This is a genomic window from Streptomyces sp. NBC_01006 (assembly GCF_045162725.1).
Taxonomy (GTDB): domain Bacteria; phylum Actinomycetota; class Actinomycetes; order Streptomycetales; family Streptomycetaceae; genus Streptomyces.
Map to the genome: position 1 here is coordinate 8,262,863 of NZ_CP108700.1, position 56,814 is coordinate 8,319,676.

Annotated in this window: 54 protein-coding genes and 2 pseudogenes (2 of these 56 only partly in view); 29 read left to right on the plus strand and 27 right to left on the minus strand. The window is 71.1% G+C overall.

Annotation, left to right across the window (positions count from 1 at the left end; genetic code table 11):
• The 3 genes from OG509_RS37630 to OG509_RS37640 form a co-directional block, all read right to left on the minus strand.
• Positions 1–1,040, minus strand: the 5' portion of a protein-coding gene (locus OG509_RS37630; RefSeq protein WP_406187065.1) for a ferric reductase-like transmembrane domain-containing protein. 265 nt of this gene lie to the left of the window's left edge; 1,040 of the gene's 1,305 nt are visible here — the first part of the coding sequence; its start codon is at positions 1,038–1,040; its stop codon lies off the left edge, out of view.
• Between the two features lie 271 nt (positions 1,041–1,311).
• Positions 1,312–2,532: a hypothetical protein gene (locus tag OG509_RS37635; RefSeq protein WP_406187066.1), complete on the minus strand. Its 1,221-nt coding sequence runs from the start codon at positions 2,530–2,532 to the stop codon at positions 1,312–1,314.
• 58 nt (positions 2,533–2,590) lie between these two features.
• Positions 2,591–3,970: a pyridoxal phosphate-dependent decarboxylase family protein gene (locus OG509_RS37640; protein WP_406187067.1), complete on the minus strand. Its 1,380-nt coding sequence runs from the start codon at positions 3,968–3,970 to the stop codon at positions 2,591–2,593.
• A gap of 134 nt (positions 3,971–4,104) precedes the next feature.
• Between OG509_RS37640 and OG509_RS37645 the strand changes: the two genes are divergently transcribed.
• Positions 4,105–4,806 (plus strand): ribonuclease H, encoded by a 702-nt coding sequence (locus OG509_RS37645; protein ID WP_406187068.1) that lies wholly within the window; start codon positions 4,105–4,107, stop codon positions 4,804–4,806.
• A 201-nt stretch (positions 4,807–5,007) separates the two neighbouring features.
• On the plus strand, positions 5,008–5,238 hold the full coding sequence (locus OG509_RS37650; protein ID WP_406187817.1) for a DUF5133 domain-containing protein: 231 nt from the start codon (positions 5,008–5,010) through the stop codon (positions 5,236–5,238).
• Positions 5,239–5,335: 97 nt separating this feature from the next.
• Here OG509_RS37650 and OG509_RS37655 read toward each other — a convergent pair whose 3' ends face one another.
• Together OG509_RS37655 and OG509_RS37660 are read right to left on the minus strand one after the other, a co-directional pair.
• Positions 5,336–5,602: a protealysin inhibitor emfourin gene (locus tag OG509_RS37655; RefSeq protein WP_406187069.1), complete on the minus strand. Its 267-nt coding sequence runs from the start codon at positions 5,600–5,602 to the stop codon at positions 5,336–5,338.
• 177 nt (positions 5,603–5,779) lie between these two features.
• On the minus strand, positions 5,780–7,633 hold the full coding sequence (locus OG509_RS37660; RefSeq protein ID WP_406187070.1) for a SpoIIE family protein phosphatase: 1,854 nt from the start codon (positions 7,631–7,633) through the stop codon (positions 5,780–5,782).
• A gap of 195 nt (positions 7,634–7,828) precedes the next feature.
• Here OG509_RS37660 and OG509_RS37665 point away from each other — a divergent pair, with 195 nt between their 5' ends.
• The 6 genes from OG509_RS37665 (at position 7,829) to OG509_RS37690 (ending at position 15,238) form a co-directional block, all read left to right on the plus strand.
• Positions 7,829–7,984: a DUF6131 family protein gene (locus OG509_RS37665; protein WP_199809302.1), complete on the plus strand. Its 156-nt coding sequence runs from the start codon at positions 7,829–7,831 to the stop codon at positions 7,982–7,984.
• 130 nt (positions 7,985–8,114) lie between these two features.
• Complete coding sequence (locus OG509_RS37670) at positions 8,115–8,717, plus strand: VanZ family protein (RefSeq protein ID WP_406187071.1); 603 nt, start codon at positions 8,115–8,117, stop codon at positions 8,715–8,717.
• 105 nt (positions 8,718–8,822) lie between these two features.
• Positions 8,823–11,456: a class III lanthionine synthetase LanKC gene (lanKC, locus tag OG509_RS37675; RefSeq protein ID WP_406187072.1), complete on the plus strand. Its 2,634-nt coding sequence runs from the start codon at positions 8,823–8,825 to the stop codon at positions 11,454–11,456.
• A complete protein-coding gene (locus OG509_RS37680) occupies positions 11,453–11,596 on the plus strand; it encodes a SapB/AmfS family lanthipeptide (RefSeq protein ID WP_406187074.1) in 144 nt (47 codons plus the stop codon). The genes lanKC and OG509_RS37680 overlap by 4 nt, the downstream gene beginning before the upstream one ends.
• A 67-nt stretch (positions 11,597–11,663) precedes the next feature.
• Entirely contained in the window at positions 11,664–13,460 is a 1,797-nt protein-coding gene (locus OG509_RS37685; RefSeq protein ID WP_406187075.1) for an ABC transporter ATP-binding protein, read from the plus strand.
• Positions 13,457–15,238: an ATP-binding cassette domain-containing protein gene (locus OG509_RS37690; protein WP_406187076.1), complete on the plus strand. Its 1,782-nt coding sequence runs from the start codon at positions 13,457–13,459 to the stop codon at positions 15,236–15,238. The genes OG509_RS37685 and OG509_RS37690 overlap by 4 nt, the downstream gene beginning before the upstream one ends.
• A 39-nt stretch (positions 15,239–15,277) precedes the next feature.
• Here OG509_RS37690 and OG509_RS37695 read toward each other — a convergent pair whose 3' ends face one another.
• On the minus strand, positions 15,278–15,889 hold the full coding sequence (locus OG509_RS37695; RefSeq protein ID WP_406187077.1) for a LuxR C-terminal-related transcriptional regulator: 612 nt from the start codon (positions 15,887–15,889) through the stop codon (positions 15,278–15,280).
• 206 nt (positions 15,890–16,095) lie between these two features.
• The gene (locus OG509_RS37700) at positions 16,096–16,545 is read right to left on the minus strand and encodes an SRPBCC family protein (protein WP_053690915.1); all 450 of its coding nucleotides are present in this window, start codon (positions 16,543–16,545) and stop codon (positions 16,096–16,098) included.
• Positions 16,546–16,829: 284 nt separating this feature from the next.
• On the opposite strand from OG509_RS37700, the gene OG509_RS37705 reads away from it, so the two are divergent.
• From OG509_RS37705 to OG509_RS37725, 5 genes are read left to right on the plus strand one after another with little or no spacing between them, the layout of a single operon-like run.
• Complete coding sequence (locus OG509_RS37705) at positions 16,830–18,017, plus strand: branched-chain amino acid ABC transporter substrate-binding protein (RefSeq protein ID WP_406187078.1); 1,188 nt, start codon at positions 16,830–16,832, stop codon at positions 18,015–18,017.
• A 6-nt stretch (positions 18,018–18,023) separates the two neighbouring features.
• Complete coding sequence (locus OG509_RS37710) at positions 18,024–18,944, plus strand: branched-chain amino acid ABC transporter permease (RefSeq protein ID WP_406187079.1); 921 nt, start codon at positions 18,024–18,026, stop codon at positions 18,942–18,944.
• Positions 18,941–20,308, plus strand: coding sequence for a branched-chain amino acid ABC transporter permease (locus tag OG509_RS37715; protein ID WP_406187081.1), 1,368 nt, complete (start codon positions 18,941–18,943; stop codon positions 20,306–20,308). The genes OG509_RS37710 and OG509_RS37715 overlap by 4 nt, the downstream gene beginning before the upstream one ends.
• Complete coding sequence (locus tag OG509_RS37720; RefSeq protein ID WP_406187082.1) at positions 20,305–21,159, plus strand: ABC transporter ATP-binding protein; 855 nt, start codon at positions 20,305–20,307, stop codon at positions 21,157–21,159. The genes OG509_RS37715 and OG509_RS37720 overlap by 4 nt, the downstream gene beginning before the upstream one ends.
• Positions 21,156–21,926: an ABC transporter ATP-binding protein gene (locus OG509_RS37725; RefSeq protein ID WP_406187083.1), complete on the plus strand. Its 771-nt coding sequence runs from the start codon at positions 21,156–21,158 to the stop codon at positions 21,924–21,926. The genes OG509_RS37720 and OG509_RS37725 overlap by 4 nt, the downstream gene beginning before the upstream one ends.
• 111 nt (positions 21,927–22,037) lie before the next feature.
• On the opposite strand, the gene OG509_RS37730 is transcribed toward OG509_RS37725, so the two are convergent.
• Entirely contained in the window at positions 22,038–22,595 is a 558-nt protein-coding gene (locus tag OG509_RS37730; protein ID WP_406187084.1) for a TetR/AcrR family transcriptional regulator, read from the minus strand.
• An 82-nt stretch (positions 22,596–22,677) separates the two neighbouring features.
• Here OG509_RS37730 and OG509_RS37735 point away from each other — a divergent pair, with 82 nt between their 5' ends.
• The gene (locus OG509_RS37735; protein WP_406187085.1) at positions 22,678–23,274 is read left to right on the plus strand and encodes a DUF2867 domain-containing protein; all 597 of its coding nucleotides are present in this window, start codon (positions 22,678–22,680) and stop codon (positions 23,272–23,274) included.
• 17 nt (positions 23,275–23,291) lie between these two features.
• Here the strand turns inward: OG509_RS37735 and OG509_RS37740 are convergent, their stop codons facing one another.
• The 8 genes from OG509_RS37740 to OG509_RS37775 all read right to left on the minus strand — a co-directional run bounded on the left by OG509_RS37740 (position 23,292) and on the right by OG509_RS37775 (position 30,114).
• A complete protein-coding gene (locus tag OG509_RS37740; protein ID WP_406187086.1) occupies positions 23,292–24,695 on the minus strand; it encodes an ATP-binding protein in 1,404 nt (467 codons plus the stop codon).
• Complete coding sequence (locus OG509_RS37745; RefSeq protein ID WP_406187088.1) at positions 24,692–25,438, minus strand: response regulator transcription factor; 747 nt, start codon at positions 25,436–25,438, stop codon at positions 24,692–24,694. Before OG509_RS37745 ends, OG509_RS37740 begins: the two co-directional genes overlap by 4 nt.
• 35 nt (positions 25,439–25,473) lie before the next feature.
• On the minus strand, positions 25,474–26,040 hold the full coding sequence (locus OG509_RS37750; protein WP_406187089.1) for a hypothetical protein: 567 nt from the start codon (positions 26,038–26,040) through the stop codon (positions 25,474–25,476).
• A gap of 54 nt (positions 26,041–26,094) precedes the next feature.
• Positions 26,095–26,859 carry a cytochrome c biogenesis CcdA family protein gene (locus OG509_RS37755; RefSeq protein ID WP_406187090.1) on the minus strand — a complete coding sequence of 255 codons (765 nt, stop codon included), beginning with the start codon at positions 26,857–26,859 and terminating at the stop codon, positions 26,095–26,097.
• On the minus strand, positions 26,856–27,470 hold the full coding sequence (locus OG509_RS37760; protein ID WP_406187091.1) for a TlpA disulfide reductase family protein: 615 nt from the start codon (positions 27,468–27,470) through the stop codon (positions 26,856–26,858). The genes OG509_RS37755 and OG509_RS37760 overlap by 4 nt, the downstream gene beginning before the upstream one ends.
• On the minus strand, positions 27,467–28,228 hold the full coding sequence (locus tag OG509_RS37765; RefSeq protein WP_406187092.1) for a thioredoxin family protein: 762 nt from the start codon (positions 28,226–28,228) through the stop codon (positions 27,467–27,469). The genes OG509_RS37760 and OG509_RS37765 overlap by 4 nt, the downstream gene beginning before the upstream one ends.
• Before the next feature lie 349 nt (positions 28,229–28,577).
• Positions 28,578–29,138 carry a hypothetical protein gene (locus OG509_RS37770; RefSeq protein ID WP_406187093.1) on the minus strand — a complete coding sequence of 187 codons (561 nt, stop codon included), beginning with the start codon at positions 29,136–29,138 and terminating at the stop codon, positions 28,578–28,580.
• A gap of 169 nt (positions 29,139–29,307) precedes the next feature.
• Positions 29,308–30,114, minus strand: a complete 807-nt coding sequence (locus OG509_RS37775) for a CAP domain-containing protein (protein WP_406187094.1) — start codon at positions 30,112–30,114, stop codon at positions 29,308–29,310.
• 1,020 nt (positions 30,115–31,134) lie between these two features.
• Between OG509_RS37775 and OG509_RS37780 the strand changes: the two genes are divergently transcribed.
• On the plus strand, positions 31,135–32,769 hold the full coding sequence (locus OG509_RS37780; RefSeq protein WP_406187095.1) for a sigma-70 family RNA polymerase sigma factor: 1,635 nt from the start codon (positions 31,135–31,137) through the stop codon (positions 32,767–32,769).
• Positions 32,770–32,963: 194 nt separating this feature from the next.
• On the opposite strand, the gene OG509_RS37785 is transcribed toward OG509_RS37780, so the two are convergent.
• The 6 genes from OG509_RS37785 to OG509_RS37810 form a co-directional block, all read right to left on the minus strand.
• A complete protein-coding gene (locus tag OG509_RS37785; protein WP_406187096.1) occupies positions 32,964–33,653 on the minus strand; it encodes an N-acetylmuramoyl-L-alanine amidase in 690 nt (229 codons plus the stop codon).
• A gap of 375 nt (positions 33,654–34,028) precedes the next feature.
• Positions 34,029–34,931: a xanthine dehydrogenase accessory protein XdhC gene (gene xdhC / locus OG509_RS37790; protein WP_406187819.1), complete on the minus strand. Its 903-nt coding sequence runs from the start codon at positions 34,929–34,931 to the stop codon at positions 34,029–34,031.
• Position 34,932: 1 nt separating this feature from the next.
• Positions 34,933–37,332: a xanthine dehydrogenase molybdopterin binding subunit gene (gene xdhB, locus OG509_RS37795; protein ID WP_406187097.1), complete on the minus strand. Its 2,400-nt coding sequence runs from the start codon at positions 37,330–37,332 to the stop codon at positions 34,933–34,935.
• Complete coding sequence (locus tag OG509_RS37800; protein WP_406187821.1) at positions 37,329–38,822, minus strand: xanthine dehydrogenase small subunit; 1,494 nt, start codon at positions 38,820–38,822, stop codon at positions 37,329–37,331. The genes xdhB and OG509_RS37800 overlap by 4 nt, the downstream gene beginning before the upstream one ends.
• A gap of 797 nt (positions 38,823–39,619) precedes the next feature.
• Entirely contained in the window at positions 39,620–39,889 is a 270-nt protein-coding gene (locus OG509_RS37805) for an amphi-Trp domain-containing protein (RefSeq protein ID WP_406187098.1), read from the minus strand.
• Positions 39,890–40,075: 186 nt separating this feature from the next.
• Entirely contained in the window at positions 40,076–41,440 is a 1,365-nt protein-coding gene (locus OG509_RS37810) for a diacylglycerol/lipid kinase family protein (RefSeq protein WP_406187099.1), read from the minus strand.
• A gap of 648 nt (positions 41,441–42,088) precedes the next feature.
• Here OG509_RS37810 and OG509_RS37815 point away from each other — a divergent pair.
• Genes OG509_RS37815 through OG509_RS37825 form a run of 3 tightly spaced genes read left to right on the plus strand, consistent with a single transcriptional unit; the run spans position 42,089 to position 43,715 of the window.
• On the plus strand, positions 42,089–42,520 hold the full coding sequence (locus tag OG509_RS37815; protein ID WP_406187101.1) for a hypothetical protein: 432 nt from the start codon (positions 42,089–42,091) through the stop codon (positions 42,518–42,520).
• Entirely contained in the window at positions 42,514–42,747 is a 234-nt protein-coding gene (locus OG509_RS37820; RefSeq protein ID WP_387282644.1) for a helix-turn-helix transcriptional regulator, read from the plus strand. Before OG509_RS37815 ends, OG509_RS37820 begins: the two co-directional genes overlap by 7 nt.
• The gene (locus OG509_RS37825; protein WP_406187102.1) at positions 42,744–43,715 is read left to right on the plus strand and encodes an NAD(P)-dependent alcohol dehydrogenase; all 972 of its coding nucleotides are present in this window, start codon (positions 42,744–42,746) and stop codon (positions 43,713–43,715) included. Before OG509_RS37820 ends, OG509_RS37825 begins: the two co-directional genes overlap by 4 nt.
• 227 nt (positions 43,716–43,942) lie before the next feature.
• Here OG509_RS37825 and OG509_RS37830 read toward each other — a convergent pair whose 3' ends face one another.
• Positions 43,943–44,557: a TetR/AcrR family transcriptional regulator gene (locus tag OG509_RS37830; RefSeq protein ID WP_406187103.1), complete on the minus strand. Its 615-nt coding sequence runs from the start codon at positions 44,555–44,557 to the stop codon at positions 43,943–43,945.
• 37 nt (positions 44,558–44,594) lie between these two features.
• On the opposite strand from OG509_RS37830, the gene OG509_RS37835 reads away from it, so the two are divergent.
• The 7 genes and pseudogenes from OG509_RS37835 to OG509_RS37865 all read left to right on the plus strand — a co-directional run.
• Complete coding sequence (locus OG509_RS37835) at positions 44,595–44,921, plus strand: rhodanese-like domain-containing protein (protein WP_406187104.1); 327 nt, start codon at positions 44,595–44,597, stop codon at positions 44,919–44,921.
• A gap of 385 nt (positions 44,922–45,306) precedes the next feature.
• A complete protein-coding gene (locus tag OG509_RS37840; RefSeq protein WP_406187105.1) occupies positions 45,307–45,699 on the plus strand; it encodes a peptidoglycan-binding protein in 393 nt (130 codons plus the stop codon).
• Positions 45,700–45,777: 78 nt separating this feature from the next.
• On the plus strand, positions 45,778–46,173 hold the full coding sequence (locus OG509_RS37845; RefSeq protein ID WP_406187106.1) for a peptidoglycan-binding protein: 396 nt from the start codon (positions 45,778–45,780) through the stop codon (positions 46,171–46,173).
• A 5-nt stretch (positions 46,174–46,178) separates the two neighbouring features.
• Positions 46,179–46,592: a peptidoglycan-binding protein gene (locus tag OG509_RS37850; protein ID WP_406187107.1), complete on the plus strand. Its 414-nt coding sequence runs from the start codon at positions 46,179–46,181 to the stop codon at positions 46,590–46,592.
• Between the two features lie 42 nt (positions 46,593–46,634).
• Positions 46,635–47,039 (plus strand): peptidoglycan-binding protein, encoded by a 405-nt coding sequence (locus tag OG509_RS37855; protein WP_406187108.1) that lies wholly within the window; start codon positions 46,635–46,637, stop codon positions 47,037–47,039.
• Positions 47,040–47,375: 336 nt separating this feature from the next.
• Positions 47,376–47,777, plus strand: coding sequence for a hypothetical protein (locus OG509_RS37860; protein WP_406187109.1), 402 nt, complete (start codon positions 47,376–47,378; stop codon positions 47,775–47,777).
• 143 nt (positions 47,778–47,920) lie between these two features.
• Positions 47,921–48,022: pseudogene (locus OG509_RS37865) on the plus strand (IS5/IS1182 family transposase); the annotation flags it as partial.
• A gap of 272 nt (positions 48,023–48,294) precedes the next feature.
• Here OG509_RS37865 and OG509_RS37870 read toward each other — a convergent pair.
• Positions 48,295–50,421, minus strand: a complete 2,127-nt coding sequence (locus OG509_RS37870; RefSeq protein ID WP_406187110.1) for an NACHT domain-containing protein — start codon at positions 50,419–50,421, stop codon at positions 48,295–48,297.
• A gap of 617 nt (positions 50,422–51,038) precedes the next feature.
• Here OG509_RS37870 and OG509_RS37875 point away from each other — a divergent pair.
• Positions 51,039–51,230 carry a hypothetical protein gene (locus tag OG509_RS37875; RefSeq protein ID WP_406187111.1) on the plus strand — a complete coding sequence of 64 codons (192 nt, stop codon included), beginning with the start codon at positions 51,039–51,041 and terminating at the stop codon, positions 51,228–51,230.
• Positions 51,231–51,637: 407 nt separating this feature from the next.
• Here OG509_RS37875 and OG509_RS37880 read toward each other — a convergent pair whose 3' ends face one another.
• Both OG509_RS37880 and OG509_RS37885 read right to left on the minus strand, forming a co-directional pair.
• Positions 51,638–52,375 (minus strand): dienelactone hydrolase family protein, encoded by a 738-nt coding sequence (locus tag OG509_RS37880; RefSeq protein WP_406187112.1) that lies wholly within the window; start codon positions 52,373–52,375, stop codon positions 51,638–51,640.
• A 401-nt stretch (positions 52,376–52,776) separates the two neighbouring features.
• On the minus strand, positions 52,777–52,908 hold the full coding sequence (locus OG509_RS37885; RefSeq protein ID WP_406187113.1) for a hypothetical protein: 132 nt from the start codon (positions 52,906–52,908) through the stop codon (positions 52,777–52,779).
• A gap of 246 nt (positions 52,909–53,154) precedes the next feature.
• Here OG509_RS37885 and OG509_RS37890 point away from each other — a divergent pair, with 246 nt between their 5' ends.
• Complete coding sequence (locus OG509_RS37890) at positions 53,155–53,880, plus strand: hypothetical protein (RefSeq protein ID WP_406187114.1); 726 nt, start codon at positions 53,155–53,157, stop codon at positions 53,878–53,880.
• Positions 53,881–53,933: 53 nt separating this feature from the next.
• Here OG509_RS37890 and OG509_RS37895 read toward each other — a convergent pair.
• Positions 53,934–54,248, minus strand: a pseudogene (locus OG509_RS37895) (transposase); the annotation flags it as partial.
• 180 nt (positions 54,249–54,428) lie between these two features.
• On the opposite strand from OG509_RS37895, the gene OG509_RS37900 reads away from it, so the two are divergent.
• Positions 54,429–54,581, plus strand: coding sequence for a hypothetical protein (locus OG509_RS37900; protein ID WP_406187115.1), 153 nt, complete (start codon positions 54,429–54,431; stop codon positions 54,579–54,581).
• A gap of 123 nt (positions 54,582–54,704) precedes the next feature.
• Positions 54,705–56,814: the 5' portion of a hypothetical protein gene (locus OG509_RS37905; protein WP_406187116.1), read on the plus strand. 953 nt of this gene lie beyond the right edge of the window; the window shows 2,110 of its 3,063 coding nt (coding positions 1–2,110); it begins with the start codon at positions 54,705–54,707; the stop codon falls past the right edge of the window.

Below are 56,814 nucleotides of genomic sequence, written 5' to 3' on the forward strand. Positions count from 1 at the left end.
GCGCGGTAGAGCAGGGTGAGGTCACCGGGGCTCGCGGGCAGGGACTCGAAGAGGGCGCGCATCGGAGTGATGCCGATGCCGCCGGCGATCAGCAGGACCTTGGGGCGGGTGCGGCGCCGCTCGGTGAGAGCGCCGAACGGGCCGGTGGCCAGGACCCTGGTGCCGGGCCGCAGCCCGCGGACCCGCCGGGAGTGCCCGCCGAGCGCCTTCACGGTGATGCGGAGGCGGTCGTCGCGTGCGGGAGCGGAGAGCGAGAACGGCAGGGCGGTGTGCCACAGGCCGCCCCGCAGGAACCGCCAGCGGAAGAACTGGCCGGGCTCGGCGCGCAGTTCGCGGAGCCTGGCGCCCTGGATGGTGACAGAGACGACGCCGGGGCCTTCTTGTTCGACGGTGGCGACGCGCAGTCCGTGCCGCAGGGCCTGGCCGACCGGGACGATCCCGCGGTACCAGGCGAGCAGTACGCCGACGACGGTGTGCAGCAGGGCCCAGAACCAGGTGGTGAAGGCGGTGACGGACACGTCGGGGCCGGCCAGCTGGTGGACGAAGCCCAGCGCGGCGGCGAGGTACGTCAGCAGGTGGATGCCGCGCCACGCCTCGTGCGAGACCCGGCGCCGCACGGCGCGGGCGGAGAACAGGCCCGCACCCGCCAGCAGGGCCGAGCCCGCGAACGCGGCGATGAGGGCCGGGTAGCGGAACATGGCCCCGGTGGCGGTCAGCAGGTCGGTCCCCGTGTGCAGGGCGTACACGACGAGGGCGAACAGGCCGTGGGCGCCGCACAGGAGCAGCACCCAGCGGCCGCCGAAGGCGTGCCAGCGGGCGAGGCGGTCGGCACCGACGCCGTGCTCGACGGCCGGTACGCGTGCCATCAGGAACAGCATGACGAGGATGCCGTAGCCGGCCAGGAGCCCGCTGAGGTGCGCGGCGGCCCCGATGAGCTCGTCGGGCCGGGCGGAAAGGTGCATCTGGGCGGCCCACAACAGGGTGACGACGACCGCACCGGCAGCCAGTCCGGCGCGCAGCCGCTCGGACGCGGTCTTCATCTGTGCCGCCCAGGGCCGGGAGCGCACGGCGAAGTGGGCGGGAAGGGCATGACAAGGTCCGTTTCGCTCGGCGTTTCGCTCGGTTCTGCATGGGCGTAGCACCGGCAACTATGCGCAAACTCGATCGGGTCGAGCAATGGTGATGCACACAGCATGAGGTCCGTCACGCGCAAGACTCCGCCTGGAATGTCCGTATATCTGCGATATGTGCACCGCGTCGAGAGATGCTTGCCACTCTCTGCGAGTGCGGGCTTGGAGAAACCTTTGCGCTTTACACCAGCACCCCAGCGAAGAATATTGACGCCAGAAGGGCGTACTGGACCGAGCAGAGCAGGAGGAGTGGTACCTGAACCCATCGGGACATGCGCTTGACCAGTACGAGCCCGACGAACATCTGTGCGTGGTTGCGGTACCAGGACATTTCCGCGCCGGCGAAGAACGGCAGCAGGAAGATCGCCACCGTCAGGATCAGAGCGGCCCACTCCTCGACGTCGAGCCGGCGGTTTCGCAGGAGCCGAACCGCGGCGGTCGCCACGATCAGCAGGATGAAGACGGCATTGAGCCAGAGCTGGGACCTGTGTGCGGTGAGGCTGTGCTCCACCAGCCACGGCAGGTGCCCCTCGGGCGTGTACCAGTCCTTGAACGGGAAACCGTAGGCCTTCCTCATCTCGGCGAATGGCTCACGCAGGCCGCCCTGCTGGTAGCTGGACGCCTGGATGACCTCGTACGCGTTCCAGCGGCCCGTCGCCTGCCACATCAGCCACTTCGCCCAGAGCACGCCGCAGGCGGCGAGAACCGCCGACAACCCGGCCTTCGCGAACCGGAGCGGCCAGGCGTCCGCCCGCCACGCGAAGAACGCGCTGAGCAGCAGCATGCCGACAGCGGCCGCGCCGACGAGATGACAGGCGGTCGCGACGAAGCCACCGGCGGCGGCAAGGCCCCAGCTACCGCGTTTCACACCGACGACACAGACGAGCAACGCCAGCGTGCCTATGGCGATCGGGAACATCGCGTGGAAGTAGACACCGCCTGGGAACACGGCGCCGATGGCGAGGGTGAGTCCGGTGGCCCAGGTGAGCCGGGCGCCGAGCAGCCACCACAGCACCGCGAACATGCCGAACAGGGACGCTTCGGTGATGACGACGGCTGATGTCTCATACGAAAGCCCGGTGGCGGAAAGCGCGCGGATTCCCATGGGATACCCGGGAAACCAGGCGACGTTTCCGCACACGACATCGGGAAAGTCCGGGTACCGCTCCCGGCACCGGAACATTTCGTATCCGGTCTTGGCGATGGACAGGTAGTGCTCGGAATCCCACCGCCGGCGGCTCTCCGAGGACCAGTACTCCACTTTGGATCCGTCACCGGCGACGGATGCCACTGCGACCAGCCAGGTGATCAGGTTCGCGATCAGCCACGCGACGAGCGGCGGCAGCAGACCATGCCGCCAGTCGCGGCGGGACGGCCCGGCGGCTTCCGTCGTGGCGATCATCTCGATCAGTCTGGCGAACCCCCTGCCGAGCCGCACCCCGGAAGCCCGACCGGCGGCCTCAGCCGGCGGAGGCGCGACGGATCGCGGCGAGGGCGCGCGCCACGTCCTCATCCGTCGTCGACCAGTTGCTCACCGAGATCCGCATGACGCGACGGCCGCGCCAGGTGGAGCCGCTGATCCACGCCGTGCCGTCGGCGAGCAACCGGGTGAGCACCCGTTCCGTACGTTCGTCGCTGCCGAACTCGGCGCACACCTGAGTGAACACGACGTCGTTGAGGACCGTCGCGCCGTCGATCCCGGCGATCCCCGTGGCGAACGCGTCGGCGTGCCGGCACAGCCGCTCGACGAGGTCGGCCACGCCCGAGCGGCCGAGGGACCTGAGTGCGGCCCACACGGTGAAGGCCCTGCCGCGCCGGGACAGTTCGGGAACCTTGTCGATGGGGTCGCCGTATTCGTCCTGGATGAGGTAATCGCCGCGCAGGCCCATGGCGGCCCGGAGCGCGGACGGGTCGCGCACGATGGCGAGCCCGCAGTCGTAGGGGACGTTCAGGGTCTTGTGGGCATCCGTCGCCCAGGAGTCGGCGTCCGCGGCGCCCGCCGTCAGATGTGCGTACCGCGGCGAGGCGGCCGCCCACAGCCCGAAGGCTCCGTCGACGTGCACCCATGCGTCCGACGCCCGAGCCGCACGGATCGTCTCGACGAAGGGGTCGAACGCGCCGGAGTGGATGTCTCCCGCCTGGAGGACCACGATCGTCGGACTCCGTCCGCCGTCCTTCTCTCCGCCGGCCGCCAGGGCGCTCCGTAGGGCCTCCGGCACGATGCGTCCCTGACCGTCCGCCGCCACCGCCTCCGGCCTGCCCAGTCCGAGATAGCGCAGCGCCAGGTCAACGGCCATGTGGCGGTCCTCGCCGACGAGGACGCGGACCGCCGGCCCACCCGCGAGCCCGTCGCGGGCGGGGTCCCGGCCCACGCGACGCAGCACCGCGTCGCGCCCGGCGGCGAGACAGGTGAAGTTCGCCATCGTGGCACCGGTGGTGAAGCCGACGGCGCTGCCACCCGGCAGGCCGAGCAGGTCGAGCAGCCACATGCCGGCAACGTCCTCCGCCGCCGCGTACGCGGGCGAGACGGCGCGCATCACACAGTTCTGGTCCCACGCGCTGACCAGCCAGTCCGCCGCCAGCGCGGCCGGTTCGGTGCCGCCGACCACGAATCCGTAGAAGCGGCCGCTGGGAAACGCGGTCAGCCCCGGCTCACAGGCCGTGACCAGCAGGTCGACGACATCGGACGGCGGGCTCGGACCGTCGGGCAGCTCGGCGCCCAGCGCGCCCACGATCTCGTCGACCGAAGCGCGGGCGGGAACCGGGCGGTCGTCCAGGCTCGCCAGCCACCGGGCGGCATGGCCGTACGCCCGTCGGAGCGCCTTTTCGCGCGCGTCCATACCTCGGACTATGGGGCCAGCGCCGCCGCCCCGCAATCCGCGCAGCGGGCAGCCCGTCAGAGCGCCTCGCCGCTTCCACGAACGCCGCTCGTAGCCGAATTCGTGCCGGGGCGGCCGTGGTGCATGATCGGGGGATGTCTGATCGCATCATTGCCGCCTGCGACGGCGCGGCGAAGGGTAATCCCGGACCTGCTGCCTGGGCGTGGGTCATCGCCGACACACAGGGCCGCCCGGAGCGCTGGGAGGCCGGTCCCCTGGGCCGGGCCACCAACAACGTGGGCGAGCTCACGGCTCTTCAGCGGCTGCTGGAGTCCCTGGCCCCCGGAACGGCCGTCGAGGTCCGGATGGACTCCCAGTACGCCATGAAGGCCGTGACCCAGTGGCTCCCGGCCTGGAAGCGCAACGGGTGGAAGACCGCGGCGGGCAAACCCGTCGCCAACCGGGAGCTCGTCGAGCAGATCGACGAGCTGCTCGCCGAGCGGGACGTCGAATTCCGCTACGTTCCGGCCCACCGCGAGGACGGCGACCTTCTGAACGCGATCGCCGACCAGGCCGCGAGTGACGCCGCCGTCACCCAGCAGGCGGCCGGCACGGCCCTCGGCAGCGCGTCGCTCCCCGTCCCCGCTCCTGCCCGTGCTTCCGCGCCCCGCGCCGCCAAGCCCGCGGCCGGAGCCAAGAAGCCGGCGCGCAGCCGGGGCGGCTCCATCAAGGCGAAGTTCCCCGGCAGCTGCCCCTGCGGCAGGTCGTACGCGGCCGGTGAGCAGATCACCAAGCTCGGCACCCGCTGGGGCCATCCGGGCTGCGACAGCCCCGTACCGAGCGACGCCCCCGCGTAGAGGGGGCCGCTACGGCGAGGCCGACCTGACCGTCGGCCCCTCGGTAGCGCGTTCCCGGGGTCACTGTCCACCGCGACAACCACCGCACACTCTCGGCCAGTTAGACGCATGTGGCGCATGGGACGCCCGGCCCGGGGCACACGAGGCGCAGTGCCGTCCCGGCCCCGTGATGGCGATGTGTGAAGGAGCGAGATCGTGCTGATGGCTCACCCTGCGGTGCTGGCGCGTCTGATGGAGGAGTACGAGACCGTGTCGCAGCTCCATGCCGGAGGCCGTCAGGGAGCGGTGCGGCAGCGACTGGAGGACGTGGTCTACACGCTGTGCGTGTCGACCGGGACACGCGACATCGATGCCGCGCTGGCCTCGGCCCGGGAACGGATGGGCGCCGCCGCCCGGCGCACTGCCGCGGACGGCACGACGGCGGCGGCCTGAGCCGGACCGACCCGGCCGGGGCGCCTGCAAGTGCCGTACCGGGCCCATCCGGACCCGGTACGGCACCCCGCCGAGGGAGCCGGGGCGGGCGGGAAGGTCAGGCGCCCTCGCCCAGGACGGTGGAGATCAGCTGCCGTTGGTCCTCGGTGAGGTACGGATCCCGTAACTCCACCAGCTTGCCGTCGACGTGGACGACGTAGCTGAACCCATCCGGCACGGGTCGCCCGTCTGCGGGGCACTCGCCGCCCAGGGCTCGCTCGGCCAGCAGCTCCAGCTCGGCGCCGTCGCTCCGGTACTCCGTGTCGAGGGAAGCGGTCCGTTCCCTGCCCGCGAACCCGCCTGTACGGGTGACGGTGATCAGCATCGCGAAACCTCCTTGAGTCGAGCGCCGCCTGCGGCCGGCCGGGTGGGCCGGGTCGGGCGGCGCACGGGATGGGCACCCCCTCGCCTGCCCCCGAAAGCCCCACATGTGCCTCTGCGCACGACATCGCCCGGGAGATGGCCGAAAGTGACCCACCACCGGGATCCTGCCTGACGGTTGCTAGGGAATGCGCAGCACGAGAAGGACCACATCGTCTCCCGGGGGCGGCTGCGCCATCCGGTTGCTGATGCGGCGGAGCAGTTCGGGCAGCGGACGGTCTCCGTGGCGGGCCAGCAGGCCGGCGAGTTGCGCGATGGCGGCGTCGATGTCCTGGCCGCGCCGTTCGACGAGTCCGTCGGTGTAGAGCAACAGGGTGGAGCCCGGCGGAAGTTCTCGCCGGGTCTCGGTGCGCCGAGGTGCACCGAGACCCGGGTGGAGGAGGACGTCGTGTTCCACGAGGGGGGTGACCGCGCCGTCCGGGGTGCGCAGGAGCGGGGGCGGGTGGCCTGCGTTGGACCAGGTCAGGGCCCAGCCGCCGGCGTTGCCCAGCGGGTCGAGGCGGGCATGGACCAGCGTGCCGCCGGCGTCGATGGGCAGGACCGAGCAGGCTGCGTCGAGGGCGGTCAGAGCGGCGGCCGGGCTGTACGGGGGGTGGTCGAGGGTGGCCTGGCGCAGCATGCTGCGGATCTGACCCATCACGGTGGCGGCATGCATGTCGTGCCCCGTGATGTCGCCGACGGTGATCATGAGCGGGGCGACGTCGCCGGAGCCGGCCCGCGGCAGGTGGTAGGCGTCGTACCAGTCTCCGCCGATCATCTCCTCGTCGGCGGCCGGCTGGTAGAGGGCGTTGATTTCGAGCGCGTCGGTCCGGGGGAGGTCGGTGAGCATGGCGGCCTGGAGCTGGCGGGCGATGGAGATCCGTTCGTCCAGGTACAGGGCGCGCTCCACCGCCTGGGCGGTGTACCCGGAGGCCGCGGTGAGCGCTGCCCGCTCGGGGGTGCTCACCTCGTGCGGGTTGGTCCAGCAGGTGACGAGGACGCCCAGCAGCCCGCGACTGCCCCACAGCGGCAGGCACAGCACCGTGGTGAAACCCATGCGGTCGAAGAAGGCGACCGCCTCGGGGCCGTAGCCGGCCACGAGCGCCTCACGGTCGGGCACGAACACGGTCCGCCCTTCCCGCATGGCCCGGGTGCTGGGAAATGCCGCGTCCCTGGGGAGGCTGAGGAGTTCGTGTTCCACGGAGTGCACGACGTCCGGGTCCGGGATGCGGTGCAGTTCGTTGTCGTCGGCGACCAGCAGGCCCACGTACGAGGGCTTGCCGACGCCCACGAACAGGTCGCGCAGCCGTCGCCGCAGGTCCTCCAGGCCGGAGGTCTGGGACAGCTCCTCGGAGGCCCTCAGCAGCAGCTCCGCGTGGTCCAGGCCGGCCTGGGCTTCGTGTTCCAGGCGCTCCGCGTCGCCCTGGGCCCGCTCGGCGGCGACCCGCGCGGTCTTCAGCACGTTCTGCGCGGCCTGGCGCTGCGCCGACACGATCCGCAGGCGCAGCTCGGCGGAGCAGGCCGCGGCCAGATCCTGCAGGTCGGCGAGCTCCCCTTCGTTCCAGGTCCGGAGCGTGTGGTCGAGGGCGCACAGAGCGCCCAGGACGAGCCCGTTGCCGTCGGTCACCGGTATTCCGGCGGACGCGACCGCCCCGAGGTCCCGCACGTCGGGGCCGGCGCGCAGCCTCTCGTCGGCGCGGGCGTCGGAGATGCTCAGGGGCTTCCCGGAGTCGACCACGTAACGGCAGAGGGAGTGCGACAGCGACAGCGCCCGCCTTTGCGCCCAGGGCTCGGGCAGACCGACCGTGCCGGGCAGGATCTGCCGGTCCTCCTCGATCAGTGAAACGAGGGCCACGGGCACGCGGAGGAGCCGCGTCACCAGCCGCGCGAACCGGTCCATCCCCGGATCGGGGGTGGCCGACAGCCCGGCCAGCCGCAAGGCCCGCCGCCGAGCGCCGTCCAGGGCCTCCACGGGCTCCCGGCCCCGTTCCGCCATGTTGCCCTCCGGTCCCGGACCCGAGGCTGTCCTGGCAGCATCGTAAGACATCGGCACGTGCATGACCGGTCCTGCGCGGACGGTGCCGTCGGGGCACGGCACCGATAGGGACGGATTTCCGGGGTAGACGCCGTTCGAGGCGCAAAGGCGGTTCCAACCGTTCCGCCGAAACCCCAACGTGAGAACGAGGGCACCATGATTCTCGTGGGACTGATTCTCCTGCTCATCGGATTTCTGACCGGAATTTCCATCCTTTGGACCATCGGGGTCATCTTGCTCGTGGTCGGCGCGGTGCTGTGGCTCCTGGGCTCGGTCGGGCACGCGGTCGGCGGCAGGCGCCACTACTGGTAACGGCTACCGGTAACCGCACCAAGCGGTGTACACGGCACGGGCGGGTCCCCCACAGGGGACCCGCCCGCCTCGTTCGAGGAGCGCCGGCGGTGCCCGCGTACCGGGTGGCCCGGAGGGTAGACGCGCCCGCATGACATGGAGCCACGTACGGCGGAGCACGGAGAAGCGGGCGGAACGCAGGCACCCCGAACGCAAGCACCCCGAACGGCCCGTACCGGCCGCCACCCACGGACAACACCGGCGTCCGGCCCATCCTGCGGTCCGGGCATCGGCCATGGTGACCGCCTTCGCCGGGACCGTGCTGTTCGGTGTGGTCCTGGCCCGGCTGACGCTGGAGCCGTCCGCCGCCTCGGCGGCCCTCGTGCACAGCAACGTCCGGCCCGGCCGTTCCATCAGCGCCTACCTGGACGGGACGTCGACGATCGAGGCGGTGCGCCAGCTGGGCGGGAACCTGCTGCTCGGCCTGCCGTTCGGCGTGCTCCTGCCCGTCCTGCTGCCCCCGGCGCGGGGACTGCTGCGGGTCGGCGCCGTGACGGTCTGCCTGATGACGCTGGTGGAGCTCGTCCAGGGCGCCCTCGTCACGGGACGCGTCTTCGACATCGACGACGTCATCCTCAACACGGCCGGCGCGCTCCTCGGGTACCTGCTCATCGGCCGCCGGCTCGGGCGGGCCGTCCACCCGCGCCGCCGGCACTGGTGGACCCGGCGGGCCGCGGAGCCCCGTGACACCTGACCGGTGACTCGTGAGTACTGCACACCCCATCGGTGACAGGCGTGACTGTCGCCGCTTCCTCCGGGCGTGACACCGTCGGGTCTGCCGCCGACCGAGGGAGCAGGTGTGAACAAGGGGTACGCCGCCTTCTGCGACGCCGACCGCTGGTTCTACGACGCGCCGTACCGGCGCGCCGGTGAGAGCTACCCGGCCGCGCTCGCCCCCGTCCCGCCGGGGTGGCGCTCGCACCGCAGCGGCGACTGGCTCGCACTGCGCCCCGCCGATGCCGAACTGCCCGCGCAGGGCTGGAAGATCCACGTCTCGGCCACGCTCGACAACGCCGAATCGCTGCTGACGACGGTGTACGAGTACTGCACCGCCCGACGCATCGCCTTCAAGTTCATACCGAGCCGGTACCTGCTGCACCTGCGCAACGCCAAGTACGCCGACCGCGCGGCGAGCGGCAAGTTCATCACCGTGTACCCGGCCGACGAGCAGCAGTGCCGCCGCATCGCGGAGGACCTCGACGCCGCGCTGGCCGGGGCGGCCGGCCCGTACATCCTCAGCGACCTGCGCTGGGGCGCCGGCCCGGTCCACCTGCGCTACGGCAGCTTCACCCTGCGGCACTGCTACGACGAGCACGGCGAGCTGGTCCCGGCGATCGAGACCCCTGACGGGCGGCTCGTACCGGACCCGCGCGGACCGGTGTTCCAGCCGCCCGAGTGGCTCGAACTTCCCGCCTTCCTGGAACCGCACCTCGCGGCGCGCTCCGCGATCACCCTGACCGGCGTCCCCTTCACGGTGGAGCGGGCCCTGCACTTCTCCAACGGCGGTGGCGTCTACGTCGGCAGGGACAGCCGCACCGGCGAGTCCGTGGTCCTCAAGGAAGCCCGGCCCTACGCCGGCCTCGCCGCCGACGGCGCCGACGCCGTGACCCGGCTGCACCGCGAACAGGCCGCACTCGAAAGGCTGTCGGGCCTGGACTGCGTGCCCGCGGTACGTGGCACGTTCACGGTCGGCGACCACCACTTCCTGGTGCTGCAACACCTCGCCGGAAAACCGCTCAACACCTACTTCGCCCGCCGCCACCCGCTGATCGAGGCGGACCCCGACCCGGCCGAGCTCGCCTCGTACACCGAGTGGGCCCTGAAGATCCACCGCCGCGTCACCGAGGCCGTCGAAGCGGTGCACGCCCGTGGCGTGGTCTTCAACGACCTCCACCTCTTCAACATCATGGTGGCCGAGGACGAGAGCGGCGAACCCTCCGTAGCCCTGCTGGACTTCGAGGCCGCCGCGCACGTCGACGAGGGACTGCGGCAGACCGTCGCCAATCCCGCCTTCGTCGCCCCCGCCGAGCGGCGCGGGTTCTCCGTGGACCGCTACGCCCTCGCCTGTCTGCGGCTCGCCCTGTTCCTCCCGCTGACCAGCCTGCTCGTCCTGGACCGGGCCAAGGCCGCCCATCTGGCCGCCGTCGCCGCCGCGCAGTTCCCCGTACCGCGGCGGTTCCTCGACGAGGCCGTCGAAGAGATCCTGTCCGGCGCCCCGCAGGGCGCACCGGGCGGCCGCCCGCCCGCACCGCCCGGCCCGTACCTGCCCGTCGAGCCGGGGGACTGGCCGGCCGCCCGTGCCTCGATGGCCGCGGCGCTGCGCGCGAGCGCCACCCCGGACCGCGAGGACCGCTTCGTGCCGGGCGACATCGCCCAGTTCGCGACCGCCGGCGGGGGCATCGGTTTCGGCTACGGGATCGCCGGGGTGCTCCACGCCCTCGCCGAGACCGGCGCCGGACCCTGGCCCGAAGCCGAGGAATGGCTGCTGGCGCGGACCGAGGACGCGCCCTCCGGCACTGCGCTCGGCTTCTACGACGGCCTCGCCGGCACGGCCTGGACCCTGCACCGGCTCGGACACCCGGACCGAGCCCTCGCCCTCACCGAGCGGCTGCTGCACCAGCCCTGGCAGAGCGCGGGCCCCGACCTGCACGGCGGACTCGCCGGAATCGGCCTGGCCCTGGACGCGCTCGGCACCGCGAGCGGCGAGAGCGAGTTGCACACCGCGGCCCTGCGCTGCGCCGAACTGCTCGCCCGGCCCGAGCAGCGGCCCGCCCGCGCCGGGCTGATGTACGGGAACACCGGCCCCGCCCTGCTCTTCCTGCGGCTGTACGAACGCACCGGAGACAAGGAACTGCTGCTCCAGGCCGCCCGGGCGCTCCACCGCGACCTCGACCGCTGCGTCACCAGCGCGTACGGCACCCTCCAGGTGAACGAGGGCTGGCGCACGATGCCGTACCTCGGCGAGGGCAGCGTCGGTATCGGCATGGTCCTCGACGACTGGCTGGAGCACGCTCCCGACGAACGCTTCGAACAGGCCCGGCGGGAGATCGTACGGGCGGCGCAGGCGACCTTCTACGCCCAGCCCGGGCTGCTGCGCGGCGCCGCCGGGATGATCCTCCACCTGGCCCGGACCACCACGCCGGGCCCGGGCACCGGCCCCGCGGACATCGCCCGCCAGATCGACGCGCTGGCCCGGCACGCCGTGCCGTACCAGAGGCATCTGGCCTTCCCCGGCGAGCAGATGATGCGCCTGTCCATGGACCTCGCCACGGGCACCGCCGGCGCTCTCCTCGCCCTCGGCAGCGCCGCGCCCGGCGGGCGCGCGCACCTGCCGTTCCTCCCGCCGCTGCGATCCACCGCGGCGGCCCAAGAGCCGGTCCCGCACGGGGCCGTGACCCATCGCACCACTCGACAGAAGAGGAATCTGACATGACGCTTCTCGACCTGCAGTCGATGGAGACCCCCAAGGAAGAGGTCACCGAGGGTGCGCTGACCGGCGGCGGCGGTGGCGGCAGCCGGGCCAGCCTGCTGCTCTGCGGCGACAGCAGCCTGAGCATCACGACCTGTAACTGACCAGGTCACCCCGGGCCCGGGCGGTTCGCCGCCCGGGCCCGCACCACACCACCGGAGGCATCCACCGATGAGCCCCCCCGACGCGGCGGGCGGCACGGAGGCCGCAGCGGCGCAGGCCGCGGCCGTGGCACGCACCGCCGACCGGGCCCTCGTGGCGGCGGCCAGGCACAGCGCCGGGCGCAGCGCCGCCGTCCTCGGATGCACCGTCAGCGCCGCCGCGGCGGCGCTCGCCGAACCCGCGGTCCTCGGCCACACCCTCGACCTGCTGCTGCGCCGCGCCCCGTCGGGCCCCGCCTGGACACTCCTGTGCGCCGCGGTCATCGCGGCCGAGGTGGCGCTGGACGCCGCTGCCGCCCGGCTGACCGGCGAGATCGACGGCCGCTCCACCGCCCGCCTGCGCAGGCTCGGGCTCGCCCGGCTGCTGCGGACGGCCCCGCACCACGCCGCCCGCCACGCACCCGGCGAAACCGCCGCGCGGCTGACCGCGCACGCCACCGAGGCCGGGAAGGTCCCGGCCGCCGTCGCGCACGCCGTCGCGGCGCTGCTGCCGCCGCTCGGCGCGGTGACCGCCCTCTTCCTCATCGACCTGTGGACGGCGCTCGCCTTCCTCGTCGGCGTTCCGTTCCTGGTGCTCCTGCTGCGGGCCTTCGCCCGCGACACCCACACGAGCGTCGCCCGCTACCAGCAGGTCCAGCTGGAGACCGCCGGCCGGCTGACCGAGGCGCTGGCCGGGGCCCGTACGATCGCCGCCGCCGGCACCGCGGAGCGCGAACGCGCACGGATCCTCGCCCGGTTGCCCGAACTGAGCACCGAGGGCAGGCGGATGTGGCAGGTCTACGGTGGCACCACGGCCCGGTCCGCGGCCCTCATGCCGATGCTCCTGTACGCGGTCCTGGCCGTCGGCGGCATCCGCCTGTCGGCCGGGACCATCGGGGTCGGAGAACTCCTCGCCGCCGTACGGTACGCGGGCCTCGCGGCCGGCATCGGCGCCGTGACCGGGGGACTGGCCGCCGTGGTCCGCGGCCGGTCCGCGGCTAGGCGGACCGCCGCCCTCCTGGCCCTGCCCGTACTCGGCCACGGCCGGGCGGAACTGCCGGAAGGCGGCCCGGGCACCCTCGAACTGCAGGGCGTCCGGGTCGTGCGCGGCGGGGCGACGGTCCTGCACGACATCAGCCTGGTGATCCCCGGAGGCAGCACGGTGGCCGTGGTGGGCCGCTCGGGCGCGGGCAAAACCCTGTTCGCCGCAGTTGCCGGCCGGCTCACCGACCCCGACACGGGCCGGGTGATGCTGGACGGGGTGCCCCTGCGGGAGGTGACCGCCGAAGCGCTGCGCCGCGAGGTCGGGTACGCCTTCGACCGGCCCGCGCTGCTCGGGGACACGGTCGGCGGGGCGATCGCCTTCGGCGCGGGCCTGGAACCCGGCCCGGAAGCGGTGCGCGCCGCCGCCCGTGCCGCGGGGGCCGACCTGTTCGTACGGCGCCTGCCCCACGGGTACGGCACACGCCTCGCCGACGCCCCGATGTCCGGCGGGGAGGTCCAACGCCTCGGGCTGGCCCGGGCGTTCTGCCACGCGGGCCGGCTCCTCGTACTGGACGACGCCACCTCCAGCCTCGACACCGTCACGGCCCGCGAGGTGGAGCGGGCCCTCGCCCGCGAGATCCGGCCCGGCACCCGGATCGTGGTCGCGCACCGCCTCTCGTCCGCCGTCCGCGCCGACCTCGTCGTATGGCTGGAGGACGGGCGGGTACGGGCGACCGGAACCCACGGCGAGCTGTGGCAACGCGACCCCGCCTACCGGGCGGTGTTCGCCGCCGACACGGAGAAGGACATGCGGAACGACACGGAGCGGGAGGCGGCGAGGTGACCGGGGGAGGGGCCCGGGGCCGGGTGGGCCCCGAGGGCCGGCGGTTCCTGCGCGGCCACAAGAGGGCCGTCGGCCGGCTGGCCGGATGGTCGCTCCTGGAATCCGCGCACACCTTCCTCGGCGGCTACGGCGTGGCCCGCGCCCTCGACGACGGCTTCCTGGCCGGCCGTACCGCCACCGGTCTCGGCTGGCTGGCCGCGGCCGGAGCCGGGGCACTGCTCGGCGGGTTCGCGCTGCGCGGCGTGTTCGCCGGGCTCGCGGACCTCGTGGAGCCGCTGCGGGACGGCCTGGTCCGGCGGGCGGTGCGGCAGGCGCTGGACCGCGCGGTCGCCGACCCGGCGGGCGCCGGCGCCACGGGCGCCGTGTCCCGGCTGACCCAGCAGACGGAAATGGCCCGGGACTCCTTCGCCGGGCTGGTCCTGACGGTACGTTCGTTCGTGTTCACCGCCGTGGGAGCCATCGCCGGCATGGCCGCCCTGGCGCCCGTGCTGCTGCTGGTCGTGCTGCCGCCCCTGCTGCTGGGCGTGGCCGCCTTCCTGGCCACGCTCCGCCCCCTGGCCGCCGTACAGCGCAGGTCCCTGGACACCGACGAGGCGCTCGCCGACCGGGTGGGGGCGCTGGCCGAGGGCCTGCGCGACATCGTCGCCTGCGGGGGACAGGCCGCCGCGGAAGCCCGGGTGGAGCCCCTGATCGCCACACAGGAGCGGCTGGCGCGCACCCTCGCGGGCTGGGCGGCCCTGCGCACCCTGGCCCTGGGTACGGCGGGCCGGCTGCCGGTCGTCGCACTCCTCGCCGCGACGCCCTGGATGCTGGGCCGCGGGATCACCGCCGGCACGCTGGCGGGCGGCCTCACGTACCTGGTGCAGGCCCTGCTGCCCGCTCTCAACTCCCTGATGACCGCGCTGGGTTCAGCAGGAACCCGGCTGCTCGTGGTCCTCGAACGGTTCAGCGATCCGGTGCCGCCGGACGGGGACGGCCACGGCCCCGCGAAGCGGAAGCCGATGTCGCCGCCGCCCGGGCCGGTCGGCCCGCCGACCGACGCCGCGGCCGAACTCCGGGGCGTCACCTTCGCGTACGGCCCCGGCGCGGCTCCCGTACTGGACGATCTCGACCTGGTGGTGCGCCCGGGGGAGCACCTCGCGGTGGTCGGACCGAGCGGAATCGGCAAGTCCACGCTCACCGCGCTGCTCGCCGGAATGCTGTCGCCCGGCGCGGGGTCGGTCCTCGTGGCCGGTGCAGCCGCCCGCCGGGAACCGGGGGCCGCCGGACCGGACCCGCGGCGGACCCTGCTGCCGCAGCAGGCCTACGTGTTCAGCGGCACCGTACGGGAGAACCTGACGCACCTCGCCGCGGCCCCGGGCGACGCCGGGCCCGGGGACGTCCGAGTGCGGCAGGCCGTCCGCGCCCTCGGGCTGGAGGACCTGGTGGCGCGGCTCGGCGGCCTGGACGCCGAGGTGTCCCCCCGGCTGCTGTCCCGGGGCGAGAGCCAGCAGCTCGCGCTCGCCGCCGCCTACCTCTCGCCCGCTCCGCTGCTGCTGCTCGACGAGGCCACCTGCCACCTGGACCCGGCCGCCGAGGAGCATGCCGAACGGGCCCTCGCGGACCGTCCCGGCACCCTCGTCGTCGTGGCCCACCGCGTCTCGTCCGCCGCCCGCGCCGACCGGGTCCTCGTCCTCGACGGGACCCGAGCCGTCTGCGGCACACATGAAGAACTCCCCGCCAGGTCACCCCTGTACCGCGATCTGGTGGGGAGGTGGAACCCGGCCGCGGACGAGTGACACGACACGGCCGTCGTGCCCGTCCGCGGTGCCTGCGGATCAGACCCAGCCGGCCCGCCGGGATATCCGGATGGCGTCGATGAGATTGCGCGCGCCGGTCTTGCGGGTCGCCGCGGCCATGTAGTTGCGTACCGTCCCGCTCGCCAGGTGCAGCGTGCAGGCGATCTCGGCGATCGAATCGCCCTCAGCGGCCCGGGTCAGCACGCTGAGCTCCCGGGGGCTCAGCGGAACGGGGTCGGCCTCCATGAACGCGGAAGCCAGCGAGGCGTCGATGAACCGTTCCCCCGCGGCGACCTTCCGTACCGCCCGTACGAGCCGACCCGGCGAGCCGTCCTTGTCGACGTAGCCGCGCGCCTCGGCCCGGAAGGCCCGGTGCAGCAGCCCGGGCGCGCCGGTCGACGCGAGCACCAGGACCGGGGACGGGGGCGCGAGGACCTGGCGGTCCCCCGCGCGTCCGTCATCGGCGAGGACGGCCGTCGCCCCCGGACAGTCGAGGTCGACGACCGTCACGTCTGGTCGTAACGACTCGGCCTGGCGTGCCGCAGCCCGCCAGCCTGCCGAGGTGACCTCGAAGCGTCCCTCGGATCTCAGCAGGGCGGCCAGTGCCGACCTGACCAGGCTGACGCTGTGCAGGACGAGGACCTTCGTCATCGTGTGCGCTCCTCGGTAGACGTACCAACGGCACCACGGGTGCCCCCATACAGGGCCGATGGAACGTCACTCCGGGGGGCGTTCAGGGGCGTACGGGCAAGTTGGCCGAGATACCCACGGATTCTGCTTCCCTTCGGCGGGTATCGCCCTTGAGCGGCCGGTTCGGCACCGCCTCCGACAGGTGCCGCAGCACGGCGCCCCGGCGGTCAGACCTCGCCCCGCCAGGCGCCCGTCTCGACTCCGCGCGATTCGATGAACAGCTTGAACCGCTTCAGATCGCCGGCCACCTGGCGCTTGACGAAGCCGAGTTTGTCGGCGGCCGTCTCGGCCAGGCCGTCGGGCACCCAGTTCATGTGCAGGACGACCTTGGTGGTGGTCGCGTCGATCGGCTGGAAGGTGACCAGGCCGGCCTGGCGCGCCTCCCCGTCCACCGTCATCCACGCGACGCGCCGGTCCGGGAGCTGCTCGGTGATCTGCGCATCGAACTCGCGCTGCACACCGTTCACATTCGTCACCCAGTGGGTCAGCGTGTCCGTGCGCTGGTAGATGCGCTCGACCCCTTCCATGAAGACGGGGAAGTCCTCGAACTGCGTCCACTGGTTGTAGGCAGTGCGTACGGGGACGTTGACCTCGACATACTCCTCGACGTGTGACACGTGCACCCCTTCCCTATCGTCGGCGGCCCGACACCGCGGGGTGCGGGTCGCGCCGCCTCCAGACCTTTCACGGCCCGGCTACCCGGCCCGGGTCGCGCCATGCGCCCTCGGGGATGCGGGCGCCGACCTGACACCCACTCCGGACCTGACAGGTATGAAAACGCAACCGAGGCCCTCCGCGGCACCGCTGCCTACTGTGCCCCAGTCGCACGGGATCGACGTGCGGGTTCGGGGGGTCGAGAAAGCCTCCCCGGTCAATCCACGGATGGCTGCAGGGAGTAGAAGTGAACCGCAGGAAGATGTCGGTGATCGCCGCACTCGTGGTCACGGGCGCGACGGCGCTGACCGGCTGCAACAAGGACAGCGGCGCCGCCCGTGTCGGCAGCGACGGGAAGGCGATCTACAAGATCGGTTTCCAGGGCCCGCTCACGGGTGAGAGCTCCGCGATCGGCATCAACATGGAGAACGGCGTCAAGCTCGCCGTCAAGCAGGCCAACGCCCGCGGCGACCTGCCCTTCCACGTCGAGTACGCCCCCTCCGACGACGCCGGATCCCCGGACCAGGCCCCGGCCGCAGCGCAGAAGCTCATCGACGACGAGAGCGTCGTCGGCCTCGTCGGCCCCGCCTTCTCGGGCGCGGCCAAGGCCTCGGGCCGGCTGTACTCGGAGGCGAACCTGGTCTCCGTCTCCCACGCCAGCAACCCGAGCCTTCCCGAGCTGGGCTTCCGCTCCTTCGTACGCTCCGTCCCGAACGACAACGCCCAGGGCGGCGCGATGGTCACGTACTTCACCAAGAAGCTGCAGACCAAGAAGGTCTACCTGGTCGACGACAAGAGCGAGTACGGCGTCGGCCTGTCCAAGGTCGCCGAGAAGCAGCTCAAGGAAGCCGGTGTCGAGGTCGTCAAGGCCAGCGTCCCGGCGAAGACCCCCGATTACACCGCCGCCGCGACCGCCGTGAAGCACTCCGGCGCCGACGCGCTGATCTACAACGGGCTCTACGCGGACGCGGCACCGTTCGCCAAGAAGCTCAAGGACGTCGGCTTCGACAAGCCGAAGATCGCCAGCGACGGCACGTACGACAAGAAGTTCACCGAGCTGGCCGGTGACGCGGCCGAGGGCTGGATGCTGACCTGCCAGTGCCTCGACGCCAACGTGGACCCGGGCACCAAGCAGTTCGCCGAGGACTACAAGGCGGCGTACAAGACCGCTCCCGGCCTGTACGCGGCCGAGTCCTTCGACGCCACCAACCTCATCATCGAGCAGATCAAGTCGCTCGGCGGCGGCGACGGCGGCGACGTGCGGCGCGAGGCCGTCCTGGAGAAGGTGAAGAAGGCCAACTACAAGGGCCTCACCCGGCAGTTCTCGTTCAAGGAGAACGGAGAGTTCGCCGGGAACGGCATCTACCTCAGCGAGGTCAAGGGCGGCGCGATCACCCTCAAGGGGAACGTCGACACCCTGGTGAACGCGGGCTGAGAACCGATGACTCTGCTGGAATTCCGCGACTACCTGGTCCCGGGGCTCGCGCTCGGCGCGCTGTACGCGGTGATCGCCATCGGCTACACCCTGGTCTACGGCGTACTCAAGCTGATCAACTTCGCCCACAGCGAGGTGTTCATGCTGGGCGGCTTCGGAGCACTGATCGTGCTCACCGAGGTCGCCCCCGGCCACCCCTCCGGGCTGGTTTCGGCCCTGCTCGTCCTCCTCGGTCTGGTCGTCTCCGGCCTGGTCGGGGCGGGCACGGCCTTCGGTCTGGAGAAGGTCGCCTACCGGCCGCTGCGCAAGCGCAACGCGCCCGCCCTGATCTTCCTGATCAGCGCCATCGGCGCCTCGTTCTTCCTCTACAACCTCGCGGGCAAGCTCTTCGGGCGCGACCCCAAGTCCATGCCCGCGCTCTTCGACAACGGCGTGCTCTTCCACGTCCTCGGAGCGCCGGTCGACGTCATCAAGCTGCTGCTGATCGTCGCCGCGCTGGTGATGATCGTCGGTCTCGACCTGCTGGTGCGCCGTACCAAGCTGGGGTCCGCCATCCGGGCCGTCGCACAGGACCCCGAGGCCGCCGGTCTGATGGGCGTCGACATCGACAGAGTCGTCTCGCGTACGTTCGTGATCGGCGGTGTCCTCGGCGGAATCGCCGGTTTCCTCTTCGGCCTCAACAGTCAGGTGTCGTTCACCATGGGCTTCGCCCCCGGGATCACGGCCTTCGCCGCGGCCGTCCTCGGCGGCATCGGCAACATCCGCGGAGCCATGCTCGGCGGGATGCTCCTCGGCCTCGTCGAGACCTACAACGTTCCGCTGTTCGGGGAGGAATGGCGCTACGTCGCGGCCTTCGTGGTCCTGGTCGTGGTGCTGATGTTCCGCCCGACCGGCATCCTCGGCGCGAAGCTCGGGAGGACGGCATGAGCACCACGCTGCACGGTACGAAGGCGGTGGCCCCCGGGCGGGGTCCGGCCGCGGCCGCCGCGGGCCGCCCCTCCGCCGAGGCCCTGGCGGCCCTGCGCCGGGTGCGCTGGTACCGGCGTCCACGCTGGCGCAGGCTCGGCACCCTCACCGCGGTCGGCGTCCTGCTGGCCGTGATGACCGGGGAGCAGGGGTCCGGGGCGGACCTGCTGTTCTCGCTGCGCACGACCTTCACCGGGACCGCCCTGTGGTCCTGGACCGCCGCGGCCGTCGCCCTCTGGGCGGTCGCCGAGTTCGGTGCCGCCCCGCGCCGGGTCGTCGCCTCCGGTGCCAAGGCCGCCGCCGCGCCCCTGACCAGGATCCGCCCCGCGCTCGAACGCCGCCCCTGGCTGCGCGTGACGCTGGTCGTGGCCGGTCTCGCCGCGGCCGTGCTCCTGCCGCTGCTGTTCGACCGGTCCACCAACCAGGTGCTGGTCGACTGGGTGGGCATCTACATCCTGCTCGCCCTCGGCCTCAACGTCGTCATCGGCTGGGCCGGCCTGCTCGACCTCGGTTTCGTGGCGTTCTTCGCCATCGGCGGCTACAGCACCGCCTTCTGGAGCGGACACCTGCCCATCAAGCCACCGTTCGAACTGAACCCGTTCCTGTCCATCCCGGTCGCGATGGTCACCTGCCTCCTCGCGGGCATCCTGCTCGGCGCCCCCACCCTGCGCCTGCGCGGCGACTACCTCGCCATCGTCACCCTCGGCTTCCACGAGATCATCTACCTGATCGCGAAGAACGCCGAGTCGGTGACGGGCGGCTCCCTCGGGGTCTTCGGCATCCCGCACTTCTCCGTGGACCTCGGCCCCCTGCACTACCGCTGGGGCCTGGACCCGCTGGACTACCTGTGGCTGCTGATCGGCCTGATCACGGGTCTGGTACTGCTCTTCCGCAAGCTGGAGCGCTCCAAGATCGGGCGTACCTGGGAGGCCATCCGGGAGGACGAGGTAGCCGCCGCCGCGCACGGCGTGGACACGGTGAAGTACAAGCTGATGGCCTTCGCCATCGGCGCCTCGACCTCCGGGATCGCCGGCGCCGTGTACGCCAGCAAGGTCGGGTTCATCAACCCCGAGAACTTCCCGCTGCTGTACTCGGTGCTGGTCCTCGCCTACGTGATCTTCGGCGGGATGGGCTCCGTCCCGGGCGTCCTGCTGGGGGCCGCACTGCTGGCCTACCTGCCCCACGGCCTGAAGGACGTGGTGGACCAGAAGGACCGGTTCATGTACCTGGGCGCCCTGCTGGTGGTCATGATGATCTACCGCCCGCAGGGACTGCTGCCCGCCAGGCGCCGCAGGCGCACCGTACCCATGGAGGGAGAGTCATGACGACCACGTTGCCGGAACGGAAGGCAGCGGCGCGCACCGCCTCCGGCCCCGTCCTGGAGGCATCGGGGGTGACCCTGCGCTTCGGCGGCCTGGTCTCCCTGTCCGGGGTGGACCTCACGGTGTGCCGGGGCGAGATCCACGCGGTGATCGGCCCCAACGGCGCCGGGAAGACCTCCCTGTTCAACTCGCTGACCGGTGCCTACACACCGCAGGAGGGGCGCGTGCTGCTGCGCGCCGACGACGGTACGCAGCACAGCCTGCTCGGCCGCAAACCGCACCACATCAACCGGCTCGGCGTGGCCCGCACCTTCCAGAACATCCGCCTCTTCGCCGCGCTCACCGCCCTGGAGAACGTCAAGGTCGCCGCGGAGAGCAGCAGCCGCTCCGGGCCGCTCGGCATCATGCTGGGCCTGCCCCGGGCCAAGGCGGAGGAGCGCGCCGCCGAGGAGAGGGCGCAGCGGCTGCTCGCACTGCTCGGCCTCGACGGCCGGGCCGACGAGACGGCCGGATCGCTCTCGTACGGAGACCAGCGCCGCCTGGAGATCGCCAGGGCCCTCGCCACCGGACCGCGGCTGCTCCTCCTGGACGAGCCGGCGGCGGGCACCAACCCCACCGAGAAGCGGGACCTGGCCGCGCTGATCCGCCGGATCAACGGTGAACTCGGCATCAGCGTGCTGCTGATCGAGCACGACATGCCACTGGTGACCTCGGTGGCCGACCGGGTGACCGTGCTCAACTTCGGCAAGGTGATCGCCTCCGGCTCGCCCTCCGCGGTGCAGCGCGACCCGGCGGTCGTGGAGGCCTACCTCGGCGCCTCCGACACGAACTCATCACAGGGGGAGACCCGATGACCGTCGCGACACTGCGGGAGCGGCAGACCGCGACCGCCGCACCGACCACCGCGATCCTGGAACTCGCCGGCCTTCACGTGTCCCACGGTGCGATCAGTGCGCTGAAGGGCATCGACATGGTCGTCCGCGAGGGCGAGGTGGTCGCGCTCCTCGGCGCCAACGGCGCCGGCAAGACGACCACCCTTCGCACCGTCTCCGGCCTGCACGCGCCCGCTTCGGGAGCCGTGCGGTTCTGCGGGGAGCGCATCGACGGGCTCCCCTCCCACGCGATCGTGGGCCTCGGCATCGGTCACTCGCCGGAGGGCCGCAGGGTCTTCGCCGACATGACGGTCCTGGAGAACCTCCACATGGGTGCCTACCGCTTCAAGCGGCAGCGGCTACGACAGGAGGACCTGGAGCGGGTGTTCGCCCTCTTCCCCCGCCTGGCCGAGCGGCGCACCCAGCAGGCGGGCACCCTCTCGGGCGGCGAGCAGCAGATGCTGGCCATGGGACGCGCCCTGATGGGCCGTCCCGAACTACTGCTCCTCGACGAGCCGTCGATGGGCCTGGCGCCGCTGGTCGTGGCGCAGATCTTCGAGATCATCAAGGAGATCAACGCACAGGGGACGACGGTGCTGCTGGTCGAGCAGAACGCCGCCCAGGCCCTGAAGGTCGCCGACCGCGGCTACGTCCTGGAGACGGGTCGGATCACGATGCAGGCCCCGGCCTGCGAACTCCTCGACGACCCCCGCGTCCGCGCCGCCTACCTCGGCGAAGCCGCCCGCTGACACAGCCGCTCGGTGCTCACGCGGGCGGCTCACACAGCGACCCCGCCCGGCACTTCCAGGCCCTCGCCACCCGCCCGCCCGCTGCACCAGGCCCGTCCAAGTCGGCTGACGTCAGCGGAGGAGCCACTGCCTGGTCCGGGCCATGACCTCGGCGCGGGAGCGACCGGGGTGGTCAGCGGCGATGAAGTGGTAGCCGATCCGGAGGGAGAAGGCCAGCATGCAGCGGACCTCGACTTCGTCCTCGTCGGGGCAGAAGGAGCGGAACAGGGAACGCAAGTAGTCCATGCGGCGGTTGTCGCAGCGGCGGAGGCGCTGTGCGACGTCTTCGTCGCGCCGGGCCCAGTCGCGGATCGCGAGGTCGGCCGCGACGCCCGTGGTCGGGCCGTCGGCGGATGAGGCGATCGCGAAGAGGCGCTCCAACTTGGCCCTCGCGTCTCCTCCGCCGCTCTCGACCTGCTCGATCACCGACTCGGTGACCCTGCGCTCCCAGGTGTCGAGCATCTCGGTGAGCAGAGCGCCCCGGTTGTCGAAGTACCCGTAGAAACCGCCCTTGCTGACGCCGAGCGCCTGCGCCAGCGGCTCGATTCGCACGGCTTCCGGGCCGCCGGCGGCCAGGGCCTTGAGGCCCTCCTCGATCCACTTGCCGCGAGGCGTCCGCGTCACGCCCATGATGTACCTCCCTCGTCCATACGGTGCCGTATAGATGGTGCTAGCTTGATCTATACGGCATCGTATAGATAGGAGCCAACTGATGAGACTCCCCGTCACCGCCCACACCTCCCGCCCCTGGCGGATCCACGAGATCGCCGGCGACTTCCGGATCGAAGACGTGTGGGCACTCCCGACCCCGGGCGGCCCCGACGACCTCGCGCGACTGGTGGACCAGTTCACCCACGGCACCGGGGAACCCGTATCCGCCCCGATCCCGCGCACGCTCTTCGCGATCCGCCGGAAGCTCGGCAAACTCTTCGGCTGGGACAAACCCGGTGCCGGGGTCGGCACCCGTATGAGCTCGCTCCGGAACCGACTGCCCGAAGACCTCCGCGAGGGTCCCCGGGGCGCCGACCCCGGCGCGGTTCCCTTCACCTCCGTCTACCAGACCCACGACGAGTGGGTGGCCGAGATGGGCAACCGGACGGTGCACGGCCTGCTGCACATCGGCTGGGTCCCCGACGGAACCGGCGGCTACCGAGGCCAGATGGCCATCCTGGTGAAGCCGAACGGTCGCCTCGGCATCGTGTACATGGCAGCCATCAAGCCCTTCCGATACCTCGGCGTCTACCCGGCCCTGATTCGGGGCATCGGCCGCGAGTGGCAGTCAACCGCCGCCGAACGAAATGCGGATTGACCGCATCGAAATCGGCCCTACCGTCTGCGGGGCCAGGCCGGCCGGCGGCGGGAGATGCGCGGCCTGCGGCCGGCGGGAGCCCGCGCCGCCAGGGCGAACGACACCGTGATGTGCGCGCCTCCCAGGGGGCCGCGGCCGATGTGCACCGAGCCGCCCGTCGCGGTCGCGGCCCGCCCCGCGATGTCGAGGCCCAGCCCGGTGGAACCGGTGCTGCTCCCGCGGGAGAGGGCCAGGTCCGGCTCGGGGATGCCCGGTCCTCCGTCCGCCACGACCAGCTCCACGGCCTGGGCCGTGCGTACGACCTGAACGGCGAACGGGGTCCCGGGCGCGGTGTGGCGGAAGATGTTGCCGATGAGTGCGTCCACCACGGCGGCGACATCGTCGTCGGACAGGCCGACGGTTGTGGGTTCCTGGGTCAGGTCGAGCGAGCAGGACCGGTTCTGCTGCTCCGCCAGGACCGACCAGAAGGTGGTACGGCGGCGGACCACGTCGGCAGCCTCGCAGCGCGGGCCCGACGCCCCGGCCCCGGCGTCGTGGCCGGTGGGTGGTTCCGTGCCGAGCATGCCCTGGCCCATGGGGCCGACGGCGAGCGGGGTGCGCGCCGCGGCGATGATGGCCCGAAGTTCCGCCTCCAGTTCACAGACGGCCGCCTCGACCCTGGCCGACTCGGGTGTGCCCTCCATGCGCTCCGACGCGAGGTGCAGTGCGGTGAGCGGCGTACGCAGCCGGTGGGAAAGATCGGCGACGAGTTCACGTTCGACGGCGAGCAGCTCGGTCATCCGGTGCGCCATCGCGTTGAAGGCGACGCCCGCGTCCCGCAGCTCCTTGGGGCCCACGGGGTCCACGCGGGTGTCCAGGTCGCCCTGTCCGAGTGCGCGCGAGGCCTGGGCGAGCTTCTTCGAGGACCTGACGACCTTCGCGCCGAGACGGTCGGCGACCAGGACGGAACCACCGATCAGCGCGACCGCGAGGAAGGACATGACCGCCCACGATTCCTTGACCCCGTGGGTCAGTTCCTCCTCGGGCACGAAGTTCTCGATCACGGCGACCCGGTCGCCGGGGAGCACCACCGGCTGCAGGCAGATCCAGCCGTCGGGGATCGCCTGGGAGATGGACTCCCGTCCCTGCTGCGCCCGTTCGAGCAGCGCCGCGGGCGCCTTGGAGCTGCCGAGGGCCCCGGCGTCCGCCGGCAGGTGAACCACCAGCTGTTGGGCCGGGTCCAGGCTGGCGACGGACTCCCGCAGGGCGGAGGGATCCGTGGTCAGCGTGAGGACGGGGGCCAGGGCGGCGGCGCGTTGTTCGGCCGCGGTGACGGCCTGTGCCTTGACCAGCGACATCACCAGTGCGCCCAGCGGTATGAGGAAGGAGAGGGCGACCATCGAGGTCACGGCGAGCGCCACTCCGGCCAGTGATCGTCTCAACGCGGTGCCACCAGTTTGATGCCGACGCCGCGGACGGTCAGCAGGTATCGGGGGGCCGCCGCCCGTTCGCCGAGCTTGCGGCGCAGCGACGACAGGTGTACGTCGACGGTCTGGTCGTCGACGTACGGCTCACGCCAGACCTCGGTCAGCAGACGGCGTTTGGAGACCACCTGGCCGGGGTGGCGGGCGAGGAACGCGAGCAGGTCGAACTCCCGGCGGGTCAGGCGCAGCTCCACGCCGGCCAGGTACGCGGTGCGCGCGCCCGGGTCCACGGCGAGTTCGCCCACGGTGGTGGGGTGCAGCGCGTCGGCCGCCGGAGCGTCCCGTCCCCGTGTCACCTGTGCTCTCCGCGTCCCCGGCGCGGGTCCGGTGGCGGGAACGTGAGCGGTGCGCCGCAGGACGGCCGAGAGGCGCGCGACGAGCTGTCCGCCGGAGAAGGGCTTGACCAGGTAGTCGTCGGCGCCCGCGTTGAGGAGGCTGATGATTTCCCGCTCGTCGTCGCGGGCGGTGGCCACCAGGACGGGTACGGAGGAGATGCCCCGGATCATGCGCAGGGCGTCCCCTCCGTCCAGATCGGGCAGGCCCAGGTCGAGGACCACCGCGTCGAAGGGCGTCTGGGTGACCTCCCGCAGGGCTCCGAACCCGTCGGCCGAGCTGCGTACGGCATACCCGTGTTCCGTCAGGACCTCGATCAGTGACTGGCGGATGCTGGGGTCGTCTTCCACGACCAGGACGCTGGGCATGGGGGACACCTTAGGGTCGGCCGGGTGAGTTGCGGCTAGTGGGGGTTGAACGTCGCGCGGTCGCCGGTGACGTGCAGGTGCACCGGGCGGTCGGAGACCGGAATCGTACAGCCGTCCTGGGTGCTGCAGCTCGCGTATCCGATCAGCACCGTCGCGTCCCCGTTTCCGTCGGCGCGGACCAGCAGCGTGGTGGTGACGGGGCCGTCCGGGTAGACGGGCACCGGGGTTTCGACGCCGGGCACGGTGATCGACCGTGGTTCCGCGGAGGCCGCCAGCCTGCCCTCCGCCTTGAGGGGCCCGTTGACGGCCATCGCCGTCGGTCTGCCCACGCCCTCCACGCCGTCGGCCGGCAGATCGGTGCTGTAGAGGTGGAAACCCTTGCGCTCGGGCGTGAAGACCGCGGTGAGCGTGCCCTTCGAGGCGTGCCAGTCGGACACCGAGAGCGTGACCGTGACCCCCTGCTCGGTGAAGCTCGTCGTGGGTGCGGAGTCGCGGGCGCCCTCGGCGTGTTGACTGCCGCATGCCGCGAGGGCGGCGGAGGAGAGGAGGGCGGCCATGACCCGGGCCGTCCGGGAATGCCGTATGTGCAGCGAAAAGTTCATGTGCGTCTCTGTATCTCTGTGGAACGGATCGGACCGGACCGGATCGGATCGGTGCTAGAGGGCGGTGGTGAAGTCCGTGCTCCACAGCTGCAGCGTGTAGACCAGGTCGTTCCACACCCCGGTGGCCAGCAGTACGCCGACGAGGACGAGCAGACCTCCGCCGGCCCGCAGGACCCACGGGTAGTGGCGTTTGACCAGGCCGAAGGCGTCCAGGGCGCGGCGGAAGGCCAGCGCGGCCAGGACGAACGGCAGGCCCAGCCCGAGGCAGTAGGCGGCCATCAGCAGGGCTCCGCGGGCCGCGCTCGCCTCGGTCCAGGCCAGTGCCTGGACGGCGGCCAGCGTCGGGCCGATGCAGGGGGTCCAGCCCACTGCGAACACCGCCCCCAGCACGGGGGCTCCGGCCAGACCCAGCGCGGGCCGCCGGCGGCTGCGGAACTCCCGCTGTGCGAAACCCGGCAGGAACCCCATGAAGGACAGGCCCATCAGCACAGTGAACCCGCCGACCACCTGGGTGACCGCCTCCTGGTGGGCCAGCAGGACGCGGCCGAAGTGGCCGAACAGGGCGCCTCCGGAGACCAGGACCGCCGTGAAGCCCAGGACGAACAGCAGGGCTCCTGTCGCCATGCGGCTGCGGCGCCCGCCGTGCGCGTCCGCCAGGTCGGAGACCGACAGGCTGGTCACGTAGCTGAGGTAGCCCGGTACGAGCGGCAGTACGCACGGCGAGAGGAAGGAGACGAGTCCCGCGACGAGCGCCACCGGGGCTGCGATCAGGAGTGTCCCGTTGACGAGGGCGGGGGCGTCCGCGGCGGCGAGCGTCATGACCCCTCCTCCGCCACGTGCGCGAGCACGGGCCGCAGCTGCTCCTCGGTGACGGCGCCCCCGATGCTGGCGGCGATGCGTCCGCGGCGGTCGATCACGAGGGTCGCGGGGACCGCCTGCGGGTTGAGCAGCGCGGGCGGGAAGCGGAGCAGCAGTTCGCCGGTGGGGTCGGGCAGGCTGGGGAAGGTCAGATCGTGTGCGCGTACGAAGGACCGGGCGGCCGCCCGGTCCCGGTCCCTGGTGTTGATTCCGAGGAACCGGACCCCGTCGGCCCGGGTCTGCCGGCTGAGCCGCTCCAGGTCGTCGGCTTCCGCCCGGCAGGGGCCGCACCAGGAACCCCAGACGTTGAGGACGACGACGTTGCCCCGCAGCCTTGCGAGGCTGACCGGCTTCCCGTCCAGGTCCTCGCCGGTCAGTTCGGGCGCGTCCGATCGGGAGCCCGGGTCCATGACCGCGGCTTCGGCCGCGGTTCCCACGACCGTGCCCGCCTGCTCCTTCGGCGCCCCGTGTCCTGCGCCGTCCGTGGCGAGGCCGGCGAGGACCAGAGCGGCGGCCACCGCGAGTCCGGCCCCGGCCGGGACGACGACCGAGCACCGGGCCGCTCGTCTCATGACGCCCACTGGCGCAGGAAGGCGTTGATGCCCTCCGGGGTCAGGGACGGGTTGCCGGTGACGTGGGTGTCGGTGCGTACGGTGCCCGACGGGGAGACGACGACCAGCACGGGCATCGTGTAGGTGCCGCCGGACGGGCTGTACTTGTGCAGGAGCGCGGAGTTGGCGGAGCTGTTGCCACCGATGTCGATCTTGACCATCTGGTACGAGGCTCCGAGGATAGCGGCGGTCTGGGGCTGCGCGAACACCTTGTCGGCTGCCTTGCAGTTGCCGCACCAGTTCGCGCCGAAGTCGAGCAGCACCGTCCGCCCCTCGGACTTGGCCGTGCGCAGGGCCGCGTCGATGAGCTTCTGCGCGTCGGCCGAACTGTCGTAGCCGGGTCCGGGTACGGCGGCCGGCCGGGCCGCGGAGGACGTACGGGACGGCTTCGCCGACGTCCCGGTGCCGGCGGACCCGGTCTTGGCGGGCGAGGAGCCGGGTCGAGGGGTGGAGGACGCGGACGCCGAGGCGGATGCGGTCGGGGACGCCGAAGGCGACGCGCTGGCGGACTCGGAGGCGGAGGCGGAGGCGGCGGAAGGCTCCGGGGAGGGAGAGGCCGCGGTCGGCGCGGCGGATCCGACGGGCTGGGTGGACGGCCCGCAGGCGGCGGTCAGACCCGCCGCGACCACGGCCGCGGCGACCAGCGGCAGTCGCATCCCCCGCGGCGTGCCGGGGCGGGGCGGCTGCGTACGACGGTCGGAGCGGACGGGTCGGAGCATGCGAGAAGTCATGGCGAAGACACCCCAGGGCAGGACGGATCGGAAATGCGGGAAGGGCAGGGCCCCCCGGCTCGGCGAAACGGGCGGCCCGACGGATCGCCGGGGTCACGCCCCGGCGCCGATGGCCGCTCGGCTGAGGCGAGCATAGGACCGCTCCGGGCCGCCGGAACCGGCTCTGCCCGATCTTGAGGATGCCCTAAGGAACAGCTCACCTTCAGCTTCGCCGGAGCCCGATGCGGGGGCGGGCGCAGGGTGATGAATCCCGTCAAAGGGGGCGGGGCTGCGCCGTGTTGTCACCGACGGAGCGACGGACCGACGGACCGGCCCGAGTGTCCGGCGCGGCCAGGTGTCAGAGGGAAGACTCGCGGACGGTGGCCTTCGCCGACGGATCGATCGTCGCCGTCACGACCGACCGGTGATCGGCGCTGGTGAACGTGACCGAGAGGGTGTCGTCCGAGGTCTGCGAGGTGGTGGTCTTGAAGCCGCGGTCCGGGACCGCGGAGATCAGGCACACACCGCGGCTGCCGTACCGCACGGTGACCTTGCCGCCCTGCGAGGGGACGGTGTACAGGCCCGGTCCGCCCTCCGCGCAGTCCACGGTGCTCTTGGAGGCGTTGGTCCGGGAGGTTCCCGGCGAAGCCTTGGCGGGGGTGGGGGACGCGGCGGAGGGGGACGGCCGCTGCGTCACCGACGGCGAAGGGCTCGCGGACGCGCTCGGGGGCGGCGTGCTCGGCGACGGGGTGCCGGCCTGCCATGCGGGCGGTGTCTCGATGACCGTCGGGGCGGACCGGGCGACGGGGGGCGTATGGCGGGTCGAGCCGACGACGAACTGGACCGTGGCGAGCACGGCGGTCACGCTGGTGGCCGTGCACGACAGCCATATGAGCAGGTAACGCGGAAGTCGGGGCACGGACCCATAGTGGCGGACGCGCCCGCAGGCCCGTCACCGCCTCCCCCTTGCGGGGAACCCGGGGTTCCGCAGGGCCGGTACGGGCGGCCGGGCCGGCGAACGCCGACGTCCTCCGTACCCGTGGACGGGTCGGAGGACGTGGGGACGTGGGGACGTTCGGTGGTGGGGGCTACCTGGAGGCGCCGAAGTCCTGCGTCCACCACGGGCCGCCGTCGCCCTTGTGCACGCCTATGCCGATCTCCTTGAAGGCGCAGTTGAGGATGTTGGCCCGGTGGCCGGAGCTGTTCATCCACGCGTTCATCACGGCGTCGGCGTCGGCCTGGCCGCGGGCTATGTTCTCGCCCAGGTTGGACCAGGAGTAGCCGGCGGCTTCCACCCGGCTGGTCATGGTGGACCCGTCGGGCCCGGTGTGGGACATGACGCCGCTGCGGGCCATGGTGTCGCTGTAGGCCCGTGCGGCTGCGCTCAGCTTGCTGTTCGAGGTCAGCGGGCCGCACCCGGCGGTGGCCCGCTCCTTGTTGACCAGGGCGAGGACCGCCGACTCGCTGTCCTTGTCGACCGTACCGGAGCCACCGGAACCGCCGGAGCCACCGGAACCGCCGGAGCCCCCCGAGCCACCGGACCCCCCGCCCGTGGTCGCGGGCTTGCGCGTCGGCTTGTCGCTCTGGGCCGATGCCGACTTGGCCGCAGTGCTGCTCTCCGCCGCCGAGGGCTGCGCGGGAGTGGCGGACCCGGAGGCGTCGGCTCCGGGCGTCCCGGACGGACTCGGGCTCATCGTGGCCGAGGCCTCGCCGGTGGGGGCGGGAGGGGTGGGGGCAGCCGTTCCGGCGCCGGTACTCGCCTTCCCGGACAACGGTCCCGCGGCGCCATCGGTGTGCCCTCCCCCGCGCGCAGCACCGTCCGAGTCGGCCACCGCGACGCCGACCGCCACCGCCGCGGCGGCTGCGGTGACGGACAGCACGATGCGCGTGCGCACCGTCTTCCTCCGTCGTGCTTCGACGCGGGACGGATGTCCGGGAGTACGGCTGGGGCTCATGCCGGTAACACCTCACAAGGCAGGGGAGGAGCGGATTCCGTCCGAGCCTAGGCTGGTGACCAGCGAAAAGAGCGATCTGGAGGGGTTCTTCAACTTCCCTTAAGGAAGCCCGCAGGATCGGCGCAGGGGCGATCCGGGCAATCGCCCCAAGCTACGCCAAAGGGGCCACGCTCCGCCCGCTCATCCGCAGGTAGCAGCCAGGGCCGAGTGGCGGGGCCTTACCTGCAGGAGTGCACTGGATATGGGAGCCCATGGAACGATGTAACGGAGGAGAGCCGTGCGACACTCACCGCTGCTTGCCGTAACAGGTCTTGCGCTCTCGGCTGCACTTGCCCTCGCGCCGGGCGCTGCCGCAGCGAAACCCCCGCCCGGGCAGATACCCCTGGCACGGATTTCGACACTGTGCAGACTGGACGGCACGGTCTGGGACTACGGCACAGGACGTCTTTCCACGAATCAAACTTCCCAAGCCTATTGCGCGGGACTCAGGCAAGGCGAAGCCCGTGGGGCGGAGGACGGCCGACAGTGCCGCCAGAAGAACTATCCGTTGTGGTGGCCCAATCCCAGCGAGGCGCAGCGTGCCCGGGAACGCGGCTACAAGACTGGTTACGACAGGAGCTATCAACGCGAGTGGGACCGCAACTCCTGCCAAAGCCAGCCGCAACCAGAGCCCTACTATCCGCCAGTGCATTAGCGTTCCACGTTCCCGCGGTACCGCACTCGCGCCTCTTGGCCTGTGGTCGGTACGTGGAAGACGGCGTGGCCGCGGCACGGTCCCGCGACTTTGCCAGGCCTTTGCTGAAGTCGTGTCAGTCGGGCGGTGCCGGATGAGCCTGGTTGCTCACGGGCCCTCAGAACGTGCACACTTGCGCGAATTCCGGCCGGGCGCAGCGTCGCACCCCACACCCCACCTGTCTGGCATTCGCCGTGCCGGGCATCAGCAAGTCAACGGGAGCAAGGTTGAGCACATCGGGAACTGCCCGCCAGCAGGACCTCCACGACCTCAGCGAGGCACAACTCTGCGCGCTGCTCCGCGAACGAGACTCGGCGCCCGATGCCGATGTCAGCGACGTGATGGGCGAGGTGTTCGCCCGTCACCACAACGCCGTACTCGCCTACGCCCGCACCTGCTGCCGCGACCTGGCCACCGCCAGTGACCTCGCGGCCGAGGCCTTCGCCCGCACCTACCGGGCGGTTGCCTGGGGGGCCGGCCCCGAGTACGCCTGGCGGCCGTACCTGCTGACCTGCGTGCGCCGGTTGGCGACCGAATGGGCACGCCGCGGTGCCCGCACACAGCTGTCGGACGACTTCGACACGTGGGCCGCCGACCTGTCCGACGGTCAGGACGTCGAGGGCGCCGCCCTGTTGGCGGAGGAGGGCTCGCTGGTCCTGCGGGCGTACCGGTCGCTGCCGGAGCGCTGGCAGGCCGTGCTGTGGCACGTGGTCGTCGAACACGAACCCGCGGCCGAGACCGCCCGGCGCCTCGGGATTTCGGCGGGGGGCGTCGGTTCCCTGGCGGCGCGCGCCCGGGAAGGCCTGCGCGAGGCGTACCTGCGCGCCCACTTGGACCAGAGTGCGAACGACGAGTGCCGGCACTACGGCGGCATGCTCGCCGCCGCGCTCCGCCGACCGGGCAAGCGCGTCACCCGGGACCTGGGACGGCACCTGCGGGCGTGCGACGACTGCGGACGGGCCGAGCGCGATCTGCGAGCCGTCAACAGCCGGCTTGGCGCGCTGCTGCCCGCCGGAATCCTGCTGTGGCACCCCGCCTCCTCCGCGCTGTCCGCCGGCGTGCACGGCGCCCACCACCTGGCAGCGGGCAAGTTGGTGGGGCTCAAGCTGGCCGCAGCGCGGTTCGGCGCGGGGAAGTGGACCGCGGCGGCGGCCGTCGCGGGCACGACGATGACCGCGTTCGCCCTGCTTCCGGCCGAGGAGCGGCCCGAGCGAGCCGCACCGGCGCCCACGGTCGCGAGCCCGAGCCCTGGCCCGATCCAGGAGCCGAACCCGTACCTCCTCCCCTCACCGACGGACTCTGCGCCACCGATCGTGACCATCGGCGCCGCCATGTCGGCCGTCGCCGCCCCGTCGGCTCCCGTCGCTCCCGTGCCGTCCTCCGCGCCGCCCTCGCCGACCCCCGCCCCCACCGGTCTGCGGTTGGTCAACACCAGCTCGGGGCTGTGCGTCGGCTTCGCCGGCAGCGGTACCGAGGGGCCGCTGCAGCTCCAGCCGTGCACCGGCGACGCATCCCAGGGCTGGCAGCGCCTGCCTGCCGGCCGGGACACGTACCAGTTCCGGAACGCGGGCACCGGTACCTGCCTCGACGGAACCACGGCCGGCGGAAACGTCGTCGACGTCACCCTTCGCACCTGCCGCTCCGGCACCGGCCGTGAGACGCAGCTCTGGAGGTCCGAACAGGTCGGACGATCCGGCGCCTTCCGGCTCTGGCTCGTGCCACGGGTCCCGAAGAGCGACTACGCCGACCACCTGCTGGGCCCGCGGAACTGGCCGAAGGCCGATCCCCCGCACCAGGGTTCGGCCCTGGTGCAGCTGCCCAACTACTACAACTCCGTCAATTTCCTCTTCACCCTGGGATGAGCGCACGGGCGAGCCGGCGGGGCGGTGCCCCCATTCTTCGGGGGCTGCGCACGCCGGCGAGCTTTCCGCGGAGCACTCGCAGATGATCCGACCCGTGCAACTGCTCCTGACGAACGGGCACTCGGCCCGCCCGCAGGTGACCCGGCGCGGCCACCCGCGCCGGGCAGCTTGGACCGGCGCCAACACTGCTATGCCTACCGGGCGTACCCGACGCGGACCGCGCTGAGTATCGCCCCCGTCTGGGCGGACCGGAGGGGGCCGGGGCATGCGTGGCCGCCCCAGTCCTGGCCGCCCATGCTGTGGATGCCGAACCCCTGGCCCAGTGGTGTGGAGGCGGGTTCGAGGGGCCACCCGTGCTGCGCCATGCCCCAGGCGTAGATCCGGGCGAGGGCGTCCACCTGCTGCGCGGTGAGCGGCCTACTCGCGAATCCCGAGGTCTCCACCGAGAGCCACGACGGGTTCCCGGCGCGCTGCGCCCAGGCGCGGTCGTGCGCGGAGACGTACTGTTCGATCTCGCCGGACTGTGACACCCAGAAGTGCGAGGAACACTCCACTGCCGGGTCGCTGAAGCGTTCGTGGAGCGAGTTCTCGCCCTCCTGCACGTGCAGGACCAGACCCCGCATCTCCCTGATGCCGCCCGGAGTGAAGTTCACCGTCAGCGGTTTGTGGGTGACGTCCGGCATCCACGCCTGCCCCCGTGCGGGAGTCGTTTCGGCGGGTGGCGCCGCCCCACCCTCGTCCTGCGTTTCCGCTCGGCCGGGCTCGGGCTCCCTGCCGATGTCGACGCCGACGGCGCCGAGAGTGGTGGCGATGAGTCCGCCGCCGGTGCAGGCGATGGCGGTGCGGCGCGACACCAGTCGCGGCTTCGGTTTGCGGTGGGTCACGCGCGCGGCTCCGGACGTACAGGGCAGGGAGCGGAGGTCCCGCCGCGAGGCCCGGATGCGATCGCCGGGCGGTACGGCCCGGCAGGCCGGTTCGGCTCCCTGACCCTGGCCTGTCGGGAACGGAGCATCGGTAGATCCTTTGCTGGGCTGAACGTTCTCCTCCGGAATACTTGCCGACCATTTATGTCGGAATGGGACCGGATGATGACCGTTTCGTGACAGCCCAACGGGTGTGCGCTCCGCTCGGCGTGCTGGCGCAGCGAGCCTTCGGTACGTCGGAGCGCGGGTTTCGGTACGGAGGAGAACCTCGTCTTGGGGCAGCGCCCTCAACTCCGGGCCTGGCGCGGGTCGCCCGGGTGCCCCGCCCGTGCTGTGTCAGGCGCTGCCGGCGACCGGAGCGTACGGCACCGCGGCAACCGGGTTCGGCACTGCCCGGTGGCGGTCCTGGTGGCGGCCTTGGTGCCGGTCCTGTTCGAAGGACCGGAGCAGGTCCGCCGCGACGCTCACCGCGATCGTGGCGGGTTCCTTGCCGGTGATCTCGGCGATTCCGATCGGGGTCTTGATCCGGTCGATGGTGGCGGCGTCGTGGCCGCCCTCGGTGGCCAGGCGCTGCCGGAACCGCGCCCATTTGGCAGACGAACCGATCAACCCGATCGAGCCGAGACCGGCGGTGCGCAGGGCGGCGTCGCACAGTGCGGCGTCCTCGGCGTGATCGTGGGTCATGATCAGGACGTGGGTGCCGGGTGGCAGCTCCGTGAGTACCTCCTCCGGAAGCAGTGGGGTGTGGTGTACGTGGATCTGCGCCACCGCATCTGCGAGCACACCGAGTCGTTCGTCGGTGAGCATGTCCGGGCGGGTGTCGATCAGGTGCAGGTCGAGGTGGTGGCGTGCCAGGATGCGTGCCAGTTCCAGTCCGACGTGCCCGACGCCGAAGACCGCCACCGCTTGGACCACCGGCAGCGGTTCGAGCAGTACGGTGACGGCTCCGCCGCAGCACTGCACGCCGTGCCGGCCGGTGACCTTGTCGTTGAGGGCGAATTCCATCAGCTCAGGCTCCGGATCCGGCCCCGGACCGGCCGCGCCGTTCAGCTCGCGCGCCCGATCGATGGCCACGGCCTCGATGTTGCCTCCGCCGATCGAACCCCAGGTTTCGGTCCGTCCCACGACGAGCTTGGCACCGGCCCGGCGGGGTGCGTGGCCGCGCACGGTCGCGACGGTCACGAGCACGCCGGGTTCCCGGCGTGCCCGCAACCGCGCGACCGCGGCCACCCAGTCCATGTCAGGCATTGCTCAAAGCACTTGCGTCGCCGGGGACCTCGCTGCCGCCGGGGACGCGACCGTCGTGCCGTACGCCCCCCTTGCGCGCGGCTTCGATCGCCCAGTACACCGCCTCCGGTGTCGCGGGGGAGGCGAGCTCCACACCGACTCCGGAGGGCCCGAACTCCCCGGCCGCCTGCCGCAGCGCCTCTCGCACCGAGAAGGCCAGCATCAGCGGAGGCTCACCCACCGCCTTGGACCCGTACACCGCACCCTCCTCGGTGGCGTTCTCCAGCAGCCTGACGTTGAACTCCTCTGGCATCTCCGAGAAGCTCGGCAGCTTGTAGGTGCTCGCGGCCTGGGTCAGGAGCCGACCGCGGTTCGGCCCGTCGCCGGCGTCCCACCGCAGGTCCTCAAGCGTGAGCCAGCCCGCGCCCTGCACGAAGCCGCCCTCGACCTGACCGATGTCGATCATCGGGGAGAGGCTGTCGCCGACGTCGTGCACGATGTCCACCCGCCGGATCCGGTACGCGCCGGTGAAACCGTCCACCTCCACCTCGGCCGCGGCGGCGCCGTAGGAGAAGTACTTGAACGGCGAGCCCTGGAACGTCTTCGCGTCCCAGTGCAGGCCCTCCGTCCGGTAGAAACCGGCCGCCGACAACTGGACCCGCTGGAAGTACGCGGTGCGCACCAGGTCGTCCCAGGCCAGCGCCTTGTCGTTGCCGAGGACGCGTGCGACGCCCTCGATGATGCGCACGTCCGAGGCGTTCGCACCCAGTTGGGTTCCGGCCACCTGCAACAGCCGGCCGCGCAACTGCTCGCAGGCGTTCTTCACCGCCGCACCGTTGAGGTCCGCCCCGGCGCTGGCAGCGGTCGCGGAGGTGTTGGGCACCTTGTCAGTACGCGTCGGGGCCAGCCGCACCTTGTGCAGCGGAATGCCCAGCGTGGTCGCGGCCACCTGCAGCATCTTGGTGTGCAGGCCCTGCCCCATCTCGGTGCCGCCGTGGTTGAGCAGGACCGAGCCGTCCTTGTAGATCAGCACCAGCGCGCCGGCTTGGTTGAAGGCGGTGAGGTTGAACGAGATGCCGAACTTGATCCCGGTGATCGCGAGCGCCCGCTTGGTGTTCGGGTGCGCGGCATTGAAGGCCGCGATCTCGCGTCGGCGATCGGCGATGCCCGCGTCGTTCTGCACCTGCTGCCAGACGGTGGAGATCCGTTCGGGGTGCAGGACCGGCTGTCCGTACGGCGTCGATTGGCCCTGCCGGTAGAAGTTGCGCTCGCGCAACTCCATCGGATCCAGGCCGAGCAGCGGCGCGCACCGGCCCATGATGTCCTCGATCACCAGCATGCCCTGCGGTCCGCCGAAGCCGCGGAAGGCGGTGTTGGAGACCTTGTTGGTCTTGGCGATGCGACCGGCGATGCGCGCGTGGGGAATCCAGTAGGTGTTGTCGATGTGGCACAGCGCGCGGGCCACCACGGGCTCGGACAGGTCCAGGCTCCAGCCGCCGTCCGCGGTCAAGGTGGCGTCCAGGGCCTGGATGCGGCCCTCGGCGTCGAAGCCGATCTTCCACGTGGCGTGGAAGCCGTGGCGCTTGCCGGACATGGTCAGATCCTGGGTCCGGTTGAGCCGTACCCGAACGGGCCGTCCGGTCAGCCTGGCGCCGAGCGCGGCGACGGCCGCGAATCCGTGCGGCTGCATCTCCTTGCCGCCGAAGCCGCCACCCATCCGCAGGCACTGCACGGTCACCTCGTGGCTGTGCAGGCCGAGCACGTGCGCGACGATCTCCTGCGTCTCCGAGGGATGCTGGGTGCTGCTCTGGACGAACATCTGCCCGCCCTCGTCGACGTGGGCCAGCGCCGCGTGCGTCTCGAGATAGAAGTGTTCCTGGTCGGAGAACTGGAACTCGCCGGTGAACACGTGCGCGGAGTCGTCGAAACCGGCATCGACGTCGCCGGTCAGCATCAAGGGCCGGGCGCCGTGAAAACTGTTCGCCGCGATCGCTTCCTGCAACGTGATCACGGAGGGCTGTTCGTCGAGTTCCACCTCGACGGCCGCCGCACCGAGCCGACCCGCCTCCAGGGTCTCGGCGAGTACCCACGCGACGGCGTGGCCGTGGAACATCACCTCATCGGGGAACAGCGGTTCGTCGTGCTTCATACCGGCATCGTTGACGCCGGGTACGTCGGCACCGGTCAGCACGCGGACCACACCGGGCACGGCGAGCGCGGGCTCGGTGCGCAGCGCGGTGATCCTGCCATGGGCCTTCAAGACCTGGACCGGGTAGGCGTGCAGTACGTCCTTGGTGCGGTGGACCAGGTCGTCGGTGTAGAGCGCGGCGCCGGTGACGTGCAGGTTGGCGCTCTCGTGCGGCATCGAAACGCCGACGACGGGCATTTCGGGGCGCTGGGACAGATGACTCATGACGACACCGCCTCGGTGGTTTGCGCGTACAGCTTCAGCAGGCTCTGGCCGAGCATCGCGGAGCGGTAGCCGGCGCTGGCGCGGTGATCGTCCATGGGCGTGCCCTGGGCCTGCAGCACCTGGGACGCGGCCTCGACGGTTTCCGCCGCCCACGGTTTGCCCTCCAGGGCCGCCTCGGTGGCGAGGGCTCGGATCGGGGTGGCGGCCACGCCGCCCAGGCCGATGCGTGCCTTGCGTACGATCCCGTCCTCGATGTCGAGCGCGAAGGCGACCGCCACGCTGGAGATGTCGTCGAAGCGCCGTTTGGCGATCTTGTGGAAGGCCGTGACGGGCGACAGCGGCAGCGGGATGCGCACCGCGCGGATCAGCTCGCCGGGACGGCGCACGCTCTGCCGGTAGCCGGTGAAATAGTCGGAGAGGGGGACCTCGCGCTCACCGTCGGCGCCGGCGAGCACCACCGATGCCTCCAGTGCGAGCAGCACCGGCGGGCTGTCACCGATGGGGGACCCGGTACCCAGATTGCCGCCGAGGGTGGCACTGTTGCGGATGAGCCGGGATGCGAACTGCGGGAACAGCTCTGCCAGCAGCGGGACGCTGCCGTCGAGGCGGCGTTCGATCTCTGTGAGCGTCTGCGCGGCCCCGATCTCGATGTGGTCGGATTCGACGCGAATCTCCCGCAGTTCGGGCAGACGGTCGACCGCGACCACACAATTCGCGCGACGGGAACGGATGTTCACCTCCACACCCCAGTCGGTGCTTCCGGCGACGACCACCGCGTCGGTCCGCTCGCGCAGTAGCTGCAGGGCATCGGCCAGATTGCTCGGCCGCAGGAACGTGCTGTCGTCCCGGGTGTATTCGGTGGAGACCGGCTCGGGCGGGGACTGCTCGCGGCGCCGCGCCAGGGGGTCGTTCTCGGTGGGCGTACCGACGGCGAACGCGGCATCGCGAATCGGGCGGTAGCCGGTGCAGCGGCACAGGTTCCCGCTCAGCGCGTGCAGATCGAAACCATTCGGACCGTGCTCGGTGCCGGTGCCGGTGCCGGTGCCGGTGCCGGTGCCGGTGCCTTCGGCCGAGTCCGGGTGCGCGCAGCGGTCGGGCCGGTAGTACTCGGAGGCCATGCTGCAGATGAATCCCGGTGTGCAGTAACCGCATTGGGAACCACCGCGGACGGCCATCTCCTCCTGCACGGGGTGCAACGTGGCCGGCATGCCGGACTCGCCGGCGGTGGCGAGACCTTCGGAGGTGATGACCTCCTGACCGTCGAGCGCCGCGACCGGGACCAGGCAGGCGTTGACCGCCACCCAGTCAGTGGGCTTGTTCACCCCGGGACGGGCCACCAGCACCGAACAGGCGCCGCATTCACCCTCGGCGCAGCCCTCCTTGGTACCGGTGAGGCCACGCTCGCGCAGAAAATCGAGCACTGTGGTGTGGGGTGCAGCCGGTGAAATCGGTGTTTCTTTCCCGTTGACCGTGATCCGTGCCGCTACCACGACGCACTCGCATTTCGACGTGCGGTCGATGTGACTGTCCAAGTCGCCATTTCAGGAGCTTTCTCGTTCGGTGGTCGCAGCTCGATAACTCCGAGCGCGACAAACCGGCACGCAACGACGTGCCGTAGATGGTGACAGAGATGGGAAGGTGCCGGGGCCGAAATCAGGCACGCCGGGAAGGGGGCTGCTCAGCAGCCGTGTGCGACACGACCGGGAGCCCAGGCGATCTGGTGTGCGAGGCGAAGCAGTTCGGAGATGGTCGACATCCGGCTTCGCCCCCTTCCACCAGTAGCTCGCGAGTCGGTGCGGTCGAAGCTACGTTGCCGCAGGTTCATCGGTCAAGCGGATGCAGGTCGATTCCACGAACGCAGACCACGTCGTGCGGCGGATATTCGTACGCGAAACCAGTGGTGCCCAGACCTGATCCGCTGCTCCACTGACCTCCACCCGGCATGACGGGCATGGCCCCGATGGGTTTGAACCGGATGCTCGGATCGTCATGGCGGCACTGACCCCATGTTCCGCGACCTCCAGACCTCAGCACTTCGTTTTGCCACAGCCACGAGAAGGTCCCTCGCGCTCATTGTCTGCCCGCCCGGGCAAAGCCGTCCTCTGAGGCCGGGCGGCCGGGGCGGGAAGCCGTGGAGGGAGGCATTGGCAGTTCCGCCGGGCCGCTGCTCGGTGGAACTCCTCAACGTCCCCATGCGGCGGCGCACCGGGTCCGGACGGTGGCGGCCGTGGCGCTGACCATGGCCCAAGGCTGCAGGAGAACGGCGAGTGCGGCCGCAGCCGAGCGCCTACTCCTTGCCGGCCGCTTTCCGCGATGACGTGGCCCCGCTCTGCGCGGTGGGCCACTTGAGTTCGATCTCCAGCTCGATCTGCCCGTCGCCGACTTCGACCTCGATTTCGGTGCGGAGTTCGTCGGGGACCCGCATGCTCAGGGTCCCGGGGCCGAGTTCCAGTTCGGCATTGCCGCCGTGCCTCAGCGCCTCCGCGAGCGCGGAGAGCTGATCGGCGGCCTCAAGGCGTGACAGGGAACTTTTCTGCTCAAACTTGAGGTCCTTCACGAATGTCTCCAATCCGCTGCGATCAGCGGGCACAACAGGTAAGGCTCATTGTGACGCGGCGCGGTAGGCCGGGCATCCCGGGGCGCGGGAGGCAGCCGGAACGCTCCGAGGGTCGGCCGAGCCGACGGACACCTCGGTGCTGGGACCGGGCGTCCGCCGCCTGGTGGCTGGTCCGGGGTGATGCGCTCAGGAGTCACGAGGCCCGCTCGCCGTCGGCTCGGGCCCCGGCCGCGGCCGGCTGAAGGCCAGGGCCACGACCTCACGCCAGTGCACGCGTGGACTGGCCGCCGACACCCCCGGGCGATGCCTCGGGACCAGTACGCGCAATGCGCCCGGGCGGATGGAACAGGTGACGGGTGCAGGCATGCTCAGGGCCTCTCCGTCCACGGCGACCGGGATGGACCCCGCGTCCGATCCGATGACGACCTGGCGGGAGGTCAGTACGTGGAGGCCGACCGCCTTGCTGCCGCGGAGCGCGATATCGGCGGCCTGGGCGGCGTTGTTCACCCGGATCCCGAGGACACCGAGCACTCCGAGGTCGAGCCGGGATCTGCGGAGGTCCGTGGCCATCGGTTCGGGGGCGGCGTAGGGGTTGTTGCTGATCAGCAGCGCCTGCTGGGACTCCAGACGCGCCCCGTCCGTCACCGCGTCGAGAGTGTGACCGGTGTATCCGAGCAGGAGGTCGGGCATCGCGTCCAGTGCCGAGCGCGCCTGCGCATCCCGGTAGTCCGGGCGCTGCACGACCTCCGCGTACACACCGAACGAGGCCGTGTTGACGAAGGTGTGGCCGCCCACGAGGCCCAGGTCGATCCTGAGTTCCTCCCCGTCGGCCAGCGCCTCCAGGCACCGGACCGGGTCCTCGCGGTCCAGACCGAGATCCATGGCGAAGTGGTTCCTGGTGCCTGCGGCGACCACCAGGAACGGCAGATCGTGCTCGGCCGCCACCTCGGCCACCCGGGCCTGAGTGCCGTCGCCACCCGCCACCCCGAGCAGGTCCGCGCCTTCTGCCACCGCCTGACGGGCGATCGAAGCGACGTCCGTCCTGACCGCCGGGTCCAGCAGCACGACCCGAGCGCCCAGCGCCTCGGCCTTCTCGACCAGACCGAACCGGCCGACCTTCCCACCGCCGGACTTCGGGTTCATGATCAGAACCGGACGCCGGGGGAGCGAGCAGGCGACCGCCACCATGCCCTGGGGTTGTCGCACCCCGCGCAACGCCGACTGCGCGCACACAATGCCGGCGCCCCACAGCGCGACGGCGGTCAGCACCGCGAGCCACAGGTCCGCCTGGGCGTAGACGATCAGGACGGCCACCGGTGCGCCGACCATGAGCACGGCCCCGACCACCCGCACCACCCCGTGGTGGGCCAGCATCCACCACGTACCCACGGCCGTGAGCGCCGCGCCGACCAACCCGGTCACGAGGACGAGCAGGCCGCCGGGGCCGCTCACAGCCACCAACGCCGCCACCGCGCCCAGTGCGCAGGCCAACGCCAGCCAGGCCGACAGCCGAGTTCGCGCCGGTGCGCCGGAAGGGTGCGACAGTGACATCGACCTCACGTCCTCTGGCAAGTCCTCATGCCGGCCGGGCGGCTGTTGCGGATGGATGCCGTCCACGGAGCTGAGCTGCAGCCGAGCGCCGCTGCAGCGCTGGAACCCCATCACGCGGGGAGCCTCGAAGGTGCGCACCGTGTCGGGCCACGGGTTCGTAGGGTGTTGTCGTACCGGTCATTCTCCTCCTTCAGGCGACTCCGGGTAGCGGACGGCTTCGAATGCCGCCTGTCGTACACCGAGACCGACTGGGACCAGTACGGTCGCCCGGCGAAGGACCGGCACGGGGGTGTGCGAGGACGTCCGGCCTGCGGCGGCGGCGCTCGGCCCAGACCCGCGCCCTTCGCGAAGGTGGTGTCGGGGGAGGGCTGTCGCTTCTGCGCTGCGGCTCGTATGGGTCGATGACGTCGCGGGGGCGTCGGTGGGCCCCGCGGCGGCGATCACCGCGGCCTCATCCGCGTCTGCGTTCCGGCCGAGGGCGATGTTCCCTCCGCGCTCATGGGTCAGGGGCGAGTCGAGTCCTGCGTGACAGGGCGAGTCCCGCTGCCTCTCAGCGGGTCCAACCGTGTATGAAATTCTTGACATGGTGCGTGAATGGTTTTACATTCCTCATGTCAAAAGTTATTTACATGGGAGCGGGGTGCGGACGTGGCCTTCCAGGAGAAGCGCGCGTGGATCATGGGGCTGGTCGCCATCGCCGGCTACGCGGTCTACCTGGCCGTCGTACTGGGGCGGGCCGGGAGTGGGGTGCCCCTGCCGGAGGTCGCGTACGTCGTGCCGCTGCTGTGGACGGTCGGTGGCGCGATCGCGGCGTCGATCGCCCTGAGCATCGCCGCCGCGATCACCTCGCCCGGTGAGGCCGACATCAAGGACCAGCGCGACAAGGAGATCGCCCGCCTCGGGGAGTACACCGGGCAGTCCTTCCTCGTCCTCGGCGCGGTGACCGCGCTGGCCCTCTCCATGGCCGAGGCGGACCGCTTCTGGATCTCCAACGTGATCTACCTGGGCTTCGTGCTCTCGGCGGTGCTCGCCTCCGTCGTGAAGCTCGCCGCCTATCGGTGGGGATTCCAGTCGTGGTGAGGCCGACCGGCATCACCAACCGGATCCGCGTTCTGCGCTTCGAGCACGCGGAGATGACCCAGGCGGCGCTGGCCGAGCGCATCGGTGTGACCCGCCAGACCGTCATCGCCATCGAGAAGGGCCGCTATTCGCCCTCCCTCGAAACGGCGTTCAGGATCGCCCGCGTCTTCGCGGTGCCACTTGAGCAGGTATTCCAGTACTCGGACGACGAAGGGGCGGCGCCGTGAAGGCGATCGTGCAGGACAGATACGGTTCCAGCGATGTCTTGGAGCTGCGGGACGTAGAGAAGCCGAAGCCGGGCCGCGGCGAGGTGCTCATAGCCGTCCGGGCGGCCGCTCTGGACGCCGGTGTCTGGCACCTCATGAGCGGGCAGCCCCATCTGCTGCGGCTGATGGGATACGGGTTGCGCGCGCCCAACGTCCGAGTGAGGGGCCGTGAGGTTGCCGGGCGGGTGGAGGCCGTCGGGGACGGCGTGACCGGACTGCGGCCGGGGGACGAGGTGTTCGGGATCTGTGAGGGTTCCTTCGCCGAGTACGCGACCGCTTCGCAGGACAAGCTCGCCCTCAAGCCCGCCGGTCTTGCGCTGGAACACGCGGCGGCGCTGTCCATCTCCGGGCTCACCGCGCTCCAGGCCCTGCGCGACACGGGCCGCGTCGGGCCGGGGCAGCGGGTCCTCGTCATCGGCGCCGCCGGCGGGGTCGGCACCTTCGCGGTGCAGCTGGCCAAGGCCTACGGTGCGCACGTCACCGGAGTGTGCAGCACCGCGAAGACGGAGCTGGTGCGCTCCCTCGGTGCGGACGAGACCATCGACTACACCCGCGAGGACTTCGCCGAAGCGGATGTGTCCTACGACCTCATCCTCGACACCGGCGGCAACCGCTCCCTTTCCCGCCTGCGACGAGCCCTGACCCCGCGCGGGACCCTCGTCATCATCGGCGGCGAGAACGGCGGCCGTTGGCTCGGCGGCATGGGCCGGGTGCTGTGGGCCGCCCTGCTGAATCCCTTCGTGCGCCACAGCCTCAAGCCGTTCATGGCCTCGGAGCTGAAGGCGGACCTCGACGTGCTCAAGCAGCACGTCGAGGACGGCACCCTGACCCCGGCGATCCACCGCACCTGCCCACTCGCCGGTGCGGCTGAGGCCATCGATCAGCTCCACAGGGGCGAGGCCCGGGGCAAGATCCTGATCTTGCCCTGACTCTGCGGCACAGGTCGCCTCGCGGTGAGCTGGTCCTGCGCGAGGGCGTGAAGGGACGGGCGGACCGTCGGGTGCGGTCATGGTGCTGATCTCCTTCGTGACGAGACATCTCGAAGATCAGCCGGTCGCATCGTCCATGCGGCACCCGCGGGAACCCGGCACGTACTTCCGGAACAGGCGGAACCCGGCCCCGCAGAACTCCACGCGCGCACACCAGGGCGGGATCGTCACATCACCGAGCGGGCGAAGCGGAGCAGGCCGGCACGGATCCGCTGTTCACCGAGCTCTGGCAGGAGTGCGGCGACGTGGTCGGCAGCCAGGGCGGCGAGCAGGGCGTGGGCGGCGTGGTCGGGGTCGGGTGCGCCGGCGAGCAGGATCGCCACATGGCGGTGCCAGAACCGGTAGGCCCCGATCCGGTACCGGGCGCCGACGGTCGAGGTCTCGGACATCCGGACCAATGCCAGATGGCCCAGCAGGTAGTCGAAGTACGCGTTGAGGAACGCGGCCAGGCGCTCGTCGGCAGGTGCCCCGGGGCCCAGGGGCGGCGGCCCGCTCAGGATCGCTTCCTGCAGCACGCGCTCGCGGGCGTCCAGCAGCGCGGCGGCCAGCCCGGACTTGTCGCCGAACCGGCGGAACAGGGTGCCCTTGCCGACCCCGGCGGCCGCGGCCACCTGATCCATGGACACCGCCTCGACGCCCTGTTCGGCGAACAGAGCGGCTGCCGCCTCCAGCACCGCGGCCCGGTTGCGGGATGCGTCCGCGCGCTCCTTGGGGGGTGGTGTGCGCAGCAGTTCCAACGGCATTGCGGAACCGGACCGTAGTCCGTTATCGTCGTGAGCCATAAGAGGACTGTAGTCCGATTCCTTTGGAGGCAGAAACATGACCGCACTCATCACCCGCGACGAGCTGACAGCAGCGATCGAGGCCGGCACCGTGACCGTCGTGGACGCACTCGGCGGCGAGTACTACGCCCAGCAGCACTTGCCCGGTGCCCTCGCGCTGATCCCGGCCGACGTAGACGCCAAGGCGCCCGACCTGCTCCCCGACCGTGACGCCGCCATCGTCACCTACTGCTCCAACCCGTCGTGCCCCAACAGCGGACAGGTCGCCGACCGGCTCACCGCCCTCGGCTACACCGACGTCCGCAAGTACCGCGAGGGAATCCAGGACTGGACCGAGGCCGGCCTGCCCACCGAAACCGCCTGACCTCTGACGAGGGGTGAAGACTCCGCAGGGAGCAGTCTTCGCCCCTCCCTAGCGGTCTCCAAGGGCACCCAGCCCGCTGGCGAGCGGCTCGCTCCCCCGCTCAAGGCCTTCGGGGACGCCCAGGAGCCTGACGCCGGTGCTGCCCGGCACGCCCTGCCTGCGGGTGGCCAACGTCGGCCCGGTCCAGCCCTGAGACCGGCGGCCCGGCGGCCCGGGGCACCGGGGCGCGCCCCGAGCCACGGGCAAGTCCCTGGGACGAGCCCCGGGAAACGGCTCTGAGCTGGGTGGACGCCCGTCCCTCGCATCCCGGGACGTGCGGGACACGGGCGGCGGCCGCGCCCCATGTGGCAGCTTTTTGCTGTCACCAGCGAAAGGCTCTTACGACATGCGCATACCCCACCCCGCGAAGGGCGTCACCTCGCTCCTCCTCGCGGCGGTCTCCGCCGGCGCCCTGCTCCTCTGCGCGCCGGCCGCCCACGCGGACGACTCCTCGTACAAGATCTGCAAGGACACGTACGGCACGCGCCTCTCCCCGGGTGGGTACACCATCCCGCGGTACAACTACTCCCAGGGCGACTCCGACGTCTGCGTCGCCGGACTCCAGGAGCTCGTCTCGCGGTTCGGCCTGACCTCGTGGGAGCAGAGCGGCGGCAACTTCGTCGACGGCGCCTTCGGTGCTCGTACCGACTCGGCCGTCCGCAGGTTCCAGAGCACCCACAACCTCGACCCCGATGGCGTCGTGGGGCCGCGGACCTGGGAGAAGCTCCTGACGGGCTGAGCCCCGCCCGTTTCTCGCGACTCTTTTCCTCCTCACTTCCTTCCGCTTCCAATCCTCATCGTCAGGAGACGCTTTTCCATGTCCTCGTCGCGCCGTATCCGCCCCCTCGCCGCCCTCGCGCTCGCCGCGTCCGCCGTCGGCACGCTGCTGGTCACCGCCCCGACCGCCTCGGCCAGTGACTACCGCGACGCCTGTTACCGCAGCGTCGGCACCCGCACCTCCGCCAACGGCTGGACCATCCCCGCCCGCAACTTCCAGTACGGCTCGTCGGGTGCGTGCGTACGCGAGATCCAGTCCGACCTCGCCTCGACCATCGGTATCGCCCCCGCCGACTGGAACGGTTTCATCGACGGCATCTTCGGGACGAAGACCGACGACTACGTGAAGGAGTTCCAGCGCCAGGCCCACCTGGACGCGGACGGCGTCGTCGGCCCCAAGACCTGGGAGGCGCTCATCTCCCGGACCACGGACTGATCGCCATGACGAACAAGGCAGCGCGTAAGCGCACGATCTGGGCGGGCGCGGTCGTCGCGACCGCCGCAGCCCTCCTCGGCGGTCTGGCCGCCGCCCCCGCCCAGGCCAGTTGGCTGGGTGAGCTGCAGGCATGCAAGAACGCCTACGGCTCCGAGCACTACATGGGCTGGGAGATCCCCACGGTCGTACTCGCCAAGGGCTCGTCCGGGGTGTGCGTCCGAGAGCTCCAGGAGGAGCTGCTTGAGGCCGGCGCCGTCCGGAGCGAGGACCAGCCCGGCTTCGTCGACGGCGACTTCGGTCCCAAGACGTACAACGCGGTGGTGAATTTCCAGCGCAGGACCTCGGTCAACGGCGGCGCGGACGGCGTCGTCGGGCGCTACACCTGGCACCACCTGATCGCCACCGTCTACTTCGAGTAGTCGGTCGGCATGCCCGCCCTTCACCGAAAGGAAGCTCCTGGCATGAACACCATCAGGCGTACGGCGACCCGCGTCGGGGTCCTGGGCGCGACGCTGCTCATGGCCGCCGGATTCACCGCCCCGCAGGCATCGGCCCAGACCGGCTACCTGGAGTCGTGCACGAACCAGGTCGGTACGCGCTGGGCGTCCAACGGCTGGCCCGTCCCGGCCGTGGACCTCGCCAGGGGCTCCACGGGCGACTGCGTACGGGCGCTCCAGTGGGCGCTGGTCCGCACGGGGTTCGTCAACTCCGCCGATGCCCCGACCTTCATGGACGGCGACTTCGGCCCCAAGATCGAGGCGGCCGTGCTGCGGTTCCAGTCGAAGTACCCGCGGGAGACCGGCGGCCCGGACGGCATTGTCGGCATCAAGACGTGGGGATACCTCATCCCCGCTGCGGAGGGCTAGGTTCTGTCTCCGGGTTGTGATCTTCGGGTTCTTGCCGACGCGGGGAGGAACCCGCTCCCGCTGCCCGCCCGAACGCGGCGGTGCCGGGCCTGCGGACCGCTGGAGCGCTTGGTGGCCGGCCATCTGCGGCCCGCAGTTCACGACGGTGCTGCCGGTGCCCCGGCCGGGTTGGGCTCCGGCGGTCAGTAGGCGGTCAGTAGGCGGTCCGGGCGTACGGCGGCCTCCCGATGTCCTGGCCGCCCATGTCTGCCGTCGTACGGTGCGCCCACGAGACCGGATCCGGGTGTGGCCACAGGGCCGGCCTGCGTTAGGTTCGCTCCCATGAAGGTCACCCCTATGAACTCATTGGCTCAGGTGTACGACAGGGAGTTCCGGGTGCGAGGTCTGCGCCAACAGGGCTGGGGGCGGGGGCTGATGGCCGTAGCCGTGCTCATCTGGCTGTGGCTCGGCTACCTACTCCTCTTTCCCTTCAGCGTAGACCAGGGCGCGAAGTTCAGGTCCGTCGAATGCGAGTCCCGCGCCTTCCACCAGAACGGGAAATTCGCCGTGTCCTACCGGACGGACGAGGGGGAGCGCTGCGACGCCGAGCGTGACTGGGGACCGATTACGGCGGGTCTCCTGCTTTCCCTCCCCTTCGCCGTCCTTGGCACCGGCCTGTACGTGTCGGGAACCTCGATGCTCCGCACCGCCGCGTACGCCGCGGACATCGCCCGCCTGAACGCAACCAGGGAGGCCTGAGCCGCCGGTTCCCGTCAGGCTGAGGCGCGCGCCGAGAAGGCCGGAGGAGCCGCGGGCCGGCGTGCAGTCGTCGGGCCCCGCAGTTCGCAGGCCATACGGGCGGTGCCGGCGGCGAGCTCCGGGGCGTACCGGGCCAGGACAACGTGCCGGGTCGGAAGCGAGGCCTGGCCACGGACGTACTGGGCCGCCTGGTCATCGCCGTGGTCGTGCCGGCAGCCTCGGCGCACGACAACGCCGGAGGCATCGCACCGCGCTGCTGGACCGGGTCACCGTGCGATCGGACTCGCGTGATCAGCCGGGTGAGCTGACGGGGTGGACGCGGCAGTCCAGGACCGCCCGCTGCCCGCGTAGCGGTCTGTTCCATCCCGGAACAGATTGATTAGCGGTCTTCTTCGGGTCACGCCAGGAGACGGTGCTTCGGAGCGGGTGGGCAGGGTTTCGTACCCACGGGCGAGACGCGGTCGTGGTTGCCGGGGTGGTCGGTGATGCGGTGATGCGTGCGCGGCAGCGTCCAGAGCTACTCGGCTGAGGGCAGCCGACGGAGCGACTTCCGGCCCCGGGGTGTCAGGTTCGGGTCCTGGGCCAGCTCGTCGCGCACCGCCATCGCTGACGGATGGCCGACCTCAGCCACGAGGTGCACCGCCACCACACGCAAGGGCTCTTCCAGATCAGGGTCGCGGGCGAAGTGCAGGAGATCCTCCGCACCCCGCGGATCGTCGTGAAGGGCGACCACGTAGGCCGCGTTGATCCGCGTCAGGGCCGGACAGGCGGGATCGTCGGCGATGGCCCGCAACCGCCCGACGCCGTACGCCTCGTCGACCGCAACCACGACGAGCGCCGCCTTGAACCAGAACTCGCCACCGGCACGGGCGTCGATCCAGCCGGCGAGGAGGTCGAGGCCGCGTTGCCGGCGAAGATCGATGAGCCGCCATGCGATGCCGAGCCGAGTTTCGTGGTCCAGCCCTGGATCGGACGCCAGGTCCACGATCAGGTCGAGCCCGCTCTCGTCACCGGCGCGGACCATCGCCGTCGCCGCCGCCACCTGGCCCTGCACACTCGTCAGCCTCGGCGAGCGCGCCAGTTCCCGCAGAGCCGCCAGGCCCTCGGCCCGGCTCTCGGCGAAGGCCAGCAGCGCACTGGCCGCGTCGACCCGTGAGTCGTCGATCGCCAGGCCGGCGAGGGTCTCGGCCATCGCCACAGAGCTCGGATCCAGCTGATTCACCCCGTCGATGTCGATCGAGGCACCGAACCAAGCCCGTCTACCGACCTTGATGTGCCGCTTGAGCTTCTCCACCGCCCGGGCCTGCACCTCGGCCGGGAGGTAGGTGCCGAGCCGTTTCTGGGCGGCGAGGAACGTGCAGCCGCTGATGCCGGCCGATGACGGCAGCTTGGCGAGATCCGGCGCGGCGGCATCGGTGAGCCGGTCGATGAGGAACCCGGGGTAGGACGTGTTCTCACCATCGGCAGCCGCCCACATCCGCCGGCCCCAGGCGCCCACGCGGCGGTAGCCAGGAGCCGGCCGCCACGGCCAGTGCCGGCGCCGGTGGCTGTCGAGGACGCGCCGCAGCTCCGCCAAGCCGCGCTCGCGCGGATCACAGACAGCGCAGGCGGCCAAGAACTCCTCGTACGTGCGATGCGCGAACTCCAGCTCCTCGCCCTGCTGCTGGAGCACCCCGCCGCGCCGGAAGCTTGCGATGAGCTGCTCTCTCCACCACCTCACCGGCACTCCGCCGGGCGGCCTCGTGAGATCCTCCTCCAGCAGCACGTCCATGACCGACCGGACGGCGCCGCTCTCCCGCCGGCGGACGGCCACCCGCGCCAGCAACGTACGAAGGTCCGCGGGCGGCAGCGTGCCCAGAGCGACGACGTGTTCCCCCACCGTGGGGCTGAGCCAGGCCGGTGCCCCGGTGTCGCCTTGCCTGCCCGCGTGATGCTCCGGCCGGGTATCGGTGCGCGGCGTGGTCGCCATCAGCTGGCTGATGAAGGCGTCGTAGATCTCCCCACGGGTGCTGCCCAGAGGCTGGCCGGGACGGACCCGGTACAACTGGCAGAGAATGGAGCCGATCATGGGCAGCTTGACCAGGTCGGCGAGACGTGCCTCGGCGATCGCAGCCATGAGGCCGTCGACTTGAGCCGGACCGAGCCACGCCGCGGCCAGCTCCCGGACGTCATCCGCCTCGAACCGCAAAAGCTCGAAACAGACCGGCGCCGCCTCCCTCAGATCGCTCTGCTCCTGCTCGGACAGGTGTCGCGTGGCGACCACGAGGCGGTGGGTCTCTCGCCGTTCTGCGACCCACCGGACCGTATCGCGCAGCACCTCCCGGCGTGCCTGTGCGTTGGTGATCTCGTCGAGGCTGTCGAGCAGAACCAGCCAGTGAGAGCCGGGCGCCGGCGGACGGGCGAAGAACTGCGCCGCGAGAGGGGCTTCGCCGAGCGACGTGGCCGGAACGAGGACCGGCAGCGCGGCAGACCGGACTCCGGCCGACCACTGGCGGCAGACGTCGAGCTGGTGACGTCGTAAGAGCGCGGACTTGCCGCCACCGGGATCACCGAGCAGCACCACGAGCGGCCCGGTGGTGAAGACGGCGGCGATCGCCGGCCTGGCCGTCGAACGGTCGGCTGGCCGCCCGTCGTGCCAGCTCACCACCGACTGGGGAACGTAGGGCCCGGAGGCCTCCGCGTGGCTGCAGACATCGGCGAGGTACGCCTCCAGGTGGGCGCGGTCCTCGTCCACGAGGACCGCCGTACGACCCCGCCCGCCCGTCTGGGTCGGGGACCGATCCGCAGCCGCACGCTCGGCGTAGTTGTACGCACGGGTCTGGACAACGTCTGTGGCCCCCAACGCCCGCGCGACAGCCTGCGCCATCTCCGGGCTGGGCAGGACAGCCTTCTCGCCGAAGATGCCGCTCAGATGACCGAGCGACACGTTCGCCTTCTGCCGGATCGTACGCAGCGACGGCTCACCCCGCTCGTGGCGCAACCGCTTGAGCAGGTCCAGGAGTTCGCGGTGGTACCCCACCGGGCGATCACCCGATGTGGTCATCTGAGCACCCCCTCGCATCCATGCGGGGCAGAGTATCGGTCGCGATCTCGGTGTTCACTCAGTTCACTGAACACAGCGCGGTCTTCGTCCGTTCGGCCAGGTCAACAGCCCCTACATGGAAACGGCGTTCGGCGTCTCGCCGTGAACACCGCCAGATCGCTTTGGCTGGAGCCCGCGGCAGATCAGCCGTCCGTTCCATCAAGGCCCTTGGAGATGCCATGAACCGTAAGCCGTTCACCCTGCGCCAGGCCGTCCTGTGCGGCGCCGCCGTCGCCGCCGGATCCACCGTCGGAACCGTCGCCGAGACAGTCGCAAGCCATGTTCCGAGCATCGGTCCGCTCACAACCGCCGCCGTGGCGCTGTGGGTTCTCGACAAGCTCAACGCGCTCATCGACGACACCAAGTCGTAGTAGTCGATCGATCGCCACGGCGCCGCAACTTGCAGGACGCGGGGCCCGGTTCACGAACAACGCCAGCACCCCGATCATCTGGAACAACGAGGCGGAGTGCTCCCAGACGCTGTACTGGTACGCAGGGTTCTTGCCGGTGCAGTAGGGCGTCTGTGTACCCGGCTGCCAGCCGGGCTCAGGCCCCAACCGCAACGACTGCAAGCCCTGGGAGGACTTCGCGCCAAAGCCGCCATCGGCAGGACGCTCACGATCGCCGATGGCGGCTGTCAGAGCATGGGACGCGGGCTCAAAGGGGAAGGCGTCCACCATGTCTTAATCGGCATCGCCCGGATGCACAACCTCGCCTCGCCCGATAGACGAACGGGCCGCACCGCGGCCAAGCACGCCAGGGGCGACTCGAGGACTATCTACGGGGCAACCCTCAGCGTGGCGTCGAGGAGGGGGAGCAGGCGGTCCCAGTGGCGCTTCAGTCCGGCGGGGTCGAAGGCGCCGGTGTCGGACATGGTGAACCCATGGACGGTGCCGGGGTAGATCTCGGAGGTGTAGCCGACACCCGCGGCATCCAGAGCCTGGTTGAGCTCGCCCAGGGCCTCGGGCGTCAGGTCGCCTTCGGCGTGCCCGAAGTGGACCTCGGCGGTGATCTTGGCGAGGGCGTCGGGCCCGTCCGCACCCACGGGACCGTGGAATGCGGCGACGGCGGCCACCTGGCCGGGGTGGGCCGCGGCGGTGCGCGTCGCCAGAAGGCCGCCTATGCAGTAGCCGGTCACCGCGACCGGTCCAGCGGCGACCTCGGGCTGGGCGGTGAGGAAACCGAGGTAGGCGTCAGCATCGCTCAGTACACGGTCGGCGGTGTGTGCCTCGATCAGGGGCATCAGTTGGGCGAAGACCGCGGAGCGGACCTCTTCTCCGATGTACTCGGGAAGCTCGATCACCGGTGCCGGGCCGTGGCGGTAGAAGAGATTGGGGACGAGCACGTAATATCCGTGCCCGGCCAGTTCGCGGGCCATCTCCCGCAGTACGGGACGGATACCGAAGCCGTCCGCGTACATCAGCACCCCCGGGTGCCGTTCGCCACAGTCGGGGAATGCGGCGAAAGCGTCGGCCTGGCCGTCCGCGGTGGGAATGTGCAGAGTCTTGGTGGGCATGATTTCTCCTGTCGTGGTTGATGTATTGAGCTGTGATCAACACGACAGGGGGCGGAGCCCGCGAGGGAGCACCAGATCCTCGATCCAAGAGAGGGCCGGCACCGGCCCGTACGGCGCTCAGAGCAGCGCCGGGTCGCCAATCCGTGTGTGGCGCAATGCCGTCCCGGTAGTCATCGCCGCATAACGTAGCCCACCGGACGGGATCGCTGCCAGTGCTCCCCATACTCCACAGCGCTGTTCGCGATAATGATCTCGGTCGGGGCCTCGAATCCTGAACTCGGCCGACGCCCAGCCCGAGTTCGGAAGGTGCACTGCCCCAGCAGCTGCAGCCGCTATGCGCCGCGGCAGGACTACCGTGCGCCTCCCGGAGTCATCGCCGCCATCTGACAACGCCTGAAGGGCTACGCTGCGTTGCCGGCGAGGCGGGCGGCGGCCGCCCGTATCAGGGCCTCGGCCGCGTCGCGAGCGGCGACCCGACGTTCCTCCAGGACCTCGCGGGTTCGGCCCCGGCGCATCGCGTGGGTGGCAGCCACCTCGGCGGCTCGGCGGGCGAGACCGGTACCGCCGCCGAAGCGGCCGCCGCTACGGATCCGGCCGTATCTGGCCAGCCGGTGCGATCACCTCGGCGTGCTCCAGCGCAGCTTGGTGCCGCAGGCGGCGGAACCGGTCTATGCACCGGAGACACCTCACGAAGTCAGGCGTCAAGTTGACTAGGCCTCGCGATGGGGACGTTGCGGAGCAGGTTCGACTCGGAGCTCGTAGGACGGTTCAATGCCTGGGTGGTGAACTGGGCACAGATGTACGACTGGCATTCCGACGTGGACCGAGTCCCCGAGCTTCTGGATCGTTTGGAGCACGGGGACGAAGACGAGGCATGGACGGAGTTGGGACGCCGGTTGATCCTTGAGCACGACCTGGTGTCGCCCGCAGGCATCGCCGCCCTGCCCCGTCTGGTGCGTCTCGCGTCAGGGAGCACGAAGGCACGGCACCTGGCCGGAGAAATCATGGAGCGCGCGGCAGTACACCACGGCGGTGACGAGCTCCTGGCTGACAGCGCCGATGCGATCGCCGAGTTCGGCATCCTCCTGGACAGGCACCTGCAGTCCCGGCCGGCCGACTACTTGGTGACTTTCCGCGCACTGCTTGCGGTCCAGGAGCAATACCACTGGGCCAACGTCCTGGGGGATTTCACGGATGACTTCTACGACCTGCCGTGCCCTCACTGCGCGACGCAGGTGACGATTGCTATCGGCGACTACGGGCGCTACTCAGCGATCCGCGACTGGAACCTGGGCGACGTGGACCGGCGTGACCTCCGGCCGACGCCCGACGATGAGCTCGCGGGTGTCGGCCGGTGGATGCACGAGGTGGCCGTCCGGGATGGGGAATTCGGACTCGCCGAGGGAATCTCCCACATTTTCGGCAAGGCAGAGTGTCCGAGATGCGCCAGTGTCTTCACCATCGCGGATGAGTACGAGGCCGCCAACTGCCCGGTCCTGCGGTAGTCCCGCGTGGCACTGGCGCTTGGCCCTTCTGCGCTGGCGGAAACAGCCTTGCCTCACGCCGCCTGCGAGACCTCGGTGACCGATGCCGGGAAAGCCGCGGCTTCATCGAAGGCTTCACGATGCTGAAGGCAGTGGTAGAGCTGTCCGATCAGACTGTCGAAGACGTTGCGCAGGGCGGAGGCGTGCCAATCTCCGCGTTCGTCACGGCGGTGCCGGTAGCGGGCCATGGCCCCAGGTGAGGCTCGCAGGGCCGAGAAGGCCCACAGGTAGCCGGCGTGGTTGAGCCGGTCGTTCTTGATGCGGCGGCGGGTGATGCTCGACTTCTTGCCGGAAGCCCGGGTGATGGGCGATGACCCCGCATATGCCTTACTGATCGTTTCAGAAAGAGATTCGGGGCTTCCGAAGGGCAGGTACTGCCGCCCCGACCGAGCGGGAGCCGGTGGCCGCGCGGGTCTCCGTTCCGGACGGCAAGGCGTTGTGGCGTGCGTCCACTTGTGGCCCTGTGCGTTCTGGATGGCGCCCGGCCACATGTCATCCGGCCTCGCCGGATGCAGGCGCTGCGGTTCGAGGCCGACGGGCTTGTGGTGCTCGGGGCGGAAGTCCAGCCCCAGGGCCCGCGGGTGCCCGGCTTCCTGAAGCGGGCGCTGCGGGCGCGCCTCCGCAGCCGGGCACTGTTTCCGGCCAAATTCTACAAAGTCTGACGCTGTTGTGATCAGGATGTGAAGCTTTCGAGCGATTCGGAAGGCGTCATATGCCGATGGCCAGGCGCTCCCGGTCCTGGTGGCCTTGACGGCCTTTCCACCTTCTTCGCAGACGGGACCGTAATGACCACCCCGAGCACCGGAACACCTGCCACCACACCAGCGACGACCCCGGCCGGCACAACGGCCCCGGCGGGGACCTCGCCCCCGTTCGAAGTGGACAAGGCGATGCTCGACGGTCCGACGCCCAAGGACCTGCTTCCGACCACGGGCAGCTACCCGGTGGAGATCGTCCGGTACCGCTCGGTGGTGCTCACCGACATCCCCGGGGCGAAACCGGCTCGCAAGCTGACCGGCGCCATCGACCTCGGCGAAGAGAACCTGCCGTTCTACGACCGCCCGGCCGAAGGCATGATCGTCACGACGGAGCAGAGCTGGTCGGCCCAGGGCGTCACGCTCGGCCGGTTATTGCACAGCCTCGCGCTCGCGCCCGGCGAGAGCACCAAAGTCGCGGTCGTCGACTGGCAGCGCACCACCAAGGCCACCGGCACCGAAGCGGCTTCCGAGGCCGAAGCACTGTCAGGCACCACCGACCAGAACCGGTCGATCAGCGAGGTCGCCAACGCGATCGCCCACGAGGAGCAGTACGGCACGTCCCAGGCGTCCCAGAGGAGCAATTCCTCCAGCGCCGGCGCCAGCGGCGGCATCGCGTTCTTCGGTATGGGGGTCGGCGGTTCCTATAGCAATTCGTCGAACTCGGGCTTCACGACCGCGGTGTCGCGCTCGACCGGCGTCAAATCGGTCGCGGAGGAGGCGACGCAGCGCATCAGCGCGCGCACCCAGCAGCTGGCGACCGCGGCCCGCAGCCGGAACATGACGGTCGTGCGCGAGACGACGCAGCTAGAGAAGGAGCAGGTCCTCACCCGGGTCGTCACCAACTACAACCACATGCACGCGATGTCCGTGCAGTACTACGAGGTCGTCCAGGTCTACAACGTGACGACCAAGCCGACCAAGCTGGAACGCTGCCTGTTCATCCCGCTGCAAGAGCTCACCTTCAACTACACCAGCCTGCAACGGTACAAGGAGGTGCTCGCCTCGGTGGCGCCCGCGGACTGGGCGGCGAAGATCCGGGCCGCGAACCCGTTCGATACCACCGTGCGCAAGCTCGACGCGTGCACGGCACCGGAGGCGCCGTCGGTCCCCCAGGTCTTCGACGGTGTGGATCTGGCCGACATCGCCGCTTCGGCCATGGGCGTGTATGGGGTGCGCAAGTACGACGGCAGCCCGGTCCGCTTCGACCCGGTGGGCCGGCAGTGGAACCCGCTGTCCACCACCGGACTGGACGGAGACCTGGCCCGCATCGCACCGGGCAAGGACACCGTGTGGGGGCTCAGGACCGACAACATGCTGATGCAGTTCGACGGGACCACCTGGCGAACTCACGCGCAGAGCTGGCGGGCCCTGGCCCTGGCCTGCGGCTCGGACGGCACGCTCTACCTCATCGGCGGGGACAGCTCACTGGGCCAGCGTTCCCCGGACGGCACGATCCACAGCCTGAACGTCAAGGCCGACGACATCGCCGTCGTCGGCAGGGACAGGCTCTGGTACTGCCGGGAGGGCCGGACCTTCGAGCGCACCAGTTCCGGCTGGACGGAGCGGACCCCGGCACCGAACGTGAAGCGCGTGTCCGCTGGCCCGGACGGCACGCTGTGGGGCGTCACGGCCGAGGGCAAGGTCCTGGTGGTCGAAGCCGGCGCGACGACCTGGACCGCTCCCAAGAACAGCATCCTTGCCGGGGTCTCCGGGCTGGGCGACATCGTCTCGTCCGTCAACGGCGACTACTGGTTGATCCTCCCCAACGGTGCCCTTGCCCGGCTGCTCACCGCGCCGCGGGAGGCGCCCATCCCCTTCGACGTCCCGCCGAAAGCCGACTCTCCCTACGCGTCCAAGATCGACGTCTGGTACGACGAGTTCGGGATCCGCAGCCTCCAGGTGGTCTTCCCCGGCCACACCTTCCGCTGCGGCGACACCGGCGGCTCCGGCATCCAGCAGCACGCCTCCCACACCTTCACGGGCGCCGACAAGCTGCTCGCCGTCGACGCCTGGTCCGGCACGGCCGCCCGCGGCAGTCTCGCCGGGCTGCGCCTGACGATGGCCTCGGGCGTGGTCAACTTCGGGATCGCCGCGACCACCACCGCAGCGCCCGACCTGACCGAGGACGCCGGCGGCG

Coding starts and splice junctions, on each gene's coding strand:
- OG509_RS37635 (WP_406187066.1), bottom strand. CDS start 2,532: ATGATCGCCACGACGGAAGCCGCCGGGCCGTCCCGCCGCGACTGGCGG.
- OG509_RS37640 (WP_406187067.1), bottom strand. CDS start 3,970: ATGGACGCGCGCGAAAAGGCGCTCCGACGGGCGTACGGCCATGCCGCC.
- OG509_RS37645 (WP_406187068.1), top strand. CDS start 4,105: ATGTCTGATCGCATCATTGCCGCCTGCGACGGCGCGGCGAAGGGTAAT.
- OG509_RS37650 (WP_406187817.1), top strand. CDS start 5,008: ATGGCTCACCCTGCGGTGCTGGCGCGTCTGATGGAGGAGTACGAGACC.
- OG509_RS37655 (WP_406187069.1), bottom strand. CDS start 5,602: ATGCTGATCACCGTCACCCGTACAGGCGGGTTCGCGGGCAGGGAACGG.
- OG509_RS37660 (WP_406187070.1), bottom strand. CDS start 7,633: ATGGCGGAACGGGGCCGGGAGCCCGTGGAGGCCCTGGACGGCGCTCGG.
- OG509_RS37665 (WP_199809302.1), top strand. CDS start 7,829: ATGATTCTCGTGGGACTGATTCTCCTGCTCATCGGATTTCTGACCGGA.
- OG509_RS37670 (WP_406187071.1), top strand. CDS start 8,115: ATGACATGGAGCCACGTACGGCGGAGCACGGAGAAGCGGGCGGAACGC.
- OG509_RS37680 (WP_406187074.1), top strand. CDS start 11,453: ATGACGCTTCTCGACCTGCAGTCGATGGAGACCCCCAAGGAAGAGGTC.
- OG509_RS37685 (WP_406187075.1), top strand. CDS start 11,664: ATGAGCCCCCCCGACGCGGCGGGCGGCACGGAGGCCGCAGCGGCGCAG.
- OG509_RS37695 (WP_406187077.1), bottom strand. CDS start 15,889: ATGACGAAGGTCCTCGTCCTGCACAGCGTCAGCCTGGTCAGGTCGGCA.
- OG509_RS37710 (WP_406187079.1), top strand. CDS start 18,024: ATGACTCTGCTGGAATTCCGCGACTACCTGGTCCCGGGGCTCGCGCTC.
- OG509_RS37715 (WP_406187081.1), top strand. CDS start 18,941: ATGAGCACCACGCTGCACGGTACGAAGGCGGTGGCCCCCGGGCGGGGT.
- OG509_RS37720 (WP_406187082.1), top strand. CDS start 20,305: ATGACGACCACGTTGCCGGAACGGAAGGCAGCGGCGCGCACCGCCTCC.
- OG509_RS37725 (WP_406187083.1), top strand. CDS start 21,156: ATGACCGTCGCGACACTGCGGGAGCGGCAGACCGCGACCGCCGCACCG.
- OG509_RS37730 (WP_406187084.1), bottom strand. CDS start 22,595: ATGGGCGTGACGCGGACGCCTCGCGGCAAGTGGATCGAGGAGGGCCTC.
- OG509_RS37735 (WP_406187085.1), top strand. CDS start 22,678: ATGAGACTCCCCGTCACCGCCCACACCTCCCGCCCCTGGCGGATCCAC.
- OG509_RS37745 (WP_406187088.1), bottom strand. CDS start 25,438: ATGCCCAGCGTCCTGGTCGTGGAAGACGACCCCAGCATCCGCCAGTCA.
- OG509_RS37750 (WP_406187089.1), bottom strand. CDS start 26,040: ATGAACTTTTCGCTGCACATACGGCATTCCCGGACGGCCCGGGTCATG.
- OG509_RS37755 (WP_406187090.1), bottom strand. CDS start 26,859: ATGACGCTCGCCGCCGCGGACGCCCCCGCCCTCGTCAACGGGACACTC.
- OG509_RS37760 (WP_406187091.1), bottom strand. CDS start 27,470: ATGAGACGAGCGGCCCGGTGCTCGGTCGTCGTCCCGGCCGGGGCCGGA.
- OG509_RS37765 (WP_406187092.1), bottom strand. CDS start 28,228: ATGCTCCGACCCGTCCGCTCCGACCGTCGTACGCAGCCGCCCCGCCCC.
- xdhC (WP_406187819.1), bottom strand. CDS start 34,931: ATGGACTGGGTGGCCGCGGTCGCGCGGTTGCGGGCACGCCGGGAACCC.
- xdhB (WP_406187097.1), bottom strand. CDS start 37,332: ATGAGTCATCTGTCCCAGCGCCCCGAAATGCCCGTCGTCGGCGTTTCG.
- OG509_RS37810 (WP_406187099.1), bottom strand. CDS start 41,440: ATGTCACTGTCGCACCCTTCCGGCGCACCGGCGCGAACTCGGCTGTCG.
- OG509_RS37830 (WP_406187103.1), bottom strand. CDS start 44,557: ATGGCTCACGACGATAACGGACTACGGTCCGGTTCCGCAATGCCGTTG.
- OG509_RS37835 (WP_406187104.1), top strand. CDS start 44,595: ATGACCGCACTCATCACCCGCGACGAGCTGACAGCAGCGATCGAGGCC.
- OG509_RS37840 (WP_406187105.1), top strand. CDS start 45,307: ATGCGCATACCCCACCCCGCGAAGGGCGTCACCTCGCTCCTCCTCGCG.
- OG509_RS37845 (WP_406187106.1), top strand. CDS start 45,778: ATGTCCTCGTCGCGCCGTATCCGCCCCCTCGCCGCCCTCGCGCTCGCC.
- OG509_RS37850 (WP_406187107.1), top strand. CDS start 46,179: ATGACGAACAAGGCAGCGCGTAAGCGCACGATCTGGGCGGGCGCGGTC.
- OG509_RS37855 (WP_406187108.1), top strand. CDS start 46,635: ATGAACACCATCAGGCGTACGGCGACCCGCGTCGGGGTCCTGGGCGCG.
- OG509_RS37860 (WP_406187109.1), top strand. CDS start 47,376: ATGAACTCATTGGCTCAGGTGTACGACAGGGAGTTCCGGGTGCGAGGT.
- OG509_RS37875 (WP_406187111.1), top strand. CDS start 51,039: ATGAACCGTAAGCCGTTCACCCTGCGCCAGGCCGTCCTGTGCGGCGCC.
- OG509_RS37880 (WP_406187112.1), bottom strand. CDS start 52,375: ATGCCCACCAAGACTCTGCACATTCCCACCGCGGACGGCCAGGCCGAC.
- OG509_RS37900 (WP_406187115.1), top strand. CDS start 54,429: ATGCAGGCGCTGCGGTTCGAGGCCGACGGGCTTGTGGTGCTCGGGGCG.